This is a genomic window from Furfurilactobacillus rossiae DSM 15814 (genome assembly GCF_000428925.1).
In the GTDB taxonomy this organism is placed as follows: domain Bacteria; phylum Bacillota; class Bacilli; order Lactobacillales; family Lactobacillaceae; genus Furfurilactobacillus; species Furfurilactobacillus rossiae.
In genome coordinates this window covers 1-57,671 of the sequence record NZ_AUAW01000012.1, presented here as the reverse complement: position 1 = coordinate 57,671, position 57,671 = coordinate 1, and the positions used below count along the sequence as shown (strand labels likewise).

47 protein-coding genes, 1 pseudogene and 1 riboswitch (1 of these 49 running past the window's edge) are annotated in these 57,671 nt (G+C 44.8%); of the genes and pseudogenes, 20 read left to right on the top strand and 28 right to left on the bottom strand.

Annotated elements, in window-relative coordinates; genetic code table 11:
- Positions 1-107: the 3' portion of a heme-degrading domain-containing protein gene (locus G400_RS0108710; protein WP_017260700.1), read on the top strand. The gene continues 352 nt to the left of window position 1, outside the view; 107 of the gene's 459 nt are visible here — the last part of the coding sequence; the start codon falls outside the window, past its left edge; the stop codon is at positions 105-107.
- Positions 108-143: 36 nt separating this feature from the next.
- A complete protein-coding gene (locus G400_RS0108705; RefSeq protein WP_017260699.1) occupies positions 144-1,079 on the top strand; it encodes an NADP-dependent oxidoreductase in 936 nt (311 codons plus the stop codon).
- A gap of 47 nt (positions 1,080-1,126) precedes the next feature.
- Here G400_RS0108705 and rihA read toward each other — a convergent pair whose 3' ends face one another.
- Positions 1,127-2,062, bottom strand: coding sequence for a pyrimidine-specific ribonucleoside hydrolase RihA (gene rihA / locus G400_RS0108700; protein WP_017260698.1), 936 nt, complete (start codon positions 2,060-2,062; stop codon positions 1,127-1,129).
- Between the two features lie 105 nt (positions 2,063-2,167).
- Between rihA and G400_RS14880 the strand changes: the two genes are divergently transcribed.
- Together G400_RS14880 and zwf are read left to right on the top strand one after the other, a co-directional pair.
- The gene (locus G400_RS14880; RefSeq protein ID WP_017260697.1) at positions 2,168-2,464 is read left to right on the top strand and encodes a putative quinol monooxygenase; all 297 of its coding nucleotides are present in this window, start codon (positions 2,168-2,170) and stop codon (positions 2,462-2,464) included.
- Between the two features lie 153 nt (positions 2,465-2,617).
- On the top strand, positions 2,618-4,081 hold the full coding sequence (zwf, locus tag G400_RS0108690) for a glucose-6-phosphate dehydrogenase (RefSeq protein ID WP_017260696.1): 1,464 nt from the start codon (positions 2,618-2,620) through the stop codon (positions 4,079-4,081).
- A 52-nt stretch (positions 4,082-4,133) separates the two neighbouring features.
- Here the strand turns inward: zwf and G400_RS0108685 are convergent, their stop codons facing one another.
- Positions 4,134-5,279, bottom strand: a complete 1,146-nt coding sequence (locus G400_RS0108685; RefSeq protein WP_017260695.1) for an acyltransferase family protein — start codon at positions 5,277-5,279, stop codon at positions 4,134-4,136.
- A 275-nt stretch (positions 5,280-5,554) separates the two neighbouring features.
- On the opposite strand from G400_RS0108685, the gene G400_RS0108680 reads away from it, so the two are divergent.
- Complete coding sequence (locus tag G400_RS0108680; protein WP_017260694.1) at positions 5,555-6,487, top strand: YczE/YyaS/YitT family protein; 933 nt, start codon at positions 5,555-5,557, stop codon at positions 6,485-6,487.
- Between the two features lie 51 nt (positions 6,488-6,538).
- Here the strand turns inward: G400_RS0108680 and G400_RS0108675 are convergent, their stop codons facing one another.
- Entirely contained in the window at positions 6,539-7,126 is a 588-nt protein-coding gene (locus G400_RS0108675; protein WP_017260693.1) for a TetR/AcrR family transcriptional regulator, read from the bottom strand.
- A gap of 214 nt (positions 7,127-7,340) precedes the next feature.
- Here G400_RS0108675 and G400_RS0108670 point away from each other — a divergent pair, with 214 nt between their 5' ends.
- Positions 7,341-8,231 (top strand): oxidoreductase, encoded by an 891-nt coding sequence (locus G400_RS0108670; RefSeq protein ID WP_017260692.1) that lies wholly within the window; start codon positions 7,341-7,343, stop codon positions 8,229-8,231.
- Between the two features lie 205 nt (positions 8,232-8,436).
- Here G400_RS0108670 and G400_RS0108665 read toward each other — a convergent pair whose 3' ends face one another.
- Both G400_RS0108665 and G400_RS0108660 read right to left on the bottom strand, forming a co-directional pair.
- Entirely contained in the window at positions 8,437-9,417 is a 981-nt protein-coding gene (locus tag G400_RS0108665) for an aldo/keto reductase (RefSeq protein ID WP_017260691.1), read from the bottom strand.
- 185 nt (positions 9,418-9,602) lie between these two features.
- Positions 9,603-10,520 (bottom strand): helix-turn-helix domain-containing protein, encoded by a 918-nt coding sequence (locus tag G400_RS0108660; protein ID WP_081495780.1) that lies wholly within the window; start codon positions 10,518-10,520, stop codon positions 9,603-9,605.
- Between the two features lie 85 nt (positions 10,521-10,605).
- Between G400_RS0108660 and G400_RS0108655 the strand changes: the two genes are divergently transcribed.
- Both G400_RS0108655 and G400_RS0108650 read left to right on the top strand, forming a co-directional pair.
- Positions 10,606-11,844, top strand: coding sequence for a S41 family peptidase (locus G400_RS0108655; protein WP_017260689.1), 1,239 nt, complete (start codon positions 10,606-10,608; stop codon positions 11,842-11,844).
- Positions 11,845-11,973: 129 nt separating this feature from the next.
- A complete protein-coding gene (locus tag G400_RS0108650) occupies positions 11,974-12,405 on the top strand; it encodes a flavodoxin family protein (RefSeq protein ID WP_017260688.1) in 432 nt (143 codons plus the stop codon).
- Between the two features lie 95 nt (positions 12,406-12,500).
- Here the strand turns inward: G400_RS0108650 and G400_RS0108645 are convergent, their stop codons facing one another.
- Positions 12,501-13,010 carry a GNAT family N-acetyltransferase gene (locus G400_RS0108645; protein ID WP_017260687.1) on the bottom strand — a complete coding sequence of 170 codons (510 nt, stop codon included), beginning with the start codon at positions 13,008-13,010 and terminating at the stop codon, positions 12,501-12,503.
- Positions 13,011-13,181: 171 nt separating this feature from the next.
- Here G400_RS0108645 and G400_RS0108640 point away from each other — a divergent pair, with 171 nt between their 5' ends.
- Positions 13,182-14,033, top strand: a complete 852-nt coding sequence (locus tag G400_RS0108640) for an alpha/beta hydrolase (RefSeq protein WP_017260686.1) — start codon at positions 13,182-13,184, stop codon at positions 14,031-14,033.
- Positions 14,034-14,057: 24 nt separating this feature from the next.
- On the opposite strand, the gene G400_RS0108635 is transcribed toward G400_RS0108640, so the two are convergent.
- The 4 genes from G400_RS0108635 to G400_RS0108615 form a co-directional block, all read right to left on the bottom strand.
- Positions 14,058-15,086, bottom strand: a complete 1,029-nt coding sequence (locus G400_RS0108635; RefSeq protein ID WP_017260685.1) for an amidohydrolase family protein — start codon at positions 15,084-15,086, stop codon at positions 14,058-14,060.
- A gap of 89 nt (positions 15,087-15,175) precedes the next feature.
- Entirely contained in the window at positions 15,176-15,709 is a 534-nt protein-coding gene (locus G400_RS0108630) for a TetR/AcrR family transcriptional regulator (protein ID WP_017260684.1), read from the bottom strand.
- A 46-nt stretch (positions 15,710-15,755) separates the two neighbouring features.
- Positions 15,756-18,041 carry an HAD-IC family P-type ATPase gene (locus G400_RS0108625; protein WP_017260683.1) on the bottom strand — a complete coding sequence of 762 codons (2,286 nt, stop codon included), beginning with the start codon at positions 18,039-18,041 and terminating at the stop codon, positions 15,756-15,758.
- 54 nt (positions 18,042-18,095) lie between these two features.
- Positions 18,096-18,159, bottom strand: a riboswitch (Fluoride riboswitch).
- 593 nt (positions 18,160-18,752) lie between these two features.
- Positions 18,753-19,427 (bottom strand): GntR family transcriptional regulator, encoded by a 675-nt coding sequence (locus G400_RS0108615; protein ID WP_017260682.1) that lies wholly within the window; start codon positions 19,425-19,427, stop codon positions 18,753-18,755.
- A 161-nt stretch (positions 19,428-19,588) separates the two neighbouring features.
- Here G400_RS0108615 and G400_RS0108610 point away from each other — a divergent pair, with 161 nt between their 5' ends.
- Positions 19,589-20,665 carry a DNA glycosylase AlkZ-like family protein gene (locus G400_RS0108610; RefSeq protein WP_017260681.1) on the top strand — a complete coding sequence of 359 codons (1,077 nt, stop codon included), beginning with the start codon at positions 19,589-19,591 and terminating at the stop codon, positions 20,663-20,665.
- Between the two features lie 93 nt (positions 20,666-20,758).
- Here the strand turns inward: G400_RS0108610 and G400_RS15760 are convergent, their stop codons facing one another.
- Positions 20,759-24,346, bottom strand: coding sequence for a bacterial Ig-like domain-containing protein (locus tag G400_RS15760; RefSeq protein ID WP_017260680.1), 3,588 nt, complete (start codon positions 24,344-24,346; stop codon positions 20,759-20,761).
- A gap of 375 nt (positions 24,347-24,721) precedes the next feature.
- On the opposite strand from G400_RS15760, the gene G400_RS0108600 reads away from it, so the two are divergent.
- Positions 24,722-25,120 (top strand): ArsC/Spx/MgsR family protein, encoded by a 399-nt coding sequence (locus tag G400_RS0108600; protein WP_017260679.1) that lies wholly within the window; start codon positions 24,722-24,724, stop codon positions 25,118-25,120.
- 641 nt (positions 25,121-25,761) lie between these two features.
- On the opposite strand, the gene G400_RS0108595 is transcribed toward G400_RS0108600, so the two are convergent.
- The 5 genes from G400_RS0108595 to G400_RS0108575 all read right to left on the bottom strand — a co-directional run bounded on the left by G400_RS0108595 (position 25,762) and on the right by G400_RS0108575 (position 31,437).
- A complete protein-coding gene (locus G400_RS0108595) occupies positions 25,762-27,492 on the bottom strand; it encodes an FAD-dependent oxidoreductase (protein WP_017260678.1) in 1,731 nt (576 codons plus the stop codon).
- An 18-nt stretch (positions 27,493-27,510) separates the two neighbouring features.
- Positions 27,511-28,446, bottom strand: a complete 936-nt coding sequence (locus G400_RS0108590; RefSeq protein WP_017260677.1) for an FAD:protein FMN transferase — start codon at positions 28,444-28,446, stop codon at positions 27,511-27,513.
- Between the two features lie 99 nt (positions 28,447-28,545).
- Positions 28,546-29,307 carry a type I 3-dehydroquinate dehydratase gene (aroD, locus tag G400_RS0108585; RefSeq protein WP_035143814.1) on the bottom strand — a complete coding sequence of 254 codons (762 nt, stop codon included), beginning with the start codon at positions 29,305-29,307 and terminating at the stop codon, positions 28,546-28,548.
- Positions 29,288-30,532, bottom strand: coding sequence for an MFS transporter (locus tag G400_RS0108580; RefSeq protein WP_017260675.1), 1,245 nt, complete (start codon positions 30,530-30,532; stop codon positions 29,288-29,290). Before G400_RS0108580 ends, aroD begins: the two co-directional genes overlap by 20 nt.
- Before the next feature lie 14 nt (positions 30,533-30,546).
- Positions 30,547-31,437: a shikimate dehydrogenase gene (locus tag G400_RS0108575; RefSeq protein ID WP_017260674.1), complete on the bottom strand. Its 891-nt coding sequence runs from the start codon at positions 31,435-31,437 to the stop codon at positions 30,547-30,549.
- A gap of 151 nt (positions 31,438-31,588) precedes the next feature.
- Between G400_RS0108575 and G400_RS0108570 the strand changes: the two genes are divergently transcribed.
- Entirely contained in the window at positions 31,589-32,509 is a 921-nt protein-coding gene (locus G400_RS0108570; protein ID WP_017260673.1) for a LysR family transcriptional regulator, read from the top strand.
- Between the two features lie 130 nt (positions 32,510-32,639).
- On the opposite strand, the gene G400_RS0108565 is transcribed toward G400_RS0108570, so the two are convergent.
- On the bottom strand, positions 32,640-33,863 hold the full coding sequence (locus G400_RS0108565; RefSeq protein ID WP_017260672.1) for an MFS transporter: 1,224 nt from the start codon (positions 33,861-33,863) through the stop codon (positions 32,640-32,642).
- A 200-nt stretch (positions 33,864-34,063) separates the two neighbouring features.
- Between G400_RS0108565 and G400_RS0108560 the strand changes: the two genes are divergently transcribed.
- The 4 genes from G400_RS0108560 to G400_RS0108545 all read left to right on the top strand — a co-directional run bounded on the left by G400_RS0108560 (position 34,064) and on the right by G400_RS0108545 (position 37,004).
- A complete protein-coding gene (locus tag G400_RS0108560; protein WP_017260671.1) occupies positions 34,064-34,813 on the top strand; it encodes a glycosyltransferase family 2 protein in 750 nt (249 codons plus the stop codon).
- 60 nt (positions 34,814-34,873) lie between these two features.
- Entirely contained in the window at positions 34,874-35,341 is a 468-nt protein-coding gene (greA, locus tag G400_RS0108555) for a transcription elongation factor GreA (protein WP_017260670.1), read from the top strand.
- 86 nt (positions 35,342-35,427) lie between these two features.
- Complete coding sequence (locus tag G400_RS0108550) at positions 35,428-36,090, top strand: response regulator transcription factor (protein ID WP_017260669.1); 663 nt, start codon at positions 35,428-35,430, stop codon at positions 36,088-36,090.
- Positions 36,091-36,104: 14 nt separating this feature from the next.
- The gene (locus G400_RS0108545) at positions 36,105-37,004 is read left to right on the top strand and encodes a sensor histidine kinase (protein ID WP_017260668.1); all 900 of its coding nucleotides are present in this window, start codon (positions 36,105-36,107) and stop codon (positions 37,002-37,004) included.
- Here the strand turns inward: G400_RS0108545 and G400_RS15755 are convergent.
- From G400_RS15755 to G400_RS14865, 5 genes are all read right to left on the bottom strand, one after another.
- Positions 36,985-37,749 carry an ABC transporter permease gene (locus G400_RS15755; protein ID WP_017260667.1) on the bottom strand — a complete coding sequence of 255 codons (765 nt, stop codon included), beginning with the start codon at positions 37,747-37,749 and terminating at the stop codon, positions 36,985-36,987. The two genes, G400_RS0108545 and G400_RS15755, sit on opposite strands and share 20 nt — an antisense overlap.
- A 1-nt stretch (position 37,750) precedes the next feature.
- Positions 37,751-38,680, bottom strand: a complete 930-nt coding sequence (locus G400_RS0108535; RefSeq protein WP_017260666.1) for an ABC transporter ATP-binding protein — start codon at positions 38,678-38,680, stop codon at positions 37,751-37,753.
- A 179-nt stretch (positions 38,681-38,859) separates the two neighbouring features.
- Complete coding sequence (locus tag G400_RS0108530) at positions 38,860-40,230, bottom strand: FAD-dependent oxidoreductase (RefSeq protein ID WP_017260665.1); 1,371 nt, start codon at positions 40,228-40,230, stop codon at positions 38,860-38,862.
- Positions 40,231-40,417: 187 nt separating this feature from the next.
- Complete coding sequence (locus G400_RS0108525) at positions 40,418-41,167, bottom strand: sulfite exporter TauE/SafE family protein (RefSeq protein WP_017260664.1); 750 nt, start codon at positions 41,165-41,167, stop codon at positions 40,418-40,420.
- A gap of 15 nt (positions 41,168-41,182) precedes the next feature.
- The gene (locus tag G400_RS14865) at positions 41,183-41,761 is read right to left on the bottom strand and encodes a YbhB/YbcL family Raf kinase inhibitor-like protein (protein ID WP_017260663.1); all 579 of its coding nucleotides are present in this window, start codon (positions 41,759-41,761) and stop codon (positions 41,183-41,185) included.
- Between the two features lie 107 nt (positions 41,762-41,868).
- Between G400_RS14865 and G400_RS15750 the strand changes: the two genes are divergently transcribed.
- The 3 genes from G400_RS15750 (at position 41,869) to G400_RS14855 (ending at position 46,861) form a co-directional block, all read left to right on the top strand.
- Positions 41,869-42,435 (top strand): TetR/AcrR family transcriptional regulator, encoded by a 567-nt coding sequence (locus G400_RS15750; RefSeq protein ID WP_017260662.1) that lies wholly within the window; start codon positions 41,869-41,871, stop codon positions 42,433-42,435.
- A 638-nt stretch (positions 42,436-43,073) separates the two neighbouring features.
- Complete coding sequence (locus G400_RS0108510) at positions 43,074-45,788, top strand: HAD-IC family P-type ATPase (protein ID WP_017260661.1); 2,715 nt, start codon at positions 43,074-43,076, stop codon at positions 45,786-45,788.
- A 119-nt stretch (positions 45,789-45,907) separates the two neighbouring features.
- The gene (locus tag G400_RS14855; protein WP_017260660.1) at positions 45,908-46,861 is read left to right on the top strand and encodes a DNA/RNA non-specific endonuclease; all 954 of its coding nucleotides are present in this window, start codon (positions 45,908-45,910) and stop codon (positions 46,859-46,861) included.
- 593 nt (positions 46,862-47,454) lie between these two features.
- On the opposite strand, the gene G400_RS0108500 is transcribed toward G400_RS14855, so the two are convergent.
- Positions 47,455-48,849, bottom strand: coding sequence for an FAD-binding oxidoreductase (locus tag G400_RS0108500; RefSeq protein WP_017260659.1), 1,395 nt, complete (start codon positions 48,847-48,849; stop codon positions 47,455-47,457).
- 146 nt (positions 48,850-48,995) lie between these two features.
- On the opposite strand from G400_RS0108500, the gene G400_RS15745 reads away from it, so the two are divergent.
- Positions 48,996-50,111 (top strand): TMEM175 family protein, encoded by a 1,116-nt coding sequence (locus G400_RS15745; RefSeq protein ID WP_017260658.1) that lies wholly within the window; start codon positions 48,996-48,998, stop codon positions 50,109-50,111.
- Between the two features lie 173 nt (positions 50,112-50,284).
- Here the strand turns inward: G400_RS15745 and G400_RS0108490 are convergent, their stop codons facing one another.
- The 5 genes and pseudogenes from G400_RS0108490 to G400_RS16655 all read right to left on the bottom strand — a co-directional run.
- Positions 50,285-50,824 carry a PadR family transcriptional regulator gene (locus G400_RS0108490; RefSeq protein ID WP_017260657.1) on the bottom strand — a complete coding sequence of 180 codons (540 nt, stop codon included), beginning with the start codon at positions 50,822-50,824 and terminating at the stop codon, positions 50,285-50,287.
- A gap of 43 nt (positions 50,825-50,867) precedes the next feature.
- Entirely contained in the window at positions 50,868-51,404 is a 537-nt protein-coding gene (locus G400_RS0108485; protein WP_017260656.1) for a phenolic acid decarboxylase, read from the bottom strand.
- Between the two features lie 114 nt (positions 51,405-51,518).
- Positions 51,519-54,146 carry a cation-translocating P-type ATPase gene (locus G400_RS0108480; protein ID WP_017260655.1) on the bottom strand — a complete coding sequence of 876 codons (2,628 nt, stop codon included), beginning with the start codon at positions 54,144-54,146 and terminating at the stop codon, positions 51,519-51,521.
- A 244-nt stretch (positions 54,147-54,390) separates the two neighbouring features.
- Complete coding sequence (locus G400_RS0108475) at positions 54,391-55,740, bottom strand: amino acid permease (protein ID WP_017260654.1); 1,350 nt, start codon at positions 55,738-55,740, stop codon at positions 54,391-54,393.
- 908 nt (positions 55,741-56,648) lie between these two features.
- A pseudogene (locus G400_RS16655) lies at positions 56,649-57,668 on the bottom strand (MucBP domain-containing protein); the annotation flags it as partial.
- Positions 57,669-57,671 lie beyond the last annotated feature (3 nt).

Here is a 57,671-nt window from a genome sequence, read left to right as displayed (position 1 = left end):
GCGTTCAAGGCACTGGTATTGTAGGCACATTAATCGTCTCTGGCTTAACTGATGAGGGCGATCACGATTTGGCATATAAGGCATTGTCTGCCTTAAAGCAGTCATAAAAATAGTAGATTCCTTTGCCAAGGAGGTTATCAAAGATGAAAGCATTCGGCTTCAATCAATACGGCGATGCCAACGTCATGGAAGAATTGGAAATGCCAATGCCCACGATTTCGGCCAATGAAGTATTAGTAAAAAACGAAGCTTTTGCAATCAATGCATTTGACGTAGCTGTACGAAGCGGACGATTCAAAAATTCCGTTACTCTTCTATTCCCAACAATTTTAGGGACAGACGCGGTCGGACGCATTACTGCTGTTGGTAATAATGTTTCTGATTATCACATTGGCGATGAAATCATTGCACATGCTGGTACAGGCACCTACGCTGAATATTTCAAAGTTTCAAGTGCTAACATCGGTCTACGACCTGCTGAGTATGATCGAAACGAAGCAGCAGGACTCCCCCTTTCAGGAATCACTGCATACAACGTTCTCGTTCATATCGCTCAAGTGCGTCCAGGTCAAACAATCGTAGTTCTAGGTGCAGCAGGTGGCGTCGGATCAATGATTGTTCAAATGGCCAAAGCACTAGGACTATACGTCATCGGTACAGATGTCAATACAGCAAAAGAAACAGTGCTAAAACTCGGAGCAAATGAATTTGGTGCCTACGATACTGAGCATGTCGGACAAAAGTTCAACTCCGTAGCTGACATTGTTGTTGATGCCACAAACGGTGGAACTGGTGCCAAAGCTGGTGTCCCTATCGTTAAACCGAGGGGAATCTATGTATCCTTAACAACACTTCCCAACGATACAACGCAAAAACCAGATGCTTCATACCGCCAAATGATTCCCAAGAAAGATTATTTAGACAGCGACGCCTTTGCCGCCATATCTTTAATGATTAGAAATAATCAGCTTCACGTCAGCATCGGCAAGATGGAGTCTTTCACTCTTTTAGGTATTCGAAACGGGCAAAACCTCGTTTCAAACGGAAATCCTGATGGAAAGGTCATCGTGACGTTATAAAAATAACCGTTCAAGAGCCTATTTTTAGGCATTTGAACGGTTATTCTTTAATTATCAAACGACTCCAAGCTAGAAATAACTAAATGAGCAAACTTCTCCCTGTTTATATGAAAAAGTACGTTAGCGTTCTTTTTACGGTGCGTCATATTGTAGTAATCAATAATTGTCTCACCGGACGTTAACTCTCCCTTAGTCTCAATTTCAACGTTGCAGACACGACCTTCAAACATATCTGGATCAATCAGCCACGCAATAGTGCATGGATCGTATAGTGGCAACCCCTTAAATCCCCAACGATCCTGACCAAAAGCAATGCCGTAATAAGCAACTAATCCAGAAACTGCTTCACCAACTGGGTTTGTAATCTTGTTAATTTTTTTGACATCTTCATCGAGTAGTTGCGCTTCAAAAGCAACATTCAAGGGTGCTAAAACAATCGGCACACCAGAATCAAATACGATTTTTGCGGCCTCAGGGTCCACCAGAATATTAAATTCTGTAGTAGGCTCCCAGTTTCCGAGACCCATACCGCCACCCATAATGACGATTTGTTTAATTGAATTGACCAACTCAGGATGGACGGATAAAAATAGTGCGATATTGGTGCATGGCCCAGTAACCACAATTGTTACTGGATCATCCTGCTCTTGTAAAACCCTCGCGATTAGTTCCGTTGCCGGTACATTTTGTGCAAAAAAATCTGGATGCGGCAAATCTGCACCATCCAAACCAGTAACACCATGCATGCTAACACCAGTGATCAAGTCACGCATCAAAGGCTTTTTATCACCCGATGCTACCGGAATATCTTGACGTTTCATCAAAGTCAGCAACGACATAGCGTTGGTCAATGTCCGCCCTGGCATTTGGTTACCCGCAGAGGTCGTAACGGCCAACAACTCAATATTGGGGTTTGCTACTGCGATCATCATTGCGATTGCATCATCATGACCAGGGTCACAATCCAGAATAATTTTTTCCAAAACAAGGCCTCCAACTTTTCCACTAACAATATCACTTTTCAATTGTGGAAAATGTACTTTAATCCACATTTACATTACATGTTTTATTCAAGAAAGGACACCATTATGCAAATCATTAACTGCGAATTTCATATCAAACATGATCAAGAATTGTTAACACAGTTTAAAAAGGCTGCCTTAGTTGAAATTGACCACGCTAGAAAAGACCGAGGCAATATATCATTTAGTTTGTTCCAGGATGTTGAAAACCAGTATGAGCTTCAAATGATCGAAGCCTGGGATAGCGAATCCTCTATCGAATTACATGCTAACTCTGGGCACAATCAACAATTTAATCGTGAATTGTCAAATCTTGTTACACACTTGCCTGCTGTTCATCAGTATGTTTCCGATGAGAACTAAATTTTATGTTTGGCCTAATCGTATGTTCGTAAAATCACTGAATGAATACTGTTGGCCTGGCCATGACGCAATCTCCATTTTCAAATACTGAATTGCTCCCTCGTATTTATTTCATGCTAGATTTAGCACAAAACGCGTGGAGGAAGTGCGGACATGGCAACTTCAAACGTACAATTAGTGATTTTTGGCGGGACGGGTGACCTGACGACGCGGATGTTGATGCCGTCGTTGCTGGGGCTATTCGATACTGGGAAACTCGCGAACTTTGCGGTACTGATTCTGTCGAATCGGAATTTTACGGACGATGATTATCGGGAGTTCATTCGGCCTTTTTTGCGGCGATCAACGAAACCAGACATCCCCGGGTTTTTACAGCATATCTTCTATCAAACAATGGATGTGACAAAAGCTACCGATTATACGGCAGCAGCTACCAAGTCACACGAGATCGACAAGAAATTTGATCTCGGTGGCAATCGCATCTTTTACTTTGCCGTTGCGCCGCGCTTATTTAGCCCGATTATCGCCAGCCTGCCAGATAGTGGTTTTCTGGCCCGTCCTGGATATAAACGCGTTGTTATCGAAAAACCGTTTGGTCAGGACTATCCCAGTGCCAAGGCGTTAAATGAACAATTGAATCATCTCTTCCACGAGGACCAGATTTTCCGGATTGACCACTACCTCGAGAAACGAATGGTGCAGAACATTATGTTGACGCGGTTTGGCAACGGTCTAACAGAAGGCATCTGGAACAGCCACTTCATCGACAACGTTCAGGTAACGCTGAGTGAAACGGTCGGGCTTGAAAACCGAGCCGGTTACTATGATCAGATGGGGGCAACCCGCGATATGGTGCAGAATCATATTTTCCAACTGATTAGTTTGTTAGCGATGGATCAGCCCATCTCGCTTCGACAAGGGGACGTGACGGAGGCCAAGGTAGCCGCGTTACGCATGTTGAAGACGCCGGACCTGCAGCTAATTAATCAGCAATTTGTGCTGGGTCAGTATCTTGGCAACCAGCAGGAGCCCGCCTATCTCGACGAGGAGCGCATCCCCAAGACTTCACGAACGGAAACGTTTGTCGCTGGGGAACTGAACTTCAACAGCTACCGTTGGGATGGCGTGCCCTTCTACTTCCGGACAGGCAAACGTTTGGCAACAAAAACGACACGGATTGACGTGGTGTTCAAAGCGCCACAGCTCAAACTATTTGAGGAACATCATCAAGTGATTGACCACTTGGCGCCAAACATCTTGACGATCCTCATTGATCCCGATGAAGGATTGTCGATGCAACTCAACACGCGGGACAGCGATGAAGAAACATTTGGCTCGACCAATGCAATTCTTGCTAACACGCAACCAGCAACTGGATTCGAGACTCCAGAAGCCTACGAATCGCTGCTGAGTGACATTATCGATGGCAATACGGAAAACTTCCCGCAGTGGCGCGAAATCGCCGTTGCCTGGCAGTTTATCGATGCGCTCCGGGCAGGTTGGCAAAAGACCTCACCGATTATTCACCAGTACCTATTAGGCAGCATGGGACCGGAACAAGCCGACAAATTGTTAACACGGACTGGACGCTACTGGGCGTTTGACCCGACTAAATAGAGACAAATAAAACCTTCACAGAATTTCATCTGCGAAGGTTTTTTACGTTCACTCAAGCTTTAGATTGTTCGACTTTCAGGTAAATCCGTTCGGCACCCGCTTTAATCCACGTTTCCAGCCGGTGACCTTCAATCGCGAAGCCAAACGCAATCGCCCATCCGAGCACATACGTCACGGCGACGCGAGCGCCCAGTGCATTGTTGCTCTGCCAGCCGAATAGTCGTTCACCTTGCCACAATAGGTTCATCCAGAAAACGTTGCCCAGAAAGGCGCGGTATGCATAGACGGCGAGAAAATGAACTGTGGGCAACAACTGAGATTGCCGTTTAATCAGCCACAACGCCAGCGCAATAATGAGGACAATTGCACTCAGCGCGTAAACTACTCCGGCCGGTTTTAAATAAGGCGCATTAGCAAATGTCAGTCCGACATTGAAACTTTTCAACTCAACATTGTTGCGCCACCAAGACCAAATCAGAGTAACGGCGGCGATCCACCACCAACGGGTCAGCAGCGGTATCAGCTGGTCGCGGAACACCCAGAGCAGAATCCCGGCAATAGCGTACAAGATAAAGCTAATAAACACGCGATCCAGCAGGTACCAGTCATTTGCACGCGGACCATTGAAGACTTCCACATCGTAAATGGCGACCCACCAAACGTAACCAACTAGGGTGATCAAACTAACCGCTACGCCTCGCCCTGAATGACCGGTCAGCCATCGCGTTAAGCCGACAAACAGTGGCATTAAGATAATGAATTGCAACATCATCGTGTTGTACCACAGGTGTGGCGCCGCGTTACCGTTCACAAACTGCCAATTGAAACTCACTAGACCGTCGAAGCGTTCCCGTTGTTGCAGACTCGGCATTAAGACTAGATAAGCCAACGTCCACCAAATGGTTGGCGTAAACAAGGCTGTCCACTGCGTCTGCAGATAGGGCAGATAATCGCCATGCAAAGTTCGCAGTGAGGTCGTTCGAACCGTTGTGTAGAGGATTCCGAAAATGAAGGCAGGGGCGGTGAACTTAACGGCATTGTACCAGCCGATAATCCAAGATTGCTGAGCAGTACTTGGGCCAACGTCGAGGGCGAATCCGAGGACCGTTTGTAACATCACTGCGGTGCAGGCAAACACTTTCAAGAAGTCGCCAACATCTGTGCGATTCGGATCATTTTCTTCATTAACCTCTGCCACGATTCGTCCTCCTTTCAGTAAATTCATTACTAACTAGTTTACACGTCTGCCGATTCGATAGCACCCCATCACGTGGACTTCGCCGTGTAAGTGCGACTTTTTAACGTTAACTTAATCCACGAACCAATATGGTCGCAAATGGCTATAAGACCAGTCGTTCATCGCTTTCCATCTTAGTCTTCTAATAGACCAATGAAGCACTAACCCTTGAAATTAACGATAACTTTTTGTATGTTAGACGATAATTTAAGTAATTAACGTCCTAGGAGGTCTCTATGACAAACATCGAATCAACTAAGGATCAGCCTCAACCCAACAAGGTCATCAGTGTGACCTTAAAAACACTGATGTCGTTCTTCGGCATTGCCATCTTATCGCTCGGAACCACCTTCTTGCGCGAAGGCCAAGTCGGTTTGGACCCCTTCACCGCTTTAAACACCGGCATGGCGAACAAATTTGGCCTCAGTTTAGGTACATATCAATTGGCTGCTAACGTGGTCATTTTCGTTTTCATCGTTTTACTTGACCGCAAGAAAATCGGGATTGGGACCGTGCTGAACATGGTACTGGTCGGTTATGAAATTCAGTGGTTCTCCGCCATCTATAAATCGATTTTACCGTCGACTGTTAACCTGTTTACGATTTTGGCGGATGCCATTATTGGCCTGTTGCTATTTACGTTAGGTGCTTCTCTATACATGACTGCCGACCTTGGGGTGGCCCCATATGATGCGATTGCACCAATTGCGTCGGACCGTTTGCACATTCAATACCGCATCGTCCGGATCGTTCAAGATGTTCTCTTCATGCTCGCAGCGCTTTTGGCTGGCGGTCCAGTCGGCATCGCAACGATTATCGTCGCCTTCTTTACTGGCCCACTGATTACTTATTGGAACACTCATGTCAGCCAACACGCTGTCACCAGCATCGACCGATTTAGCACGCAACCAAGTTTCAAGGGTGTCGGCACTGAAATCGTTGAGCTAGGTCGTGTCAGTTACGGCGCTGTCTCTCACGCCTACAAAATGACCGTCCACACCCAACAACGGTTATCCGGTTACTCGAATGCAGAGTTGGCTGGCCGTTTGAACGTCACTAAGAAGAATTTGGATAACGCCAAGCAAATTTACGACAACATGTCGGCACAGTATGAAATGCTGAAAAATGAGGCTAAACGCCGGCATGATAACAATGACGAAACTAAATAAGCTATAAAAGAAGGCAATCGTAGAATTAATCCACGATTGCCTTTCGTTTACCTATTCTTTTGGTGCCAACCATGCCGCTTCCAGAATATCTAAAATTGTTTCCAATGGAACTTGAATCGGATCGACAATCTTGTCACGAACCGACTTGGCGTAACGAACCAGCGTATCAAACGCAATGGCCATCAGTACATATGGATCAGTATCCCGCACAATACCATCAGCTATCCCTTGCTTGACTAACACTGTCACCCGGTCAAAGTCCATCTTGGATTCTTCCGCTGAAATATCGATTTGGGCAAAAATTGGGGAGTTCTCGTATTGTGTGATGACATCCATCGCAACAGGATTTTCAATGGCAAATTGATAAACGATCCGTGCATATAACTTCATATTATCAATTGCCCCTGGCTGTTCGCTGAAATGATTGCGCATATAATCGCTCATTTTGGTTTTCTGCGCCAAGAATACCTGTTTGAGTAAATCATCCTTGTTCTTAAAGTACAAATAAATATTCGATTGTGAGATGCCGGTGCGCTTGGCCACCTTCCCCATGGCGATGCTGGAAATGCCTTCCTCAATCACCATGTGCGCCACGACATCAATAATTTCCTGTGGCCGTTGTTCATTCTTTGTTCGCATGCATTACATTATAAAAGAATGGTCGTTCCTTGTCAATTTATTATTTATTTTGATTTTATTGTTGACAAAGAACGTTCATTCTTTTATATTGGTCACATGCTCATCGCAAATGAGTTTTTATTTTAAATCTAAAAAGAACAATCATTCTTCAAACGAAATTAACGCTGACACCATCACTGCTGTTCGTTTGAACATCAAAAAGGAGAACTTCATTATGACTAAATCTGTTGCTTTAATTACTGGTGCTTCATCAGGCATGGGCAAGGCCGCTGCCATTCAATTCAATAACGCTGGCTACACGGTTTACGCTGGCGCCCGTCACATGGAACCGATGACTGAGCTGGAACAGCAAGGCATTCACACCATGAAATTGGATGTTACAGACCACGACTCCAACAAGGCGTTTGTCGATGCCGCATTGGAAAACGAAGGCCGCATTGACGTGCTGATCAACAACGCCGGTTATGGTTCCATGGGCGCCGTTGAAGACGTCGACCAAGCTGAGGCCAAACGTCAATTCGACGTAAATGTCTTCGGCGCCGCTGATTTGATTCAACTCGTCTTACCAACAATGCGTGCCCAACATGCCGGCAAAATTTTGAACAATTCTTCTATCGGTGGCCAAATGTACTCACCACTTGGTGGCTGGTACTACGCTTCCAAACACGCTTTGGAGGCCTTGAGCGACTCCCTTCGTTTGGAAGTTAAGGACTTCGGCATTGACGTCATCATCATCGAACCAGGTGGCACGAAAACAAACTGGCAACAGGTTGCTGCAGATCATATGTTGGAAGCAACACCAAAAGAGTCTCCTTACCGTCAGATGGTTGAAATTTACGCTAACGCCAGCATGAACTTCAGCGCCACAGCGGATGATATCGCCCACCTGATGTTCAAAGCGGCTACGACCGTTAATCCAAAAACACGCTATCAGTTATCTTGGGGTGATCGAGCCGTCGTCATCGCCGTTCGCAAGTTTTCGTACAAGACTATCGACCGCGGCATCCGGTTCGCAATGCGAATTGCTGAGCAAAACTTGATGAAGAACCAAATTTCAGACAATTCAAATACGAACCAATCCGTAGACGATTCACAGACAATTTAGACATAAAGAAAACCTCGCCAATTTTCGAAGTTGGTGAGGTTTTCTAGCTATTTCAAACTCAATTTTACTATTACAATGCAAACGCGTTCACAGACCCTGGCCTCTGTGCATAAGCTGTAAGCCGAACTATTCGGAAAACCACCGAATAATTCATCTTACTTCTTATTGCTCGAGACCAAAACGGGTCTGTTCACGCTCTCCTCTTTTACCACAAATACTCAACTGGATTCTTAATGTACTTGTTGTAAACATCGTTGACGATGAGCATCTGGTCGTGCGTCAATGCTGGAGCATCAGCGGCGCTCACGTTGCGGTCAATTTGCTGTGGATTAGATGCACCAGGGATAACCGTGGAAACAGCATCGAACATCAAGATCCACCGCAATGCCGTTTGGGCCAAGTTGTCTGAACCCAACCGTTCTTTCAATTCATCGGCAGCCTTCACACCAGTCATGTAGTCCACGCCGGAGAATGTTTCACCCTTATCAAAGGCGGAACCGTCACGGTTGTATGAGCGGTGGTCGTTCTTACCAAACTTAGTGTCGGCCGTGTACTTGCCAGATAACAAGCCGGAAGCCAGTGGTACACGCGCCAAGATACCGACATTTTGTTCCTTAGCCAGTTTGAAGAATAAATCTGCTGGACGCAAACGGAACATGTTGAAGATGATTTCAACAGTTGAAATGTTGTAGCTCAGTGCTTTAATGGCTTCTTCAACCTTTTCAACACTCACGCCGTAGTTCTGGATCTTGCCTGCTTTTTTCAGGTTATCCAGTTCGAACCAGACTTCTGGATTGTAGTAAACGGCAGTTGGTGGGCAATGTAACAGAACGTTGTCCAAACTATCGACACCCATGTTCGTCAAACATTCATCCACAAACTTGTCGATGTTTTCTTTGGTATATCCTTCAGCAACATGCGGATCGAGTTTGCGACCAATTTTTGTCGACACGTGAACCTTGTCTTCTTTGCCCTTCAAAAACTTACCGATGGCCTTTTCGCTGGCACCATCCTGATAAATATCAGCGGTGTCAAAGAAGTTAACGCCGGCGTCATAAGCGGCTTCCAACGTGTCCAAAGCATCTTTTTCGCTAAACGGATCGCCCCATTTACCGCCAAGTTGCCAGGTTCCTAACGAAACTTCGCTGACTTTAAAGCCAGTTTTACCTAACGTACGATATTGCATAGTTTGTGTCTCCCCCTAAGCTATTTTTCACATCAACTTTATCATAATTCTCTGGCATCGAATGTCAGATTTCTCATAGTCACTGACGATTACATGTTCAAACGGTGACCACATTAATCGGCCACAGATTCTAGTGTAGCAGTCTGTCGCTGAATGAAAAGTACGCACCTGAATGTAACTACGATTTACTGAGACTGCTTCGGCATTTTATACCGTTCATAATGCGTTTGGCCTCGCAGTTTATGAACCTCAAATATTGCGGTTAGTGTGTTTGTCTGACCATAATGTAAATTACTTAACCAGTTTATCAACTCATCCCCGTCACGTTTGGCCTGTGGATAGTCATCATATAAATCAACTAAAATCCGCGCCAATCTTCGTAATACCGTCGCCTCCATGTTTTGATCAAACAGTGATTCTGTCCACATTTGATCAACCACTTCATGAGCCAGTGAATATCGATGTTCGAGTAATAACGTTTGAAGCCAATCTAAATAGGCGTTTGCCAGGCCACTTGCCAGATTATTTTCCTGGTCGTACAACTCTTCAAAACGATGGTAGGTGTTCACAATCTTGCTGAAAAGATACTGTTCGTGTTGTGGCGACTTAACGCGAAATAATGACAACAGAATGTCCGCTGTTTTGGCATCCGTTAACGTCCACGACTTCAAATTCATGAAATAGGCCCACAACTCATCAATGGGTGTCGTACTCATTTTTAGCGAATGATTGCTGGTGATGTACACCAGTGCATATGCCAAAATCGCGTTGAACCGTTGCAATTGATCATCACTGTGACGATACTGCTCGTAAATCGCCATCAGCTCATCAAGTTGCCAATGATTGTACAGTTCCTGAATGTGATGATGTAATTGATCTGGCTCGCTTGCTTGATAACCACGATAAATAAACATAAATTCCGCCATTGTCATTCGCAAATTAGCCACTACTGCAATCAATTTTTCTGCAGAAATACTGTAATCACCGTGCTCAAACGCCGCGTAATAAGATCGCGACATTACACCAAGGTAAATTTCTTTTTGCGTTAGTCCTTTGTTGCGCCGAATTTGTCGACACGTAATTCCAAACATTGTTTGTTCCATATGTCCAGTATACAAGACGTATGACAGAACATCACGTTCCTTCGTTTGCCTACACTAGCTTTAATCTCAAACGGAGGTAACTAAAATGACTAACTTAGAAATTTTTGACCGTATTGTTCACGTCATGCATCACGACTACGCCGGTTTTAAAGACAAGGCAACGTGGGACCATCCGGACGCTTTTCGACAACAAGTGACTACTTCACTTAACACTGATCAATTGAGCGACATCATCGAGGATTACCTCGCTGATTTTAAGGACCAACATTGTTTTCTGTACCGTCCAAATCACACGGAACTACGGATGCCATTTTTTACCCAACGGTATCAAAACACATTGTACGTAACTAAAACCTACGATAAGAAAATACCAGTAGGCTCGCAAATCGTCGCCATTGATGATCATTCAATCGAAGCAATGGCACAGCTCTATAAAACGAGACTGGCCGCAGATATTGAACACCAAGAATGGTCGCCACTTTTACGTAAAGCACACGCCGTGACGTTAGCCAACGGAAGAACTCTGCCCATCAAGCTTAGCAAGCGGGACGATCCACAAATTCGGCATGACTATGAACAGCTTTCTTCAACAACTGGTCTCATGACATTAGAAGACTTTGCCAGCGCGATTCCAATGAATCATCTATTAGAGGAATATGCCGAAAAACTGTCTCAACTAGACAATTTAATTATTGATGTGCGTATAAACGGTGGTGGCTCAGATAACGTTTACTATCCCTTGTTGAACTGGCTGTTTCCCAATTCAACAACGTTAAACACTATCTTTAATAATATCGACCCAGATATTGTCCAAGAAACCAACTATACGCCAACAAATTTACGCAATCGGCGTCGAATCTTTAACGAGTTTGCCAGCGAAGATGACCAGAGTACGCAAACCTATTTGAATACCATTTTGAATGACCTTAAAAGGCACGAGCATGCTGGGCTAGCCCACTTCTCAGATAGTTTTGATGATGAGGACACAGTTATTTCTGGACATGCTAAACCAACTCACGTTTATGTCCTCTGTGACCGCAAGTGCGGTAGCTCCGGTGATAATTTCATTCATATTACCTGCGCATCCCCTAAAGTCACAATTATTGGCCGCAACTCAGCAGGCGTTATCGACTATGCTAACGAAGCGGCCGAAGTATTTCCCACGTTTGAGTTTTGGTACCCCACGACTCGAACGACTGCCATTGATCAGGGAAAAGGTGTCGACAATATTGGCTATGCTCCAGATATTCACATTCCGTGGACGCCGAAAATGCTGACGGAAGATGTCGATTTGAATTATGTATTAAAAAATTTGATTCAGTAAAACGACTCAATTAATTAAATGTCAACGCCATGCCATTGAGGTCTAAGTTTGCCACCTCCAGACTCTTGCAAACGCTTTCTACCGCACCTATACTAAAGCCAAGATTACTTAGAACTTGGAGGTTTTAGTATGACAATTGCAGTTCGTTATCAAACTCGTAATGGCAACACAGAGGCATTTGCCAATCAAATTGCAGCAGTGGCTGGTGTTCAGGCTGAAAAAATCGACACGCCGCTGCCTGCTGATCCAGTTGATATCCTTTTTGTTGGCGGTGGTACTTACATGTTGCGTCCAGATAAAACACTGAGTGCCTTTGTGGGATCTTTAGATGCTACCAAGGTTAAGCACATCGCCATCTTCACCACTTCTGGTGGCCCGGAAACGCCGGCCGATAAGTCCTTAACCAAATTGGCTGACAAACAAGGTATTCCGGTAATCGGCCATTTCCATCAAATGATGGGCGGCAAAGGCATGATTGGTGCCAAGAAAGACGTCACCTTAAAACCTGATCAAATCCAGGCTGTTAAAACATTTGCTGAAAGCATGCTGGCGCATAACTAAATAATCAACCAGCCTAATGAAGAATGGTCTATAAATTAAAAAAGCGTTACTTGAACGGTGCGATAAAATGCACGCAAGTAACGCTTTTGAGGTAGCTAACCCTTCTTATGATCATCTTTTATCGTCCTGGATAGTTCCAGCCGGATATTTCCCTCATCATCTGGTTCCATTCGGCCATCTTTATAGTCAAAGCCAAACTGTTTGTAAAATGGTACGGCACTGATGGCAGCCGGGATTTCAATTCGTTTGGATCGCAAAAATACAGGATCATTCATCAGCTGGCGCATCATTTCATGACCGATTCCCGCACGCTGCTGATGGCGCTCAACAAACACCGTTAAAATGATTGCCTCTTGTGGCACATCCCAATAATTGCTAATGCCGCCGCAACCGACGATTTCGTTTACATCGTTCACAGCAACGTAGAAGTTAGCATAATGCGCCATCGCACGAAGATGTGCCGCATCATGTTCAGCAGCCGTTTTTAACATCAGCAACTCGCCGTAATCTTTGACGTTAACCGTCAGTAAAACATCTTTCACCATGGCAGCTGTTTTCTCGGCATCTGCATCCACAAAGGGACGGATCGTAATCTCACTTGTCATCTGCATCGCCTCCTGTTGGTTACGATCACCAGTGTTTCCATGGCCAAAGTCAATTGCAAATTGCGCACTAAGAGACGAATTTTCCACAATCAAATAGCTTTGTTTGCTGAATTTCAAATAGTTACCATACAATAGCGATACTAAAAATCGTTCAAGTGGAGGATTTACACTATGTTCAAACGAGCTTTCGCACTACTCGGTACGTTTGTCATCGCCCTAACGCTTATTCTCACCACTCAGACGCAAGCAGCCATCAAGCAAAATCATAGCAAATACAACTATTCTCAAACACCGACCATTTTCCTGCACGGTTACGGTGGTGGCCCCTCGTCTGCTAACAATATTATCGCAGCCGCTCAAAAGGCTGGGGCCGCTCAAAAAGTGTTAACCGCCCATGTCAGCCGTTCTGGTCACGTGACACTCAGTGGTAAGTGGCAAACGGGCAAGGTCAATCCACTTGTCCAAGTGCTGTTTGCCAACAACCGTGAATCAAATTACAACAACGATGCACGGTGGGTTAAAAACGTACTGACCACCTTGCAGAAAAGATATCACATCACTAAATTCAATGTTGTCGCTCACTCAATGGGCAATCTGGCTCTCATGTACTACGAAGTCAACTACGGCAAGCAACGTTCACTCCCTCAACTGCAAAAGCAGGTCGATCTGGCCGGTCATTTTGACGGCATCCTCGGTATGGATGACAAAGCTAACCGCAATCATTTGTTAGCAAATGGCAAGCCACAGCATCTTAACAGTTCATACAGGTACATGCTGAAACACCGTAATAATTATCCAACGAATCAAGTCGATGTTATGAACATCTACGGCAACCTCGGTGACGGCTCTAATTCTGATGGCAGTGTCAGCAACGTTTCGGCGCAATCACTGAAATATTTATTAGGCAACAAACCAAAAAGCTATGTCGAGCACATGATCAAAGGATCGAATGCCCAACATAGCAAGTTGCATGATAACGATGAAGTTAACCGGTATATTATTCAGTTCTTGTGGGGAAAATAATGATTTAACCTCCTCAAACTTAGATCAGCTCAAATGAAGTAACTTTTCAACGTTTTCATGGGCAATCTTGTCTTTGTCTTGGTCACTAATTGGCGTTTGGGACAGGAAGTCTTGAGCATTGCCTTTCACATATGGGTAATCTTGTGCCCACAATACGTGGTCAGCCCCCATTTCCGACAGCACTAACTGCATTTGGGGCCACGTATACATACCACTTGGCGTAATATACACGTTTTTCTTGTAGTAATACGAAACTGGATGCTTCAAGGTATTACCAGCAACTGGTGTTGTCGCTTCGTCCAACCGTTCCAGAAAATATGGGACAAACTCGCCCCAGTGACCGGAAATCAATTTTAAGTTTGGCAACTTATCAAAGAGCCCCGACAAAATGAGTCGGGTAACGTGTAGGCCTGCTTCCATGTGCCAGCCCCAGCCAGGCGTTGACATAATGGCATTAAAACCAATTGGTTGCATGCCACTATAGTAATTGTCACGAATCGTTTCGGATGGTAATGACGGGTGCATATATAGTGGCACATCAAGCTCTGCCGCCATTTCAAAAATTGGCATGAACTTTGGCGCATCCAAAAACTCGTTATTACGGGCAGTACCTAGAATAAGTGCGCCCTTCAATCCAAGTTTCGTTACAGCACGCTTTAACTCCTTCGCAGCAGCGACCGGCTCTGAAACGGGTAGCGTCGCAAATCCCAGATATCGATCTGGGTGTCGTTTGACCGCTTCGGCAATCGCGTCGTTGATTTTCTGCGTCAACGGAATCGATTGCTCACCTGGCAAAATATCCGGGTTAGTGACTGAATCCCCGTAAGACAAAATCTGCATATCAATGCCATTTTCATTCATATAACGGATTCGTTTGTCATCAACATCCTGCATCACTGCCGGATCGACAGCATAGGCCTTCAAACCTTCAGCAAAGGACTGACCAAATTCAGCCATTTTCTTAGGATCACTCGGTTGTTGTTTTAAATAATCAGTGATTTCTTTGTTAGCAAACGCTGTGCTCATGTGTTCTTCAGTTGTAATCAATTTCATGTTTAATTCACCTCATCTATTAGGATAAGGCTTAGTTTACAGGGCTTTTGGCCGAAGTTATGGACCGATTTAACCGCTTTGTTGCATAACTAGAAAAGATCGCTCAGACCGTTAGTCAGGTGCAGCAATAGTTTGGTTGCCTGCTCCGGCGTCCACTTGTGTTCCAGTACGTAATCACGTAAGAACATATAGGTCGCTGCTGCGTAGACATTACAAATCGTTGTCTCATCGATTAAGGCTTTGTTATTTCTGAGCGCAATGTGGTGATTAAAGTTCGCCAAACGTTGAATAAAGAGTTGTCGTGTGTTTGACCATTCGATCATTTCAAAAGCATCCGTTCGTTTTTGCCAAGCCTGCAGCAATTGAATAACCATACTCTGTGCAGTTAAATCTTGAAAACGAAATGCCGACAAGAATTCATCCAGATGACGATCTAAAATCGTGACAATGACTTGTTCTGGTGTGAGGTAATAACGATAAAAGGTTTGACGTGATACGTGCGCTGCTTGGGCAACTTGCGGCCCTGTCAATTTGGCAAACGTCACATTATCATGACAAAGTTGGAGCATTGCAGATTCAATTTTACGTTTGGTCCGATAGGTTCGTTGATCTATTTTTTGCATACTATATTTCCTGCGCCTTTTTTTAACGCTGTTATTTATTAATAGTCTACTCTGCCTGACGATTTAAATTAATCAATTTCCATATTAATGTTAATGCCACAGCGATGATAATCGTCAAAACGACAGTCGCGACAATTAACACCCCTGAAATCTGTGCGATGCCCCATCCCAAGGCAGCTAACAGCAACGTCAACAAACAGTTTAGCGTAATCGCAATGATCACTGCTAAGCTAGGCTTACTCCGCCAGAACGGCCTAGTTGTTCGGGTCATCAGAATCGTTAACATCGCACTAAAGATTAAATAAACATACAGCCCTGTGCTAACCTGACCTGCTGAATAACCCATTTTAACTAATGTCGTTGCAAACACAGCCCCGACGATAGTCCATCCCGCTGCAAACACGCCTGCTACCCTGCTTAAGTTACTCAGGTTCCATTTCTCTGGTTGTAACCTAATGTGCGTGTTATCCGTTCCGAGAACCAACGTTACCAAATCATTTAGAATCGCTACCAATATCATGGCATTCAATGTGAGAGGCATAAAATGAAAGACTAGATAACCAAACGTGAGCAGCATTGTTAGTTCAGCCGTTCGCGAAAGCTTGGTAATCGTCCAAGTCATCATTCGTTGATAAACACGGTGTCCACTATCGAGGATTTTAACGATTGAGCTTAAGCCATCTGTCATGAGCACTAGCTTGGCTGATCGTTTGGCTAAATCCACCGCATTTGCCACAGCAATCCCCACTTCGGCCTGTTTGAGTGCCGGCGCGTCATTAACACCATCGCCAGTCATGCCAACGATATAGCCACGACGTTGAAATTGCTTGACCATCGCTAACTTATTTTCGGGGACAACTTCTGCGATTCCAGCTAACTTGTCAATCGCTGTGTCATTGTTTAAATCGGCGAAGGGTAAAACGGTTCCGTTTAAACCAACTTGATTGGCAATAATTTGGGCCGTTTTCCGGTTATCACCAGTCAGCATTACCACCTTCACGCCGCGCTCCTGCAATGCCTGAATCGATGCCGTACTGTCAGCACGTGGTTGATCCTGCAAGACAAAGATGCCTAATAATCGATTGTTCCGCATTACCGCTACCGTTCGGCCAGCATTGTAATCAACCGTTGCGGGAATGGGAGTTTGTCCATCATCAATCGCCATCAACCGTTTGAGCGCCCCAAGGTAAATGGATTGTCTATCAGGGCCAACGATTGCGACCGAATAACCAATAGTCGCATCAAACGGCTGAAAATGTTGGACGGTTAATGAACGGTCGTCTTTGTCTGCCGCGTAATTAATGATGGCTTGATCAATGACACTTGGGTTAACAATGTCCGCCGCGCTAACAGCGTTACGGATCACTTCATCGTCCGTCAATTCAGATAGATTATAAAACGCCGTTACCTGTGGTCGATTGACAGTAATTGTCCCCGTCTTATCAACCAGTAAGACATCCATGTTAGCTGCTTCCTGAATTCCGCTTAAATCACTAACTAGTACGTCTTCTTTACTCAATACATTTGCTTCTACTGAGTTGGCAACTGCAAAACTTGAAGGCATCGCAATCGGAATTGTCGCAATAAAGAGCATTGCCAAAAACGGTAACATTTCAATCAAGTTTTCGTGCCGAACGACGGCAACAATAATCATGATAACCGCTAAGATAGCATCCAAAATAGCAAGATAACCAATGATTTTTCCCAACAGTTGCTGCAAGTGACCAGGGGCAGAATTTTGATTAACTAAACTGATTGTTTTACCAGAACGACTATTAATCCCCGTTGCCGTCACAATTGCTAAAGCATCACCACTCACAACCTCCGTTCCAGCAAATGCCTGCTCGCCTTTCTGCCGCTTGACCGAATTCGATTCGCCAGTAATGCTGCTTTCATCCAGCTCAAGATCTGCTGACACGAGTTTCACATCTGCAGGCACAATTTCACTGCTTCGCAAATTGATTAGATCACCAACCACTAGTTTCTTAGCATCCATTTTTTGCCATTGCTTTGATCGGCAAACGGAAACCTGAGGGGTTAGTTCGTGCGCAAGTTGATGCAACACCTTGCTGGATCGCCCAGATTGAATTGCACCGTTCACTGCAGCGAATAGTAACATCAAAACAATAAAGCCAGCCTGAATCTCTTTGCCAAGAATAATTTCAATCACTAATGCCGCTTCGAGAATCCATGCGGACGGTTCCCAAAGGCGAATAAGTATGGCCTTCCAAAAATTGAATTTTGTTTCCGAAACTTCGTTCAGTCCATTTTGTTGAAGACGCCTTTCGGCCTCCTGGCGACTTAAACCGCCTAGCGTCAACTGTTTATCCATAGCTAATCGACCTTTCCAATATAAATAAAAAACGCCTACTGCACGAAAAATACACATGCAGTAGACGTCATCAAATTATCAATAATTGTTTGCGGCGAACGTCATCGCCTATTAAGTTTTACACAAGTAGCATACCGCTTAACTTTGATGAGTTCAATCTTTTTCGATTATGATGTTTGAGAGGATTAATCCTTCAGCAAAGTTTAAACATGTATTTTTACTTTTTCAAAAACGTGGTGAGCGTGATGACTAACCAAAATTCTATCGTTAAACTACGACCTTGGGGTAATAGTAATGGAATAATTATAAGCAAAAGTATTCTAAAGGCAGCCAATCTGAAAGTCGGTGACAATTAAGACCAAGAAATCAAATTGTAAAACAATTGTTGAACTTGAACCAGTTACCCATACACTGTCAGAAAAATACGCTGAATATAAGGGAACTCCTGAAAGTTATCAACAACCTAAGAATCTCAAGGACTGGGACACAATTTTCACAGAGCAACTGAAATCTTTCGATTATTTAGAGAGACAACCAGTATTGGTGGAATCATTACTCCAAGATCTTTTATCGCAAGTCCTTACTAATATCACGCAAACAATCTAATATCGCTTCAAGAAAAAATGCCCTTAATTATTAGACTTCAAAATAGCCAATAATTAGGGGTATCTTTTATTGCATCCAGTGGATATTGTATACAGTATGTTAAAGTTAGTTATCTTGTTCCTGCGCCCGTTGAATCTGTGTCATGGTTCCCAGCCAATCATTGGTCAACGCCTGTTTGGCCGCCTCAGCATTATGATGATCAATTGCGCTTAACAACGCTTCGTGCTGCCGACCATTGATGTCAATACTGACATTGTGGTGACTGAAAAAGTATGTTTCAAACCGTAAAATGTGACTGTATAGGAAATCACTAAACTGCGTTAAATATGGATTGTCGGCAACCGCTAAAACCTGTTTGTGAAAAGCTCGGTCGACGCTCAGTTCTGTTTCAATATCTTGTTTGTGCAGCGCCGTCGTTAACCGCGAATCGATTTTTTGCAGTTCATCACGCTCGGCAGGACTGATCTTGCTGACCATAAGCTGAGCAGCTAGTCCTTCAATGGCGGCCATTGGCTGGTATAACGTTGCTACGTCATCATGATACAGTGGCGCCACCCGCGTGACTTGGCCTGTATTCATAATGACGAAACCATCCGTTGCCAAACGTTGTAAAGCCTCACGCACTGGTGTCCGACTGATCGAAATCGCATTTGCCAACGCTGTTTCTGCTAGTTTTTCGCCTGGTTCTAGCGTGCCATCAATTAGCCAGCGGCGAATTTGCTGATAGGCATGGTCTGTCGCCGTCTCACGTTTGATTGGTTGGCTCTTTGGAATGGGCATCTTATCCACCTCGTTTGAAATATTACATACACTATACACTAATTGTTAACTTGGCACGCTAAATTGACATCTGGTCTAGAATACAGATGTCGCATCATTTACGTGAACAAAGCTCAAGATTTTACTAATGCAAACTAATTCGAATCAGTAAAGGAAATAATATGACAAACACCATCACGCAAACGGAGATTCGGCACCTGCGTCTCCAAAATAGTTTACTGGTTAACCCTGCCAATAGAACGCTGTCACAAACGGTCGATCACTTACTGGGTATCCAAGCCCAATACGGTAATGCTGCATTATTAAATTTATATAATCGAATCGACAACATCGCCCCGCAAGACTTTCAAACAGCCGTGCAGGCGTCACCAATCGTTAAAGCTTGGGACAATCGGCAAACCTTGCATCTATTCACACAACACTCGTGGCAAGAATTCGTCACTATTTTCGGCGACCGTGCCACTTGGGTCACTAAACACCTGCGCGAAAACAACATCGATCCGAAAGAAGCCTTCGACCACTTTCACACGTTTGGTCAAGCGCATCCCCACTTTACCCGTAAGGAACTGTTCGCTGAGTTTGGCGATCAGGCCCCCATCCTCTTCACTTGGAGTGCTCTGCTGCTAGACGAATCAATGCACGGCCGGTTGTACCTACCTGCCATTGCTGCCACCAACACCAGTTTCACCGCCTGTCCGCCAGTGCCCCAGCAATCGCTTTTACCGACACTTCAGCGTTATGCAATTGCTTACTTTACCGCTTACGGTCCAGCCACGTTGCAAGACTACGCCCACTTTGCCGGCCTTTCCCAAACGGCGCTCCACCTTACGGAAATGGATCTGAGCAGTTTGGCAACGTTTGAATACGACGGTAAGACGTACTACGGGCCAACAGATAATCTGCCGACTAAAATGCCTGCACTTATCATGCTATGCAAGTTTGACCCCCTACTGATTGGCTATGCGGACAAAACGTGGCTCACCACGAAACATCAAAAGAAGATTTGGCATACTGGCGGACAGATTGAGCCGATTATCCTAATTGATGGTGATTTGTACGGCACTTGGCGATATCAACTCACAACGAAGAAGCTCAATGCCACCGTGGATGCATACAATATTATTAATAAACAGCGCAAACGACTGATTGAACGGCGGCTAGCCGAATACGCCACTATTTTTGGACGATCGCTTGGAAAAATTACGTACACTGGGAAAGCCTATGGTGTGAAAAGTTAACGCGTTGCATTGCAATCACATCAAAAGCAGCCTCCAAATGAGTTGGTTAAAACCATTTCATTTGGAGGCTGTTTTTATTTCAGATAACCCAATTTACTTTTTATCACGCTTGGGACGGTACAACCCAAATCCCAATAGGCCCAAAATCAACCCTAATAGAGACAGACTTTGTTCAGCATGTTGCCCTGTTTTCGGCAGTGCCGAGGTTTTGACTTTCGAATTTTGAGAGCCTTGGGAACCAGACGCAGATGAAATCTTTGGCAGGCTGTCCCTTGCTACTCCTACAGACACGTTTTCTTGATTTTGCGTTGAAGATTCAGTCGCAGAAGTCATGCCAGGTTTGGCTATAGTAGATGATTCTTGACTTGAATCACCTGCGGATTTCTGATCGTCTGTTTCACTCTTAATAGCCGTGACACGGACAGTTACTGTCTTGCTGATGCTGTTGCCTTGACTGTCCACGTAACTGTACGTTACTGAATAATCGCCAGGCATCTGTGGATTTACATTACCGGCTACCTTCACATCGTTTATTTGCAGCGGCTTGCCGTTAGCGTCAGTCGCGCCATCAAAGTTATCACTGCCAGTCCATGCGGTATTAGGACCAGCAACTAGATTACTGTCATGGCCGTTTACACTGGCTTGGCTGGCCGTGACGTGAACGGCAACAGTCTTGCTGACGTTGTTACCTTGGCTATCTACATAACTGTAAATGACCGAATAATCGCCAGGCATCTGTGGATTTACATTACCAGTTACCTTCACATCATTTATTTGCAGTGGATTGCCACTTATATCAGTTGCACCATCAAAATTATCAACAGGCGTCCACGTGGTATTGGGACCAGCAATTGAGGAGCTGTCATGACCTGATACACTAATTTTGCTAGCTGCAACGTGAACAACCACCATCTTGGTGACATTGTTACCTTGGCTATCTACATAACTGTAAGTTACAGAATAGTCACCAGGCACCTGTGGATTTACAGTGCCTGTTACTTTTATGTCACTGAGTTGCAAGGCCTTTCCATTGGCATCAGTCGCGCCGTCGAAATTATCGCTAGCAGTCCACGTGGTATTGGGACCAGCAACCAAATTACTATCATGGCCGGTTACACTTGCCTGGCTTGCTGTGACGTGAACAACCACCATCTTGTTAACATCGTTTCCTTGGCTATCTACATAACTGTAAGTTACAGAATAATCACCAGGTATCTGTGTATTTACGCTGCCAGTTACTTTGACGTCACTTAACTGTAGTGGTTTGCCATTGGCATCGGTCGCGCCATCGAAGTTATCACTGGCAGTCCAAGCTGTATTGGGACCGACAATCAAGTTACTGTCGTGGCCCTTCACGTTTGCCTGACTAGCTGTAACGTGAACAACTACCGTCTTATCAAAATTATTTCCTTGGCTATCCGTATAACTGTACGTTACAGAATAGTCGCCAGGAACCTGTGGATTTACGCTGCCGGTCACCTTGACGTCACTTAACTGCAACGTTTTGCCTTTAGCATCAGTCGCGCCGTCGAAATTATCGCCTGCGGTCCATGTCGTATTCGGGCCGGCAATCAAGTTACTGTCGTGACCCTTTACGCTCGCCTTACTGGCTGTGACGTATACACCCGCCGTCCAACTAACGTAATTTCCTTGGCTATCCACATAACTATACGTGATTGAATACCCACCAGTAACCTGCGGATTTACGGTTCCTGTGACTGTCATATCACTTAACTGTAGTGGCTTGCCATTAGCATCAGTTGCGCCATTGAAATTATCGCTAGGCGTCCACGTAGTATTCGGGCCGGCAATCAAGTTACTGTCATGTGCTGATACCCACGCTTGAGTGGCTGTAACATGAACAACTACCTTCTTGCTGACATTATTGCCTTGGCTATCCACGTAACCATACGTTACCGAATAATCGCCAGGAACTAGCGTATTTACACTACCGGTGACTTTTACGTCGCTTAACTGTAGTGCTTTACCATTAATATCAGTCGCACCGTCAAAGTTATCACTAGCCGTCCATGTCGTCTTTGGGCCAGCAATCAAGTTGCTATCATGACCGGCAACGCTAGTTTTAACGCGGCCAACAGTTACTGTATAGGTGTGTCCTGCAACAAATGTTTGACCTGAACTCCATTGTGCTGGTGTGAGGGTTATATCATCCGTTAACGTGCCATCGTTGACGTTTATATCAGTGTTAACGTACATCGCCGGATCAAGTCCTAAAGCGACTAACGAATCAATAAAACCTTTTCGGGAATACTGAGTTCCGTCCTGCCCAACTTTGGTCAACACCTTGATGACTTTATTAGTTTCGGCATCCACTATGTTGTAGGTATCTGTCACCGTCGCATGTGTATAGGTCAGCACCTTAGTAATGCCAGGATAGACAATTCCCTTTAAGTTTGCATCCGGGGCGTTTATCCCTAATGAACTCGCTGGCAATGTGGGATAAAATCCGCCGCCCTCTGTGTAATTACCGGAACCGGCAAACAGCACGCCCTTCGATGCTAATTCATTCATCGTATTAGCATTCATGCTTATTGTCTTAGGGGTTGTGCTAACATCCGCACCCGTGTGAACAGGCAGATGAAGAACTGGCCAACTAGACGATATGTTTGCATTGGTATCATTAGCACCATCATTAGGTCTGAAATAATAAACCTGCCGGCCGTCTGTCGTATCATTCAACTGGTAAGCGGTCATAGAATCAATTGAAAAGCCCTTTGCCTTCATTTGGGCCACTAGATCATCCGCCGCCGCTTGCATAACGGTCAAACCTTGTCCCGTAATCGATGTCGGCAACACAACATAAAATCCATATAGTTGCTTATTTAAATTGGTAACACTGTACGGAAATAAATCAAAAACACCAAATGCATTAAATAAAATATAGTCGCCCTGACCAGTCACAAAGAAATTGGACAACGCCGGTGCCTGATTTAATGGTGGCGCAGTGACTTGAGATGCACTTGATAATGTGAAACTCGTTTGAACGGGGGTCACTTGGGCTTGGGGTGTAGGATTCTGCTGAACAGGCTGTGCTGTAGTCTCCGTGTCGCTCTCAGCCTGACTAGTTACACTTTCTGCCGAAGATAATTGGCTGTCCCCAATTGAAGCCTGACTCGTTGCACTTGATACAACTGAACTTTCCGTAGCAGATTGGGTATTAGGATCGGCGCTACTTGCTGAATGGCTGTTAGTGTCCGATAAGGTAGTCGATTGCATGTTTGAATGCGCAGCGCTAGATGAGGCTACGGCACTGCTGCTCAGGGCATCCTGTTTTTGTTCAAACTGACTCGTTGCTTCTGTGCTTCTCGATGCACTTATTTCACTACTTGGTGTCGAAGGGGACGTATTGCTATTCACTGTCGTGCTCGCGGTTGATGATGCTTTTGAAACATCACTAGTTAGTGTGCCTTCTGAACCAGTACTACTCGAAACCGCGCTTGAAGCACTTAATGCATGCGCTGTTTCCGTCGTCAGATTTGTTGTGGTCGCTTTGATTGCGGTTGCATCTGTTGATCCAGTGTCTGCATGAACTATTTCAGAAATGCCGGAATAGGTAAAAACACCAAACATTCCAATCGTCAAAAATGCTCCTGGAATCCAAGCTCGTTTCTTTTTGGCTGCATCTTCATACGGTAATTTGTTATAGGCACTAAATTTCATATCTAGTTTCCCTCTTTATTGATTCGTGTCCGAACGTAACATTTACAAGGAACACTCATGTTTTGTTTAGTCTGCTCTAAGCAAGTCAATAACACGTCGATGTTGATGATGAAAACCGTTGATTTGCCAATCGCAAATTCAATCGTTTTACATTAGCTACTACAAGTGTTACCCCCTTGATTTTTTAGCGACTACAATATATCGTTGTGCTTGTAAATCGTCCACAAGATGTACTCGCTACAAAAAGATAAATTTGTGACGGGCTAATCGGGAAAATAATATATGTATACCAATTCGTGTATATGTACTATTCGAGCGTGAGCCATTTATTGACTAAGGCTTTTAAAATTTGAGAAAAAGGTTGGTATATTAACTATGGTAATAATTTATACCACTCCATCTAATCGACCATCCAGAGAAGCTGTTCAATGGTTTAAAAGACATAACGTGCCTTTTACTGAAAGAAGGATCACTCAGCATGATCGATTGTCAGTTAAGACCTTAAAGCGACTCATTGCTGCCTCAGAAGATGGTGTAGATTCCATCTTGGCTCGTCGATCAACATCTTTGAAATCAATATCTGGCGTAGATGCGATGAGCTTGAATGATTTGTTACAGATGATGAGCCTAGACAGTCACTTGATTCATTTTCCACTCATCTTTGATGACGAGAGAAACTTGCTAGTTACTCATGGGCAAGAAGAACTCGGAGTATTCATCTCCCACAAAGAACGGATTGCAGAAATGCAGGCGCTTCTGAGGAGCCATGGCTAATGCATGTTTTTAGAAGTTGCTAAAAATCGGCATTTTACAATTTGAGACCCAATCTGATGTTTTCCCTTTAAGTTTTTTGCGTACTCAATTATCGGTTCTAATAAGTTGCGCACAATTTGTTAAAAATGGTAGCTCAGTGATTGGTGATCGGATAAGTTGAGGCAAAACTTAAATCACTTCAATCTGCCGAAAGAGCTCTGCAATGCGAATTGGTCACCTCTTTACTGTGTAAAGCTTGTTGACACATAAGACCTAAGTTAGAACTGCGACGAACTCATTAACTGGCTTGAGACACATTGTCTCGATAATCAAAAAGAACAGAATAGGAGGTAGGGGCTTGAAACTTTCATCGTTTATTTACCAAAAACGGTACTATACGCCCCAGTTATCCCTACCCCCTTCCATAAGCTACAATCGGCAATCTTTAGCATGTCACTCATCTAGTAAAAGTCACAGCGGGCTCTCACCGCCTAGCACTTAATATCATGCATGCCGAGTGCGCCTACAAAAATAGCGTCACTTCCATCGCGGAAGTGGCGTTATTTGTTTTGTATTAACTTCATTTTTAGTTTGGCTGAGAATTGGCTGAGGTCAGTTTGTTTGAAAACGGAAATTTTGCTTCAAATCCAACCTGACTTGGCTTAATTAGCGCTGGCCGTCTTTGCGGCCTCCACCGCTTGACTAGCATAGGTGCCAGCCAAATATCCCGAGGAAATTCCCCATGTATTCATCATGCTTGGCATGGAATCATGGCCGTTAGCACCGCCCACAATTTCACCCGCAGCATAATAACCAGTCACATCCTGATCGTCTGTATTCTTAAGTTGCATGGTCGACGGGTCAATACTATAACCACCAAGCGTTGTCGCAAACCGATCACGTTGCTCAACAACGTAGAATGTTTCACCGTCAAACTGATGTAAGTACTGCGCATCACGACCAAAGTCTGGGTCTTCTCCCGCTTTGGCCTGTTCCTGATAGTGTTGAACCGTTTTAACCAATTGATCAGAATTGATGCCAGCTGCCTGAGCAACCTCACGTAGACCGCCTTTAACAAACACTGGCTTCTTGTCTGGATTATCAAAGTAGCCCTTAATCTCAGCCGCAGTGAAATCATGTAGCACCAGCAAAGCATAAACTTCTTTCCAAGTGCGTTCGTCCATCACCATAAACGCAACTTTGCCCGGCTGATCAAGAATAGCATCTCGGAACTTGGCGTAAACGTCTGATTCATTAACGATCCGCTGACCACGGTTATTCACATAAATGGCGCCCATGTCAGTGGCTTTTTTTGAAGCGTACGTTGTCAGTTTGGCAATCCCCGGCTCCACTTCAACACCATGTGGATAAACTTTGTACCAACCGAGATCGTGTGATTTCAAACTCAGTTTGTCATTAAAGCTGTACGCATCCCCCGTAGATGTCATTGGGCCATAATAGTCGATACCTTCACTTTCAGTGCCACGCATTTTCTGATTGGCACCATACCCACCTGCAGCCAAAACAACAGCCTGTGCGTGAATAGTAATCGTTTTATTTTTAGCTTCTGCTACAAGACCAGTTACACGATCATTATCGGTCAAAATATTTTCAACACGGGCATCTAAAAGTATTTGACCACCGTTTTGTTTAAATGCCGCTGAAACCTTTTTTATGAATTCAAAACTAGAAGCACTCGGCAACTCAATCTGTCGCTCAACAGAATGCTCGGGCGTTTGTGTTTGGGCTTTTTGATACTCGAGATCCGCATAGTCACTGACAAAATCGATTGCCGAACCGATCTTGTTTACCATTAACTCGGTTAATTCAGGCAAGTTCGTGTTACGACTTTCTTTTGTCACATCATTGAACAATTGTTCCGGTGAATCTTGCTGTTCTGGGAAAATGCGCGCCGCAACCTTTGAACCAGTGGCCGTTACGTTAGAACCGTTAAGAATAGTTGCGCCACCAAGATAACCGTTTTTTTCGACTAAAATCACCTTGTGTCCCAAACTGAGTGCCCGACTAGCGGCAACCAAACCGGCTTCACCACCACCGATTACGGCAACGTCTGCGGTTAGTTCGACATCCTGATGCTCCGTGTTCGTTGGAACCGAATGTAACTTAACAGCAGCCGCATTAACCGCAGACTTGGCGGAATTTAATAACGCCTGTGTCATCACGGTTGCGCCACTAATTGTATCAACATCAAATGACTGGTTAGCAATAATATTTTGCTTAAGTGTGTCAACCACCTGATTAAAAATACCGGGCGTTTCAGAATGCTTTAACACCTTAAAATCGTCGATATGGTCATTTGAAACATCCACTTCATAATTAATAATACCGTTGTGACCATTAGCCTGGCCGGTAATTTGCTGTTCATTGCTCATAATGGATTCTTCCTTTACTTATCTTTCCAAACCACGAGACATTAATATTTTATTCTGACGGGTAACAAAAACGGCTTCGACATCTGTCATATGATCAACCAATTCGAGCCCACGTCGACTACCAGCAAAGAAACAGACCGTCGTCAAGATTTCAGCCAATGTCGATTCCGGCGTCACGATAGTAACAGAAGCAAGATCGTTATCAATTGGATAACCAGTTAACGGACTGAGAATATGATGATACCGGTGACCGTCAACAATGAAGTATCGTTCATCAATACCAGAAGTCACAACACTTTTCGCCACCGTGCTAATTGTCGTCAACGGTTGCCCAGTTGGCTGTTGCGGATTGCGAATGCCCACATGCCACCGGCCATCCGAAGTTAACGGATTGCGGCCAAACAATTGAACGTTACCACCAAGGTTCACAATGCCAGCTTTCAAACCATTCGATTGCAACAGATCTATAATTTGATCGGCAAAATACCCTTTGGCAATCGCGCCCAGGTCCAATTCCATTCCACGCCTAGTCAAATAAACCGTTTGCTGCTCATCATTCAACAGAACATCATCGGGTTCGATAAGCTGCAGCCGTGCCTTGATATCTGCTGGATATGGCAACCGCTGTCCCTCGAAACCAATTCGCCATAGTTTCACAAACGGACCGATCAAAACATTAAAACTGTCACGGTATTTGCGACTCGCCACTACACCCCGTTTGATCAGATTGTACAACTGACGTGGTACTTGCACTGGTTGCACACCAGCTTGACGGTTAATCTTCATCAACAAGGAATCCTCCCGATTAGCTGAAAATATCCGATCCGCATCCTGTAAGTAATCGTAAACGGTCTCGACTACAGCCTGATCGCGTTTAAATAAGGTCAGTGAAACCACAGTACCAAACATTTCAAACTGAGAAACGTACTTTTTTGTAGTCACTTCGTTCGACACCGCAATACCTCCTGACTCACACTGCCTGATCAATGATAAACTGCGGACCGACCAACAATCAGTCATTTGGTCGGCCCATCTGTCATGCTATTCTTGTTTCTAATTCAACTTCAAATCTTCTAGTTCTTGACGTAAATTCTGTAGTGGAATCTGTCCTGGTGCTGAAGCGGCACCAACTGTTGCAAACGTTAATGCAGAGCCAAAAGTTTCACCCGCAATTCGAGAAACTTTGCCCAAATCACCCATCGACATTGTAATCAGCGGCTGATTTACCGACGCTGCAGTTTTAGTAGTGGCCGTTAATAACGTCAGAACATCGTTAGCGTTATGAGGCATTACTGCCATCTTGGCAACATCAGCGCCGAGCTCAACCATACCTGTTAAACGTGACTGAATTTCATCAGCAGCTGGTGTTTTGTCAAAGTCATGATTGCTCATAATGATGACTACATTTTCTTCATGAGCCACGCCAACTAATCCTTTCACGGCTGTTTCATCATGAAAACGTTCAACATCTAGTGCATCGGTAAAGTGCCCTTGAAGAACAGTCTCGCAAACCTTGAAATAACCATCATCGGCCAATTCCAGTTCGCCGCCTTCACCTTTGGTTCTGAAGGTCGTTAGCAACGCAATGTCACCAAGAATTTGGCGCAATTGCTGACCTGTTTGGGTTAACTGCCCTGCATCCAACACACCATCAAAATAATCAATTCGCCATTCCACAACATCTGGTTTGACCGTGACGATCTTCTGAGCCTGTTCACCAATTTCATCTGCGGTTTTACCGGTAATCGGCACCGCAATTTTCGGACGACCAACACCAAGAGTGATGTTTCTGAGTTTAACTGTTGCTTGATTGATCAAGATTAGTCTCTCCTTTCGAGGCTTCCGCTTCCTCTTTGCCAAACAAATGATAGTAACGAATGGTGATTAACACCGCAACAACGAAACCGGCTAATGCGATGAAAACATCAAACAAGATAATATTTGCTAGATTGCTTGCCATCATCCCTGTAAACAGTGGAATCGTAAACGAGGCAATGGAACCAGCTGTATAGAAGGCCCCAGTGATGGTTCCTTTCCCTTTAGGAAAGAAAGTAGACATAACGGTCAATCCTAGTTGCATTACGCCTCCAGCCGCAGAAAAACCAACTACGAAAGACATGATTGAACAAACTAATCCATTCGGAACGAGATACATAGTTAGTAGTGATAAAAATGAGATTAAAGTATATACACCCAAAAACTGAATTTCTTTGACAGCCTTTCTAGCCAATGCGGCAGTGACAAAAACGCAGACCAGTGAACCAACACTGTAATAACTAATCAAAGCTCGGGAACTTGTCTCACCCATGCCAGCAATCTTTTGACCATATTGACTCAACCACTGACTGACTAAATAAAATGTCGCTTGGGAAATGTATCCGTATAAAATAAACAATGTCCCATCAAACCACAAATTCCCTTTAGATTCAGCTTTTTCATCTGTTAAATCATCTGCTTGTACATCCGTTGGAAGTTGATTGGCCACTGGAAATTTACCAGCAATAATCAGGAAAATACCGTTCAACACCAAAATTGCAATACAGATCATGAACGACCAGCCATACCAGATGTTTCCCGCAATTAAAAAGCTGACAAACAAAGGCAAAATAAATTGACCGGCAGAAATAAACGCTTTGATAATTACATTGGCTGTTCCCTTCGCTTTTGGAAACATTTCCATTAATGCTGGATAGGTTCCCGAATCTAGGAAGGAGTTAGCAATCCCGGCAAGAATACCAAAGATATACGCAATCGTAATGTTTGGACTAGCCACAATACCAACGAAGAATAAGAGATATGTGGCAATACCAAGTAATACAAATGGTTTACGACCAAATTTATCCGATAATGCACCCGAAACAAGTAGCACTAATAATCGACCAATTCCTAATGAAGAAATGACTACTGCAACTCCGCCGGCGGTCGTGTGCCAGTGTTGTGCTAGTTGAGCCATATTTTGTGCCAAAATAATGACACCTATCCCATGCACAAAGTAGTTTAAGTACAAGCTCATTGCAGTCGGCATATACTTATTTTTCATAACCTGTACTCCTGCTATTTACTAGCCACTTTATCGTCATTGAAGAGAAGGTCGCGAATATAGTCAACGGGCATGCTTTCACCCGTCCATAGTTTAAAGGCTTCTGCACCTTGTTCTAACATCATTCCTAATCCGTTAAACACATGCTCAACACCGGCTTGTTCAGCTACTTGCATCAATTTCGTCGTTCGCGGTGCGTAAACAGTATCAAAAACAATCATATCTTTACGGAACCAGTTTGGGTCAGTGACCAACGTTTCATTTTCAAGAGGCTTCATCCCCACACCAGTTGCATCACAGTAAATCGCTGCGTCCTGAATTTCTTTCTTAAAGTCATCTTTATCTTCAATAGAGTGGAGTGTGGCTTTGCAATCAGTCTTTTCATTAATAATGTCCACGTTGCGTTTAGCATTGTCCCAGAATTCATCGTGAATGTTAAAAATCGACATTTCTTTTACACCGTCTAGTGCAGCCTGAATTGCCACAGCAGTTCCTGCACCCCCAGCGCCAGCCAAAGTCATCTTCTGACCACGAATGTCTAATCCTTCATCTTTCAATGATTGCATAAATCCTGTACCATCGGTGGTGTAACCAGTTAATGTTCCGTGATCGTTAACAATTGTGTTAACGGCACCAACCATCTCAGCGGCAGGATCCAATTTATCTAACAATGGAATGACCTTTTGCTTATTAGGCATTGAAATATTGGAACCACGCATATCCAACGTTCGAATCGACTGAATGGCACTCGGTAGAGAGTCGTTGTCGACTTCAAAAGCCAAATATGCATAGTTTAATCCTAACTTTGCAAAAGCATTATTATGCATAGTTGGCGACATCGAGTGACGAATCGGATAAGCCATCAAGCCAATTAAAATTGTGTGTCCATCAATACGTTCAGTCATTTCAATCACTCCTATTTTCTTGTTCCCAAGTATTTGTGTTTCTTTGTTACTCAATTCACTAGTTATGTTAGCGGTTACAAACATACAAATAAATAATGTTATCTTGTTCGATTAATAGAATTCTTCTATCATTCATCTAAGAGGTGATCCCATGAATTTACGTCACTTGCTTTTCTTTCAAGAACTTGCCAGAACTCAGCATATGGCTATTGCTGCTGAGCACCTTGGAATTTCACAGCCATCTTTAAGTTACGCCATCAGTGGATTGGAAAAGGAATTAGGTGTTCCGCTGTTTGAACACGAAGGACGAAACATTAGGCTCACGCGTTTTGGGAAAACTTATCTAGCCTACGTTGACGCCGGTCTTGCCAAATTGTCTCAAGGTGAAACGTTAATTCAACAGCTTATGGATGCAAATACGGGCCATATTGATTTAGGGTTCACATATACACTTGGTCAAGGATTGGTACCCTCGGCGATTAACGCCTTTCAACATTCGGATACCAATGCTCATATCTCTTTCTCACTTACTCAAGGCAATTCCTATCAGCTATTACAAGATTTACGTCAGGACAAACTAGATCTCGTTTTAGCATCTCGCATTCAAAAACTCGGTGACACTGACGCCAATAAAGAATTCCTTTTTACACCATTAGTAAAGCAGGAAATCGTTTTGGCAGTCCCTATTCACCATCCTCTGACACATAAAAAGAATGTCTTTGTTAGTGATATCGCTAAATATTCGCTAATCGCTTATTCTCAAAGCAGCGGGCTTCGACCACTACTCGATAAAATTTTGGAACATTCCGGAATTGAGCCCAAAATAAAATATGAAGTCGAAGAAGATTACACTATCGTTTCATTCGTTGAACATGGTTTTGGCATCGCACTCGTACCGAATTTGCCTCAACTAAAACAAGAACACGTTAAGTTAATCCATCTGACTGATAATTATGTAGCACACCAGTTATATCTGGTCACAAAAATCAATCAATTCATGGCACCTTCAGTCACCCGCTTTAAAGAATTTTTAATGCGATACTGCGCTTCCGACATAAACGGCTATGAATGATTAATTACCAAAACTTGTGTTAAAACGTATTTTCTCTGGTTCAAAATCCGAATTAAAATGACCGCTCTCTCAAATTTTGAGAACACGGTCACTTTGTATAAAGATTAATTAGTTGAATTCTTATTCATTTTCATTGGACTTTATATTCAATATTTAACTGTCGGCTGAATATTGCAACACTTACCGTGCAGGCCACACCAATTATAGCAATCAGGACATCAAACCACATAATGCCATGAATACTACTTTTAGAAATGATTCCTGTAACCAACGGAATCGTGAATGACGCAAGCCCGCTAGCAGTATAATATATGCCCGTTACAGTACCCTTAGCGGCAGGAAACATGTCACTCATTACTGTTAGTCCAATTTGCATAACACCACCTGCTGCAGAAACTCCAATGATAAAAGAGCAAGCATTCATTACCAATTCTTGCGGAACGGATGCCATTAACACAAGTACAACCAATGAAACAACAGTATCACCTATCATCACCCATAATGAACTAACAACACGATCTACAATAACTGCCATGAGAAGCACGCCAATTATTGAACCAATACTATACAGGCTGACTAAAAACCGTGCATGAACCATTCCCAAATGACTAACCACTTCACCATATTTGGTTAACCACTGGCTGATTAAATAGAAAGTTGCCATGGAGACGTAGCCAAACAAAGTTAGAATGACGCCCAACATAGTTCGTTTAGTACTCGGTTTAGAATGATGGGCTGACTCAACGTTACTGGCCGCATACTTGACCTGTGGTAATTTGTCATCACCTGTCGTCATTTGTGGAAACTCACGGAAAGATAGATAAATAAAATTAATGATCAGAATTACAGCACAAATAACAAACGACCATCCATACCATAATTGATCTTGTTCCAACCCAGCAACTAGTAACGGTAAAATGAGTTCGCCGATGGATGCAAACGCCTTAATTAGAATGTTGGCCGTCGCTTGAGATTTAGGAAAAAATTCCATTAGGGCAGGATATGTGCCGGAATCTAAAAATGAATTTGCCATTCCTGCCAAAATCCCCCAAAAATAAGCCTGGGTTGTTGTGGTACTAAATATAATGCCAATAAAAAAGGGAATGTACGTTAAAATGCCTAGCTGGACAAAAAATTTACGTCCAATACGGTCAGAAAGAAAACCAGAAATATACAACACTAGCAGTCTGCCGATGCCTAGTGAAGAAATGACCATGGCTACACCGGCATCTGGAACTTTCCATTGATGACCTAGGGCCGTCATATTTTGAGCCAAGATAACAATAGCCATCCCGTGAACCAGATAGTTCAGATACAGACTTAGCGTCGTTTTAACACGTATACTGTCCTTCATCATTAACTGCACCTATACCTTGTTGGATTTGAATTGAGTAACAAAGTATATATGTAAGCGATTTCACATAATGCCATTTTAGTATGCCACTCATGAAATAACAATCCTTTGAGAAGCAAGCCAAGTATGATTCTCCCCCTTTTCCTTTGTTTCCAAGTATCATCAAACCAAGTGAATATTTCTTTGAGGGAGGTTAAATCATGAGCGAACAAAAACAACCAGCCATTACTGCCGTTGTGACTGTTTATAATCTTGGTAATTATCTGGATCCCTGTTTGGCCAGTTTAGCGCACCAGACATTAAGCGATTTCGAAGTCATTATGGTTGATGATCATTCAACAGATGGTTCAAATAGTGTTATCGAAAAATGGGCGCAAAATGATTCTCGGTTTATTGCCGCGCATTTGCCAGAGCACAGCGGTGTGTCAGCCGCCCGCAACTATGGCATTGACCATGCGAGCGCACCTGTGATCTGCTTTATTGATGGTGATGATCTATGTGAACCAAACTATCTGCAAACCTTCGTGGATGGTATGAGCCAACCCGGTGTCGACCTTGTAACTGTCGGCTATCGTTGGGGTGGCTATGCTCGCGGAGCCGTTTCCGGTATCACCGGATGGCACGAAATTAGTCAAGACGACATGTTATCCGAAGCTACAGAACACGGTACCCAAATTGGTGGCTACACTTGGAATAAAGCATTCCGAGTTAGTGTTATCAATCGTTTGATGCTGCGTTTTGACACCCATTTAAAACTGGCTGAGGATTTGCTGTTTACTGCGGATTACGAAGCCGGTGCACAGCGTTTTCTATTTAATCCAACACTCGTCTACAACAAAGTAAGTCGGCCTGGTAGCACCATCCATACTGCATCAATGGCTATGCGCCGCGGCGAGGTGGAAGTCGACGCGCACATTGATCAGTTGCGAGAAAACCTGCATGCAGGATGACGATAACTGCCCACTGGCTTATAATTGTGGGGAATAATCACACCAAAGGAAGTTTTTCGCATGCAGTTAACCGCGAATTCAATGACGCCAGCTGGCTATCACCAAATTGAACAGGAAATCACCCGTTTGGAGTTGGACCGTCCCAACCGCATCAAACAGTTGCAGGAAGCCCGCGCTCTAGGTGACTTATCAGAGAACGCCGAGTACAGCGCCGCCAAACGTGATTTGCGTCACCTAGAAAGCCGTTTGCGTTATCTTAACAAGTTGCTACAATACGCGGAGGTCGTCACACCAGAAACGACAGATCAGATCGAGGTTGGCAAGCATGTCGATGTGCAATTCGAGGACGAAAACGATACTGACACTTTCCAGATTGTTGGTAAGTTTGAGGCAGATTTGGACGCTAACAAAATTTCGTTTGATTCACCGTTAGGACACGCCATGATCAATCATAAGGTTGGCGACACCGTCACGGTTAAGGCACCAAATGGAGATTATCAGGTTACAATCAGGAAAATTAAGGGTTAATTAAGGGTTTGCCTACACTGGCAAGCCTTTTTTCGTTTTAGAATCAGGTAAAATGAAGGTAATCATTTTTCGAAAGGTGTTTGTTCATGAAAAAGGTCCTTATTATTGAAGACAATCAAAGTCTGGATGATCTGCTAATGACCGCACTTCAGCCACATTACGATGTTCAGTACGTCCGAGACGGCGCCGCTGGCATTAATACTGCACGGAATTTCGGGCCGGATGTAATTTTGCTCGATTTGATGTTACCCATCCTCAGCGGTGACAGCGTGCTGAAAACGATCCGTCAATTTAGCCTAGTGCCAATAATCGTGCTCACCGCTGTTCAGGACAAGGAGCGAACCGTTAAGTTACTGCAATCTGGGGCCAACGATTATGTAACCAAGCCATTTGACCTCGACGAACTCCGAGCTCGTATCGAAGTCCAACTGCGACAGCCGGAAGTTAGCCCCGTTATTCATACGTTTGCAGACATTAGCTTAAACACTGACACCTATGAAGTTACACGCGCAAATCACAACATCACGCTGTCTGGCAAAGAGTTCGCGATTCTAAAATTGTTAATTGCACATCCCCATCAAGTATTCAGTAAAGCAGACATTTACGAGACTATTTGGAACGAACCTTATATCGGTGCCGAAAACACTTTGGCCGTTCACCTCAGTAATTTGCGTAAGAAGATTAATTTTGCTGAATTGCCTGAATATATTGAAACTGTTTGGGGTATTGGGATTCGTTTATCTAATTAAAGGAGGATAAAGTAATGCTTATTATTTTCGTTATTATGACATTGCTCTGCCTACTGTTAATTTATTTACTAATTAGACAAACACTTGGTATCCAGCATATGACCCACAGTCTGACTTATATCAATCATCATCACACGAATGCAAACGTGACACTGCCAGTTAATTCGCGTGCATTAGCCAACCTAGCAAACGAAATCAACGTGAATTTAGATCGAACAAATTTACTAACCCGTCAACAAGTACTCAATGAACAAGAAATCCGCGCTGTTATGACTAATCTATCACACGATATCAAAACACCACTCGCTGTGGCCTCTGGCTACACTCAATTATTGCAACAGGAAGTTACATCTCTTGACGCAAATAAGTTAGCCAAAGTTGCGACAAGTTTAGCTACCGTTAGCGATTATCTCAAAACGCTAATGGATTTTAGTCTGTTAAACGAGAAAAGAATCAGCTTGAAGCCCGAACGTTTGAACATCTCCGACTTGTTACAAACGAATATCCTTTCTTTTTATGACATGTTCACGCAACGTCAACTGGAACCAAAGCTCACAATTCAACCAGACCTAATCTTGTTAACTGACAAGGCATTATTCAACCGTGCCTTACAAAATCTCATCAGCAACATGGCTAAATATGCGAATTCTGTCGCTTCAATCAGTGCGCAAACTGACGAAAACGGGCATCTTGTTCTCACATTCGTTAATGATACGAGTGACTCTTTCAACATCGAAGACATCAAACGTTTCAACACAAAAAATCCCAAGACCGGCACCGGTCTTGGGTTAAGTATTACTAAATCAATTTTAGAGCAACTTGGTGGCACATTTACCGTTGCCCATGACCATACGAAGAACCGCTTTAGTGTGACAGTCGTCTTCAACCCCGCAATCACAGTTCTTGATGATTAAGCGTCACGATTGTTAATAGCCATGCCACAATAATGATGCCAATTCCGACGCTTATGTACGGTGCCATCTGTGACCATTTCAAAAAACCTCCAGCAAAATCATTGACGGTTACGAAAAAGTTAACGTACTTCAACCAGTGCCAACCTGTCTCAGCCGCAAGTATTGAAATCGCAATCGGCCAAGCTGGAACCATCACACTCGCTAGAATAATGCTTTTAAACAGCGCTAAAACAAACGTTGCAACGGCAAAAACAACTGCCACTGCCACTGCGTCACTCACTGTATTGGTAAATAATGTTTGTAACACTTTCCCGGCCGATCCACCAGCCGGATAACCCTTAATTGAACCAGCAATCAGCACTGTAACAAAATAGGACAGCATCATAATAAAAATTGTCAGCAGCATAATCCCAAATTTTTCAACAACAAAGGTGAGTCGGCTGACGCCTGAAGTCAGTGTATTCTTGTATGTTTTTTGACTAAATTCATAACCAACAGTCACCACAAACACGACAATCAGTAGGAATAACACCACACTCACAGACAGTGAGGCAGCCATCATTGCGTGAATCAAAGTCCATTTACCAGTACGAAGTGTGTCAATCAAATTCATATTAACATCGACACCGCCAACATTTTTGCTAACGGCTGAGCTTATGCCCATCAAAATAATCGCTAACAACGTCAAGTAGATTCCTTTGGTGCGCATTAATCTATACGTGTCCGCTCTAAATAATCGTCCCATCTTAGTTAGCCTCCTGTTTATTGGCGTCAGTAATTAATTGCGTATAGTAGCTTTCTAAGGAGCCCTCGCGCCTTTCAATTTCCGACACACGAACGCCCGCCGTAAGCAATTCACGATTGATTAATCCCGCGTCAGCAACCAAGTTATAAATCATTACATGTTTATCATCGATAACAGTAAACTTACCTACCCTTAGCCGATCTAACACTTGTGAGGTTGTATCAACGTTATCGACATGAACCATCAAGCCGGATTGGTTTGCTTCATCCATCGAGGTCTTATCGATTTCTTTGATCAAACGGCCTCGATGGATGAAGCCAAACCTAGTAGATACTTGATATAATTCCGTTAAAATATGGCTGGAAATTAAAATCGTCATTTGACTGGCTTGGTTTAATTGCTTTAGCAGTCGTCTAAACTCGATGATACCTTCTGGATCAAGTCCGTTGATCGGTTCGTCGAGAATCAAAAGATCAGGCTTACCCAGTAATGCAATACCGAGTCCTAAACGTTGGCGCTGTCCTAACGACAGTTTTTGTGCTTTAGATTTTTCCTTTTCGCTTAACCCAACCAATTCAATCGTGTCATCAACTTCATCAGGATTAACAATTCCTTTTTGTTTGGCCACCAAACGCAGGTTTTGCATCACTGTCAAATGTGGAAAGAACGCTGGTGCTTCAATAATTGTCCCCACACGATTAAGTGTTTCACGATATTTCGGGCCAGATGTTTGGCCCAATAAGGTAATAGTTCCCTTTTGAAGTGGTGATAATCCCGTTATCAGCCGCATAATGGTTGTTTTACCGGCACCATTTTCACCAATAAGACCGTAGATATCTCCTCGATTAATTGTTAAATCAACATCATCCAATGCTTGATGTTTACCAAACCGTTTAGAAACATGTTGCAATTGAAGTGCTATTTCAGTCATTTTTTCTTCCCCCTCTACATAAACCATTATGATAGGTATTCGTAAACCAACTCTTAACCAATCATTAATTAACCCTTAATTCAGCTTTATTCAGTAAAGCATATTTCATATGTACAGCAAAAGGCCACTGAGAATTTTCATCTCGGTGGCCTTCGTTTTATCTTATAATGTTTCAGCTTTTAGAATCGTGCCCAACCCAATGCATGTTGAGCCGCCAAGTTCAACAAACTCCATTGACGGTCAAAACCAGGCTGGAAGAAGAAGTCAGCAGTGGCTAAATCTTCCAATGTCAGTTTGTGCGCAACAGCTAAAGCAATCACGTTGCCTTGAGCAGTGATGTCGTACTTGGACAGAACGGCGCCACCAAGGATTTGGTGCGTCAGTGGATCAAACGTCAAACTCGTGTAAACATCCGTATTACCAGCACTTTCCGGGACATAGGCTGGCCGTAAGGTATCCTGATAAGCACTGGTTGCAACTGGCACATCAACTTTAGCGGCAGTAGTGGTGTTCAAACCAGCCGCGGCAAAGTGATAATCAAACACACTTAATGCAGAAGCGCCAACGACTCCTTTGAATGGGGCAGCGGGTGTATCTTCAAAGATGTGATCAACTACGTACTGAGCTTCTCGACGAGCGGTGGTTGCTAATGCAATGGGCATTGGCTTACCGGCTGGGATAGACAATGGCAGGATCGCATCCCCCATGGCATAGACATCAGGCAAATTCGTTTGTAAGTAAGGGTTAACATCGATAAAGCCACGGTCTGTTAAGTTAACTGTGCCTGACAGCCAAGCCGTATTTGGTTTAACGCCAGCCGCACAAATAACGAGATCAGCTGGATAAGTCTTGTCAGCGGTCTTTACACCAGTAACAGACTTGTCCCCTTCAAACGACTTAATCGACTGAGACAAGGCCAATTCAACACCCTTGCTAGTCAACTCTTTAGTGACAACGTCAGTCAAATTTTCGTTGAGATAGTTGCCTAATGGGCGGTCAATCATGTCCATTAATGTGACGTGCTTGCCAGCCTCAGTAAAGACTTCGGCAGCTTCAATTCCGATGTATCCAGCACCGATGACGGTAACGTTCTTAATGCTATCATCCGTAGTGGCCGCCTTGATCTTGCTTGCCCAATCGTAACCACGCATTGCGTAGATGCCATCTAAATCGTGACCTGGAACTGGCAAAACCGTTGGCGTTACACCAGAGCTCAAAATCAGCTTGTCATAAGCGACTTGCTCAGTCTGACCAGACTTAACATCCTTCACGCTGACTTCTTTCTTATCTGCGTTAATGGCTGTAACTTCGTGATTATTGAACACGTGGCCACCCTTGCTGGTGATATCTTCCGGTTTAAAGTTACGGACGTCTTCTTGAGCAGTTACCTTGTCCTCTAAGAATAATTCCATCCCACATGACATGAATGAGACAAAATCACCTGCTTCATAAATCGTGACATCCACGTCCCGATATTTATCCAACAGTTCAATTGCTGATTCGTGACCACCGTGTGATGCACCGACAATAACGATTTTTGTTTTACTCATAAATAGTTAACCTCCATCGTATGTTTTAGAATCATTCTAATTCTTCTAACACACATACTGTAAAACTTACACGTTTTTGATGCAAGACCCACTCACAAATTTAAACACGCAAAAAGCCGATAGCATCAAAGCTATCGGCCAATTTAAATTTTTTACAATTTATTTTTCTGCTATTTAGACAAACGGATTAAAGAATCATCCTCAAGCCCATGATAACTAGCAATAAGCCCATCATTGGCTGCAAAACCAAGTTTAACACCCGTTTGTTTAACCGGTTAATGATAATTGGAGCTAATGCTGCACCAATGATTGCTCCAATCATGAGGCCGAAACCAATGGACCAATCCACGTGACCACTAGACATGTGAAAGAGCAGCCCGATCAGCGTCGTACCGACTAACACGTATGAAGAGGTTGCGGCGGCGTGCACGGTATCCAATCCCATAAGCAATAGGCCAGCCAAGATTGGACCGCCACCACTTAACCCGGCAACACCCACCATCAGTCCACTTAAGATACCAAACGCAATCGCTTGAATCCGTTTGGTACCACCGTTTGCTGTTTTATTCCGGTGTGGCAAATACTGACGTGCAATAATCTGGACGCCAAGCAACACCAAGATAATCGCGATCACCCAGGTATAGATTTTGGTCGGTATAAACGGTGACAACAAAGAACCAACGATAGTCGCAGGCAACGCTGCCAGTAACATTCGATTACCAACTTTGGCTTCTACATTACCCGTGCGATAATGACTGTAGGCGCCGACACACAACGACGGAAAAGCCGTAAATAGTGAAGTTGCAGCCGCTACAGCAGCCGGCAAGTGAAAGATGCCAGTTAATACGCCTAAATAAATAGCCGCGCCACCACCACCCATCGAAATCACCAGGGTGCCAATAATAAAACCAGTAATAATTAACTCAATCCACAACATGCTTTATCCTTCTCTCTAAACAACCTCATCAGCCTCGCTCTGTTTGTCGGTCGAAGCCTTGGTGTATAGCAAGTTTTGAAACGCCATTTCTGTAATGTCATCGTCGTTCACATGCGTCATCAGATCAGCCAAAGAAAAACTTTGTTGTAATCCCAACGGTTGAGCGAACCCATAAACGGTCAATTGATAGTGATGCGTTCCCGATTTTGGCCGTGGACCGGCGTAGTGTTGTTCCAGCCATATATGTTGAGCGCGCAACTTCCACCACGGTGCCCGTAAATCCTGAATGACAGAGTGCAAACTGTTTTCACCCTGAGGCACGTTCGTGTGGCGACTAAAATCTGCCGGCACAATTAAGGACTGCCCTTCAACGGGCACATCGGCAACCACCCAATGTGTCCACGGAAAACCAAACATGGCCACCGTATCGTAGTCAATCAACTTCCACGCCACCACCTTGGTAGCATTATTAATGTCATGAATCTCAAACGGAAATGATTGCGGGGTCACCCCTTCGATTTTTCCCGAAGCAATCGCATTGCCACCATACTGATCAGGAATTGTCCTATCTGAAAACGGAAATCGTAATTTCATTATTCAAAACTCACATCTCTTTTTTATTTTACACTTTGTAAGTATAATTTACATGTTGTAAAATGTAAATATAAACAAACCACTTTCTATGAAGGAGTCATTAATTCATGGTTCAAAAACGCGATTTATCTGCTGAAAAAATCATTCAAACAGCCACAGATCTTATTAAAGCTGACGGTGCTGATGCCGCTACGTTTGGCAACATCGCCAAGGCGCTTAACTGTCGAACGCAGGCCCTTTACTTCTACTTCAAAAACCATAACGACCTGTTGCTTGGTGTGGCAACGAACTTTTTTGCCACCCTGAATCATGAAGTCCAAACGGCCTGCTTCGATTTAAATGGTCGAGAGGCGCTAATCAAAATGGCCACCACCATCCGTAACTATGGCCGCCAAAATTTGGACCTATCACTAGCGGTGATGCGAACGTCTGGACTGCCCGACCACCTGTCCGCTTTCAATGAGACACGTCATTTATCTGAAATGATGCAACGGTACATTGGCGACTTTGTCAGTGATCCCGTACAACAGCTATCCATCTCCCGTGGTGTCCGGGCCATAATCATCGGTGAAGTCGTCAGCGAAAGTGTCGGCTGGTTTACGAACCCTGCTATCGATCGCGATGACAGTTTTGTCGACAATCTGATGCGGCTGTTCGATGAGTCACAAAAGTAGATATCTGCGTGGACCTGCCTTTGCACTGGCAAGTACCACGTCGTACCCGTTACGCTGACTTGAAACGTCGTTCCCTGGGACCGGTCTCAGCCCCAAAGTCCGGGTCTTCAACCTCGACTTTGAACCCACAAACCAGGTTTCAAAGCTCGTCCTACAACACTAAATGGCTAAAACCACGCCATTAAGTGTTGTTTTCACGAAACTCTGTTTCAAGTCAGCTCCACTCCTGTCAGAAATATCCTTTCGTCCACTAAACTCGTGGGATGAAAGGATGTTTTTGTGAACTTTACTGCTAGATTAGCTGGAGGGCGTCAACAGTGATACCGAGCCGTGAAGGTAACATTAATTCGGTGGTCCTGCCGAATTTAGGTTACGGACGGTCGTGAAGACTCATGTTTAGAGGCTTCACGGCGGGGTGAAAGACTCTGGTCCTCAAGAGGCTTGAACCGGTCCCACGGCGAGTGTGTCACTGTTGACAACCGCAAGCGACAAGTCACCACAAACAGAACCTTAAATCATCAATAAGGTTTTACTATGTAGCCATTATATTTCGAAACGATATTGCTTTAATGATAGTAAGCTGACATGATATACTTTTCTCACTAAAACTAACTCAATTCAGAAGGAGTCTTCATTTAATGTCACAGAACCCAAATACCGCACCTGATGCACCTGACCCCAAACCTAGTCCTGTCTATGTACAAACGGAAACCGAGGTTTTGGATCACTTCCATAGTGATCTCGAAACAGGTCTAACAGCCGCAACTGCCGCTGATCGACTGGCCAAGAATGGGCCAAATGAACTGACAGCTCATGTCACACCAAAATGGTTGATATTCCTACGTCAGTTTAACAACGTAATTATCTACATTCTGCTGTTTGCGGCTGCTTTTACCCTTTTCATTCGTCACTATTCCGACGCCGTCGTTATCGGTCTGGTAGTTATCATTAATGCCTTGATTGGCTACTTTCAGGAAGTTAATGCCAGCAACGCGCTTGATAAGATCAAGTCGATGTTGTCTACCGAAGCCACTGTTATTCGGGACAGTGCACGGACAGATGTGCCGGCCACCGAGTTAGTAACTGGGGATATTGTCTATCTGGAAGCGGGTGACAATGTCCCTGCCGACATGCGAATTCTCGACTCTGATAATCTACGGATTCAAGAATCGGCTTTGACCGGTGAACCAGATTCTGTGCTCAAGAACTTTGACCCACTGAAAGACAGTAAAACGCCGCTAGCTGAGCGTGAAAACATGGCCTACGCCAGTACTGCCGTGACCAATGGGAGTGCTACTGGTATCGTCACGGCAACTGGACACGACACTGAACTTGGTCAAATTGCCGATGATGTAACGGATGTTAAACAAACCAAAACGCCATTGATGAAGGAACTCGATCGTTTGGGAACCTGGATTTCCTACTTCATCATCGCCGTTGCCATTGCACTGTTTATCTTTGGTTGGGCGCGTCACTTATACGCATTGCCAACCCTTGCGCTAGCAATCATCACCATGATTGTGGGTTCCCTGCCTGAAGGGTTGCCGGCTTCAACTTCCGTCATCCTCGCGATGGGCGTGAACACGATGGCGCGCAATAAGGCAATCGTTAAAACATTGCCATCCGTGGAAACGCTAGGTGCTGTCGACATTATCGCCACGGATAAAACTGGGACGTTAACGAAGAACGAAATGACAGCTCAGGATATCATTACTAAGGATCATCAGTATCAAGTTACGGGAACTGGCTATCAACCTAAAGGTCAAATTGTGGCAAATGGTCAACCAGTTAACGTTCAGGATGACCCAGTCTTGAAAGAACTGTTAATTAGCGGTTTCGAAGCCAACGACACCATGTTACAAGAAGAAGATGGTCAGTGGATTCTAAACGGTGAGCCGACAGACGGTGCCTTTCTGACGCTGTACCACAAGGGCTGCGGCATGGACGAACCTGCGTTTGAGGAACTGGATCGCATTCCGTTTGACTCTGACTATCGTTACATCGCCCGCCTCAGCGTCCGTGAAGACGGTCAACATGAAGTGTTCGTAAAGGGCGCGCCTGACAAGCTTTATGAAATGGCGCAGGCTGCGGACCCAACGTTTAATGTCGATCACTGGAACGACGTCATTCACGACTTAACTACTCAAGGCAAACGTGTTGTGGCGGTTGGCCGTAAACTCGTGGGCAAAGATATTAGCGAAGTTACACACGAAACCTTGCGCGATGGTGTCGACTTTCTCGGAATCGTCGGGATTATTGACCCGCCACGTGAAGAAGTTATTGATGCGTTAAAAGAAATGCGGACAGCCGGGGTCAAAGTTAAAATGATCACCGGTGACCATCCCGACACGGCAACTGCCATTGGTCGTCAACTAGGTTTGGCAGACAACATCCAAACCATCACAGGCGCGGAGTTAGACGACATGTCACCTGACGAACTCCGTGCCAACATCAATCGGTACGATGTGTTTGCCCGCACAACTCCAAGCAACAAACTGGCCATTATCAAGGCCTACCAGGAAAACGGGAAGATTACGGCGATGACCGGTGATGGTGTCAACGATGCGCCCGCTTTGAAACGCGCTGATATCGGTGTCGCGATGGGGATCAAGGGAACCGATGTAGCCAAGGATGCGGCAGATATGATTTTAGTCGACGATAACTTTACGACGATGACAAAGGCCATTCGTGAAGGCCGGCGACTTTACGACAACATTAAGAAGACCATCGCCTTCCTGTTGCCAACGAGTTTCGCCGAAGGTTTAATTGTCGCGTTCAGTATTTTGATGCAACAAAAACTACCTTTAGTGCCAACGCAATTGCTTTGGATCAACATGGTTTCAGCCGTCACAATTCAGTTTGCGTTCATTTTTGAACCCGCAGAACAAGGCATTATGCAGCGGCGACCGCGGAAAACTGGTTCAACCCTGATGAACAAACATGACGTGTTCCAAATGGCCTATGTATCCGTCTTAATAGCGGCGATGGGACTGTGGGCGTTTGACTGGCTCACCAATAACGGCGTCAGCCAAGTCATTGCCAGCACGATTACCGTTAACGTCATTGTGTTAGGCAAGGTGTTCTACCTGTTCAACATTCGCAGTCCACATCTGGCCTTCTCAAAGAACTTCTGGACGAACAAAATGGCGTTTGTCGTCATTGCCGCACTGATGTTGCTGCAACTCGCGCAAGCGTACATTCCGTTTATGCAGGATATCTTCAAGACTGGTCCAATGAGTTGGAGTCAATGGGGATTGGCGATCGTCGCCGGGTTTGTCACGTTAGTTGTTACTGAAGCCGACAAGATTATTCGGATGCAGTGGCACAAACGGAAACAACCACGCATGAACTAACAACACTTAATTTACAAAAGAGGCAGTACCGTCAATTTTGTTGACAGTACTGCTTTTCGTTTGCCATGCGAGTAAACTATTAGGTGGCAGACAAGAACAAATAAAATAAGGATTGAATCATGAAAAAGAAACATTTCAAACTAAAGCAGCGTAAGCTCGTTACCGCCTTCGCAACCATTGCAGTGTTAGTGTTCGGTTACTTCTTTTCGACTAATAACACCGAGGTCAAGGCCTTTACCCATGGCCCCCGCCAAGTCACCACAATGCGCCGTCATTACCGTCACTGGACCAAACAAGCTGAAAACTGGTTCAGCAGTAATTCAGGCAGTACACAAACGACGCCGACTACCGCCGATGTGCCCCGTGACGCGACGGACAGCCAGTTACTGGCACTACAATTCGATGCGAATAAGTATCCAGAAAACTACGTCAGTTTGGGCAAATCAACCTTAACCAATTTACAAATTCATGATGCCTTAGAGCACAACCATGAACAAGCCTGGTACACGATTGACTCGCCAGACACGTTGGGGCGCAGTCAAGCAGGTCAGGCATTAGTCACTTACAACAGTGTCAGCGCCACAGCCGCCATGAAGCGACCTTCCTTTGCTGAAAGCGCTGATCCAACGGGATACGAAGGCAACAATCGCATTGCTCAGTTAAACGGTTATCGCGGTTATTTCTACAACCGTTCCCACACGTTGGCGTGGTCGTTAGTTGGTAATCTTGGCGGACCCGACACCAGTAGCAATGCCATCATGCAGCGCAACAACTTAACGACTGGCACTCGTGCCCAAAACGTTGGTACAAACGGACGTAGCCAAAGCACTGCCGGTGGGATGGCTTACGCTGAAACCGCAATTCGTGACTTTGTCAGAGAACGGCCAAACATCCCCGTCTACTACGTTGTCACGCCGCTATATCAAGGCAACGAACTCGTTCCCCGCGGCACTCATGTTCAGGCAGTCAGCACAACGGATAACGGCCAAGCCCTCAACATTAACGTCTACGTATTCAATGCTCAGAATGGCGCCACCATCAACTATGCCGATGGTAGTTGGACACAAAGCTAACATGTGTCATTAATGCATTACACCGCTCCACTGACCTGAAACGCCGTTCCCTGGGATCGGTCTCAAACCGCACAAGCCACGGTTTTCCACCTCGATTCTGAGCCACAGCCCGTCTCAGAAGTCGTCCCGTAACACTACGCGGCCAAATTCTCGCCGCCAAGTGTTACCGACACGGAACTCTGTTTCACGTCAGTTCCGCTCACATTGCACATGATAAAACAGCTAGTCTGTTCCACCCATATAATTAAAAAACATAGTTCAATGCAAACTGAGACAGGACAGGAGACTTGCAACTATCCAAGCTGGAGGGCGTCAACAGTGATACCGAGCCGTGAAGGTAACGTTAATTCGGTGGTTTTCCGAATTTAGGTTACGGACGGTCGTGAAGACTCGTTTTGGGAGGCTTCACGGCGAGGTGAAAGACCGTGAACTTCGGGCTTGAACCGGTCCCACGGCGAGTGTGTCACTGCTGACAACCGTAGGCGACAGCGAAATCTAGATTCAAATCCAAAAACGACCTGCACAGGGTTAATGATCTAAACCTTGTGTAGGTCGTTTTCTATAGTCGCATCAAAGATGTAGCAACTGTGTGCTTAATTGATTTTCCGTTTTGGATTCAGGATGCCCATCGGATCAAGCAACGACTTGATTTGGTGTTGAACCATGTCAACATCATCGCCGAGTTCTTCGTTGACCCACTGGTTCTTCAACATACCAACCGCATGCTCACCAGAAATCGTCCCACCGAGTGCCAAGGCTTTGCGGAACATCAGTTGCAGTGCCTTGATAACATTGTCCGGCACCTCCGTTTGTTCCTTAGGCCAAACGATACTTGGGTGAACGTTACCATCACCAGCATGGCCAGCGGTAAAGATTTGTACGTGAAGTTGATCGGCTACTTCGCTGACGTAATCCATCATTGGTGCTAGTTTAGACATCGGCACGGCCATATCTTCCATAACGTGATTGTGTCCGGCAAAGACCGCTGGTAACATGTCTTGCCGCAACTTTTCGATGGCCTTCATCTCGGCGTCGTCGGAAGTCACATGAATGTGTTGTGCGCCATGATCGTTCAACACTTTTTCAGTAACCTTTAACGCTTCGTCGCCACCAACGTCCAAACGAAGAATCAGCATCGCACCACTATTGTCAGCGTAACGCGTGCCCTCATACTTATCCAAAGCCGCAACCGTGTTAGCATCCAAAGCCTCCAACATTGCTGGATAAACACCAGATGCCCGCACTTCCGTCACTGCCTCTGACAGTTTGGTCATGTTATCGAAGAAAGCCAACCCCATCACCGCGTGTCCAAGCGGAATTGGGAATAACTTCACTGTGATTTCAGTAATGATGCCCAGCGTACCTTCCGAACCAACGAATAGGTGCGTCAGGTCATAGCCAAACGCCTGTTTAAACGTCCGACCGCCTAACTTGAGTTCACGGCCGTCAGCTAAGACAACCTTCAAACCCAAAACAGAATCACGGGTGGCACCATATTTAACAGTGCTCATCCCACCAGCGTTGGTTGAAGCATTACCACCAATTGCAGAAATCGGCCGCGAACCAGGGTCGGGTGCATAAAACATGCCAACTTTATTGGCTTCATCGTTCAACGTTTGATTGATTACACCCGGTTGGACAACTGCCACTGAATCCTCACGGCTGATGTCCAAAATCTTATTCATGCGAATCGTTGACAACATGATGGCGCCAGCTTCTGCATCAGAACCAGAAACCGTGCTCGTCGCCGTTGTTTGTGGAATAACCGGAATATGAAACCGGCGGGCTACGCTCAAAACGCCCTTCACGTCTTCCGTATCGCCCACCTCAACGTAGGCTAATAAGTCGCCATCCGCATCACCGATGCCGTTAGGGTCATTCTTGTGTTTAGCCAGACTATCTGCGTCCGTGTACACGTCAGCGTGTGGTGTTGCTTGCTTTAAAGCATCTAAGATTTCATCTTGTGAATATGCACTAAATACTGCCATCTAAGTCGCTTCCTTACAAAATGTTAGTTACTTACACCGATTACCATAAATTTCTTCATCTCAAATGGCAAACATTTGTGTTTATCGATTTGTGAACAGCATAAACGTGTACAATCAAACTAAACTATTCTTATCGAGGAGCAGTTATGGATAAGCTTAAAGTGCGGCTTGATGCATTCAGTGATGCCATCATCGCCATTATTATCACCATCATGGTACTTGATTTGCACGGCGTCGTGACAGATTCGCCATCTGCCTATTTATCATTAGCAAAGGAAATTGGCATCTATTTTATTAGTTTCTTCTACGTCGCTAACATGTGGTACTCGCACGCCACGGCGTTTGACGAAATTGATTCGATGACCTATCGCATTCTAATTATGGACTTCGTGTTTCTGGCGGCATTGTCATTGATGCCATTGTTCACCAGCATGATGGCCACTAATACGACCAGAGTAACCGTGATGGCTTACGGAGTCTTATCCGCAGTTGTCAATGTCCTCTTCCGTTTTCTCACCCAGTCGATCATTCATTTTGAATACACCAACAAGTCAGATATGGCGCAGGTCTACATCAAAATATTCGGCTTTAATAACCGAATTCAAATGGCAATTAGTATTGCAGCCATCATTCTCGCTTACTTTAAACCCACGTGGGCCATCATTTTCTTTCTCGCCTACCCAATCTGGAACTTTCTGAGCAGTAGCAGTGATCGTCAGGAAATGTACGACGTTGAGCAATTAACACCGGATCAACGAAAAGACTTTCTTGATTTCTCCACGGCTGACCGTAAAGCTTTCCGAGAACAGCAAGAAAAAATCACAGCTATGTTGAAAGCAAACGCAGAGGGAGCGGTTCTTGAAGACGATACTCAAAACGTGAACTCGCAAACATTGCCAGTTGATGTGGCTGCAGATAGTTCGACCAGTCAGCCTGCTTCGACCCAGACTTCGCAAGCATCAGCACTGGTGACATCGCAAGCTAAAGCAACCGATATTAAACAGACAACTCGCGCACCAAGAACACCTCGTCCCAACCCCCATCGTCGTAACTATTGGCAGCAATGGTTGGATCAAAGTGACGATCCCCAGCTACAAGAACAACTACGCCAAGGCGGCCGTTTGACCCAGATTCAAAAACAGCAATGGGAATCTTGGTTTAAAGAACAGCGTCAAAAGGATCCACGTTTGCAGCGTCAAACACAGCAAGCACGCAAGCAGGCTCAAAAACAAGCTCAACGGCAGGCTCGTAAGCAGAAATAGAGGTATTCTGAGTGACCGCGTTACTAGCCAGCTATAAAACCAAGTACTTGTCATAGACGCTTTCAAACAAAACAAACAGCCTTTATGAGGACCAACATTCCCCATAAAGGCTGTTTCGTTATCTACATGCTATCCAGTTTCTAACAATCAGCCTTGATTCAGGCCCAAATTAGTTACTTCGACCCAGCTAGTGTTCGTTGTAGCCAATCGACATTGTTTTCTTCTCGTTCAATGGCGCGGGTCAAAATCAAAAAATGACCATATTGTCGATCAATCTGAGCATCCTTGGAAAAAAGTTGTTGCTGTCGTTGTCGCAAATGGCTCAACTTTTTCGTGTGCAATTCTACCTGCGTCCGCAATATTTTCGCCAATGTTGGACTGTGACGATCATGAATAAAGTAGAGCTTCAATGAGCTCAACGCATCATTTTCAGCTGTAATTGGTTCGTGCAACCAAGCCAATAGGTGGTCGTGACCAGCTATTGTGATGTCATAGCGAATAACCTTAGCATCCTCATCCACGCGCTCAGTGGCAATTTCGATCCAACCATCCGTCAACATCCGTTTTAATTCTGGGTAAATTTGACTATGCGAGGCCTGCCAAAATTCGCCAATTTCTGTTTGGAATTCATTTTCGATGTCACGACCGGACATGTTGGGATGATTATCTAATAAACCCAAAATAACGTTTGGCAAAATTCTTGGTTTCGGCATAACACACACTCACAATCTATCGTTTACTTGAAGCCATTATAAACTACTTGCGAATGCGCTGGTAGTTGTCGTCAAAGTAGCGGCCTGCGCGAATATCATCAGTCATCCCATCGTATGGTGCTTCATTGATGACAGATTCGTTATTTTGACCTGCTTCACCTACATATGTGATGGACGCAAATTCAGGCACCACTAACTTAGGATACGTTTCATACTTTTCACGAGATTCTTCCATCAAATCAATGTGCTCATTTTGGAAGGTCACCGTGATTTCTGGATGTTCCTCAACCCACTTAGGGAAGAAAATCGTCCCGTGCATTTTATTATCATTTGGCATAAAGTCCAACGCCACATCAGTCCCGGTTGGCTCCGTCCAGGTGACTTTGTAAACGCCTGGCACTAACATCACGATGTCAGCCTGCTGATCCTTTACCCAACGACCTGCGACCATCCCACCATGAATTCGATAATCAACGGTGTGATCGTTTTTAGCGTACCATTCGTACTCCCAGCCATTGTCGTACGTGTAAATAAAGTGGGTGCCCAAGAAATCATCTAGTGTTACAAACTTTTTTGTCATAATTAATTGCCTCTTTTTTATTATTGTCGATAACGACACAAACTATATTATGTCGTTATCGACATAAAGTCAACAAAAAAACTCACTAATCATAAAACTAGTGAGTTTTTATACCTATTCTGTTACCACTGATTCTGAACGTTTACGCCAATCCAATCGCTTCAATCCTTCTAGAATAGTGGTTGGGATAAGCGTAGCAACAAGACTAATCAGCCATTGCAATGGCGTTAAACTGGTTAGTCCAAAGGCACCTTGCAAAGCAGGTACGAGAGCAATCAGAATGATGATTGCTGCCGCAACGCCTAATGCGAGGTTGAGTGAGTGGTTTGCTCTAATTGACGCCCACGTCATTGGTTCACGTCGTTTGATTGGGTAAATATCAATCATTGACCCTAGTGCCAAGACAAGAAACAACATTGTGGAGCCAACGACAGCTTTGTTATCCGTTAAGCCAAAGCGGCCCAATGCGTAGATGCCTAGCGTAAGTACCGTGTAGATACCGGCCCGCCACGCCATTCGTTTGCCAAGTCCGTTTGCAAAAATACTCTGCTCATTTGGAATTGGTGGTCGTTTCATTGCTGATCTTTCACCTGGTTCGCGGGCTAGGTAGAAACCAGGAATCCCATCGGCCAGCACGTTAATTAACAGCAATTGTTCTGCAATCAGCGGCGCACCCCAACCCATTAACACGCTACCAATCATTAAGAAGATTTGGGCGAAGTTAACGCCGACTAAAAATTCGACGGCCTTAAGGATGTTTTGGTAAATCGTCCGCCCAGAATCAACAGCATCAATAATCGTAGCAAAGTTATCATCAGTCAGGATGACATCAGCCGCCCCCTTCGCCACTTCGGTTCCTGTGATGCCCATTGCCACACCAACATCGGCGGCTTTTAATGCGGGCGCATCGTTGACACCATCACCGGTCATTGCCACAATTTTGCCATGACTCTGCCAAGCATTCACAATTCGAATTTTGTCCTCAGGTGACACTCGGGCAAACACGCTGACCCGTTCGACCTTGTCGGCCAGTTCTTCATCACTCCAAGCGTTCAACTCGCGGCCAGAAACGGCTAGGTCACCTTCGCGGTAAATCCCAATTTGCTCAGCAATCGCCCTGGCAGTCTCCTTGTGGTCACCCGTGATCATCACTGGCTTGATGCCAGCCTCACGTGCTTGTTGAACAGCCGGTGCAGCTTCAGGTCGTGGTGGGTCAATCAGACCAATAATTCCTGCAAAGGTTAGGTCTCTTTCTAGCTTCGTCCAGTCACGCCCTGGGTCACTGTCAAAGACACGGTACCCGACGGCCAACACACGCAGTGCATCATGTGCAAACGCGTCATGTACATTGTCCAAACGTTGACGCTCTGTCTGGGAAAGTTTAACCGGTAAACGATCCACAGCACCTTTGACAATCAGCAAAAATTTACCTTCTCCCGTTTCATGAAGGGTCGCCATGGACTTCACATCCGATGAAAATGGCCGTTCTGCCACACGTGGTGCTTCTTGTTCGAATTCGTTTCTCGATAAACCGTGCTGCTGCATTAACCGAACGATAGCCAGTTCGGTCGCATCACCAGTGGTCTGTTCGCCATCATCCGTGGCGACAATGGTAGCATTCGTAGCCAGACCAAAATAGCGTAATAGTCGTGTTGCAGATACATCGAGTTCACCATTGCGACTAATGTCAGCCGGTTGCTCACCAGGCACCCACAGCCGCGTAATCGTCATCTGGTTCTGTGTTAAGGTCCCCGTCTTATCCGAAGCGATCACATCAATGCTACCGATTGTTTCAACGGCACTGATTTGACGAATAATCGCATTCCGTTTGGCCATTTTCTGGACACCGACAGCCAAACTGATGGTCACAATCACTGGCAACGTTTCCGGAACTGCCGCTACAGCTAGTGAGACACCCATCATCAAATTGTCAGCAACGCTGCCCAACTGCTGTGTCATGCTGAGCATAAAGATCAGTACCCCACCAGCAATGGCAACACCAGTTAGGGTTAAGGCCAACCGTGACAACCGTTTTTGCAACAACGTCTGCTTTGGCTTGGTCTTATTCAATAAACCAGCAATTTCACCGAGCTCCGTCGCCATCCCAATGGCCGTGACAATCATCGTCCCTGATCCGCGAGTAACCGACGTACCAGCAAATACCCGGTTAACTTGATCACCGATTGATTCGACATCCTTACCGTTGCCGGTCAGTGACTTTTCAACCGCTTCGCTTTCACCCGTTAAAATGGCTTCATCCACAGCTAGTGCTGTCACGCTTTCTAGCAGTCCATCAGCTGGCACCCGGTCACCGGCGTTAAGAAGCACAACGTCGCCAACGACAATATCAGCTGCTGCAATCTCCTGTACGGTACCATCACGTCGTACTTTGGCCGTTGGCACACTCATTTGCTTCAGTGCTGCCAACGCCTTTTCTGCGCTTTGCTCCTGATATAACCCAATCGCAACGTTTAAGATGACGATCGCCCCGATAACGATCGGCTTAGTCCAACCGCCATCGAGCGCAATTGCCATATAGGTGGAGATCCCAACGGCAACCAGCAAAATAATGGCTGTAATTTCCGTTAACTGTTGAAGTAGCTTCCGCCAAATACTCGGTGGCTTTTGTTCCTGTAATTCATTCTTACCGTCAAGTGCTTGACGGTCCTTAACTTCTTTGGCGCTTAATCCCTGATGGATAAAGTCACGCCGTTCTTCTTTAGTGTGTGCAATCTGGTTCATCGCCTCAGTCCTTTCTCATTCTAACTTCGGTGGAATCGATCGCTACATAACCGCTGTCATGCACGACTCGTTGCAATAATTTTAACAAACGCAAATGAAGACGCGCAAAGTTAACGCCTATGAAAGCCATAAAAAAAGATTGCAGCTCACTGATTGCCGTTTGGCGGTTTCCACCACTACAACGGTATCAAACTGAGTCACAATCTTATCTCACATTAATTTATAAACTAAAACTCAATGATAATCAGGGTTCTTTCACGACAATCCGGCCGATTAACATCAACGCCAGTATGATAGCACCGGCGCCAAACACCATCCACCAACGCTGAGGATCGAAAAACAGTCCAACGATGACGAGACCAAAAAAGACCAACGTTATCCAATCACTAATAGGAAAGAACGGCATTGCGAATAGTTGACTGGGATGCTTCGTTTGTCGGCGATAACGCAAGTGGCACACGATAAGTGCCATCCATACAACAATAAAGTTAATCGTCGACATACTGGCCACTAGCGTAAAGACGGTACCTGGCAGTAGGTAATTTAAAAGCACAGTTAGTAACAGAATAAAGGCTGAAACAAGCATTGCCGGCTTAGGCACGTTAAACCGGTTAACCTTTTTGAGCCGCTTCGGTGCGCCACCCATGTTAGCTAAGACAAATAACGTCCGACTTGTACTAAATAAGGCACTATTGGCCGCTGACAAAGCCGCAGTCAATACCACAAAGTTGATTACACCAGCAGCCGCTTTAATTCCTAGACCATTAAATACTTGTACAAATGGGCTGCTGTGAACTGGCAACTGTTGCCATGGATAGATAATCATCATCGCAAACAATGCGCCAACGTAAAACAAAATCATCCGAATTGGCAAACTGTTGATTGCTCGAGGCAACTCCTTTTGCGGGTTGGCCGTTTCACCGGCAGTCAGTCCCAACATCTCAATACCGGTAAAGGCGAAGATAACCAGCGTAAATGAGGTCAAGAAGCCCGACCAACCGGTGGCGAAGAAACCACCGTGCTGCCACAATCGCGCTAAATCAGCCGTGTGCCCATTAACGTTTACTTGCGTTATTAGCAAAATGACCCCAACGGCAATTAACGCCACAATGGTGACCACCTTGATCATCGCAAACCAGTATTCCAACTCACCAAACGCGCCAACAGACATCAAATTGACCAAAACGAGGAGGCCAATAATTATCAGTGGTGGTAGCCATTGGGGCAAGCCCGGCCACCAGTATTTTAAGTAAATACCAGTTGCCGTTAAATCAGCCATGGCCAGGCTCAACCAGCACAACCAGTAAATCCAGCCAATGACAAAACCTGCGCGTTTGCCAAGGTATGTTTGAATAAAGTCCAAAAAAGAGGTTTTCTTCAAATCAGACAGCAACAACTCACCCAGAGCTCGCATCATTAAATAACAAAAGAAACCACCGATGGCATAGGCTAAAATGATGGCCGGTCCAGCCTGATGAATCGCACTACCAGAACCCAAGAATAGGCCAGTACCAATCGTGCCGCCCAGCGCAATCATTTGAATGTGACGGTGTGTTAGCTTACGAGCAAGTTGTTTGGGCGGTGTCTGTGCCATGATGTTTCCTTTCCTATCCGTTCATTTTTTGTAAAAGAGATGCAATTTACTCTACGCTAACTCGTTTTCGGACGCAACCCATCAAAAAGCACTGACTGTAATTGTCACTTGGTACACCAATTACAGTCAGTGCTTTCAATTAAGATGGAAAATTACTTTTTAGACCGTTTTTTAAACATGTAGAATCCTGTAAATGTTACTAACAGCGCGAGGACCCCAATAGTAACTAGTGCTTCCGTGCGTTGACCCACGAACGGTAAACCACCTGAATCCTTTTTAACTGGTGACTTAACCGCTGGTTCGCCGGGATCAGTCTGCGCCATTGCCGGCTGATTACCTGCTAGTGCTTGACCTGAATCATGCGTGGCAGTCGCTTCTTCAACAGAAGACGTTGACTGTTCAGTACTAGATTCACCACTCGTCATCCCCGATTGTTGAACTTCACCCAGCACATCGGTTATTGGATAGCCTTGTGATTGACCACTAGTTAACTGGTTATCAGTATTTGCGTTACCAGTCATTGCTTGTTGTTGATTATTTGAATTTTCATTTCCAGTGTCAGCATTTGAAGTTGTTGTCCCTGTTCCATTGCCAGCCACACTCGAACTATCTGAATTACTGGCATTGCCGTTTCCACCGCCAGTGTTAGAACCGTTGTTGACGTCGTTACCGTTTGATTCAGCATCAGAACTGTCCGTGTTAGAACTACTGTTGCCTGATTCCGAACTACCAGAACTGGATTCACCACCTGGATTTGATGGCTCAGTCGGATCGGATGGCTCCGGCGTCGGTTCCGGATCTGGATCTGGCTTAGGATCTGGTACGGGTGATGGCTCCGGATCTGTTGGATCTGGGTCTGGATCTGGTTCACCAGGCGTTGGGTCTGTTGGATTAGCTCGATAAATATAAGTTACCGTGCCACCGCCTTCTGGGATGTCTCCATTAGCGGCCAGACCAGCGGCATCTATCCTAACAAAGCTATATCCGTTAAATTCACGTTGGTTTGTTTGATACGGTTTACCCACTTGTTGACCCTCTGGATATGTTGCAACCGCACTACCCAGCAAGTCGCCATCTTCCGTTTTGTATTCAACCTTCACATTTGGCAAAGCATCATCAGCGTCGCCATAAACGAACGTTACCTGTTTGTCCGCTTCTTCTAACGTACCCGTCGCAGGGTCACTGTCCTCCGTCGTAAATAGATAGGTCAGTGGCCGAAAATCACGTGGACTAGCTTCATACCGTTCACCAACTGCCTGACCATTTGGATAATCTGCTTCGTGACTATCCAGTTTCTCGCCGTCAACCGTCTGATGAGTCACGTGAACACGTCCACACTTTGCTGGGTCATCTTCTTTCGAATAAACATACGTTACTGTGCCACCCTCGGCGGTCAGATAACCACTCTCTGGCAGGCCATCGCTGGATATTTCTTTGAAACTGTATCCCTCAAACGTATACTTAGTCGTTTGATAACGCCCACCAACAACCTGCTCGTCTAAGTAGTTGGCCTCTTCGGAGTCCTTTAACTCCTTAGGTTCAGCATCATCGGTGACATAACGAACCATCACTTTGCCAGCAGGTTCGGGATCGGGATCAGGCGTTTCGGTGGCCTTGTAGATGTAGTAAACATCTCCGTCGTCGGCCGTCAATGTACCAGTAGCCGCTAAACCTTTTTCCTCATCTACTTTCACGAATTCGTACCCATCAAAATCGCGTTTCTCGGTCGTGTACTTTTTACCGACATGTTGACCATCCGGATAATCCGCTATGGCACTGCCTAGTGATTTACCGTCTTCCGTTTGGTAATGAACGATAATTTTGCCAGCAGGTTCTGGATCTGGCTCTACTGCCTTGTAGATGTAGTAAACGTCACCGCCGTCAGCTGTCAATGTACCATTTGCTGCTAGGCCCTTTTCTTCATCCACTTT

What these genes read in the sequence shown, in the direction of transcription:
- G400_RS0108705 (WP_017260699.1), top strand. Translation starts at nt 144, where the DNA reads ATGAAAGCATTCGGCTTCAATCAATACGGCGATGCCAACGTCATGGAA.
- G400_RS14880 (WP_017260697.1), top strand. Translation starts at nt 2,168, where the DNA reads ATGCAAATCATTAACTGCGAATTTCATATCAAACATGATCAAGAATTG.
- zwf (WP_017260696.1), top strand. Translation starts at nt 2,618, where the DNA reads ATGGCAACTTCAAACGTACAATTAGTGATTTTTGGCGGGACGGGTGAC.
- G400_RS0108680 (WP_017260694.1), top strand. Translation starts at nt 5,555, where the DNA reads ATGACAAACATCGAATCAACTAAGGATCAGCCTCAACCCAACAAGGTC.
- G400_RS0108675 (WP_017260693.1), bottom strand. Translation starts at nt 7,126, where the DNA reads ATGCGAACAAAGAATGAACAACGGCCACAGGAAATTATTGATGTCGTG.
- G400_RS0108670 (WP_017260692.1), top strand. Translation starts at nt 7,341, where the DNA reads ATGACTAAATCTGTTGCTTTAATTACTGGTGCTTCATCAGGCATGGGC.
- G400_RS0108665 (WP_017260691.1), bottom strand. Translation starts at nt 9,417, where the DNA reads ATGCAATATCGTACGTTAGGTAAAACTGGCTTTAAAGTCAGCGAAGTT.
- G400_RS0108660 (WP_081495780.1), bottom strand. Translation starts at nt 10,520, where the DNA reads ATGGAACAAACAATGTTTGGAATTACGTGTCGACAAATTCGGCGCAAC.
- G400_RS0108655 (WP_017260689.1), top strand. Translation starts at nt 10,606, where the DNA reads ATGACTAACTTAGAAATTTTTGACCGTATTGTTCACGTCATGCATCAC.
- G400_RS0108650 (WP_017260688.1), top strand. Translation starts at nt 11,974, where the DNA reads ATGACAATTGCAGTTCGTTATCAAACTCGTAATGGCAACACAGAGGCA.
- G400_RS0108645 (WP_017260687.1), bottom strand. Translation starts at nt 13,010, where the DNA reads ATGACAAGTGAGATTACGATCCGTCCCTTTGTGGATGCAGATGCCGAG.
- G400_RS0108640 (WP_017260686.1), top strand. Translation starts at nt 13,182, where the DNA reads ATGTTCAAACGAGCTTTCGCACTACTCGGTACGTTTGTCATCGCCCTA.
- G400_RS0108635 (WP_017260685.1), bottom strand. Translation starts at nt 15,086, where the DNA reads ATGAAATTGATTACAACTGAAGAACACATGAGCACAGCGTTTGCTAAC.
- G400_RS0108630 (WP_017260684.1), bottom strand. Translation starts at nt 15,709, where the DNA reads ATGCAAAAAATAGATCAACGAACCTATCGGACCAAACGTAAAATTGAA.
- G400_RS0108625 (WP_017260683.1), bottom strand. Translation starts at nt 18,041, where the DNA reads ATGGATAAACAGTTGACGCTAGGCGGTTTAAGTCGCCAGGAGGCCGAA.
- G400_RS0108615 (WP_017260682.1), bottom strand. Translation starts at nt 19,427, where the DNA reads ATGCCCATTCCAAAGAGCCAACCAATCAAACGTGAGACGGCGACAGAC.
- G400_RS0108610 (WP_017260681.1), top strand. Translation starts at nt 19,589, where the DNA reads ATGACAAACACCATCACGCAAACGGAGATTCGGCACCTGCGTCTCCAA.
- G400_RS15760 (WP_017260680.1), bottom strand. Translation starts at nt 24,346, where the DNA reads ATGAAATTTAGTGCCTATAACAAATTACCGTATGAAGATGCAGCCAAA.
- G400_RS0108600 (WP_017260679.1), top strand. Translation starts at nt 24,722, where the DNA reads ATGGTAATAATTTATACCACTCCATCTAATCGACCATCCAGAGAAGCT.
- G400_RS0108595 (WP_017260678.1), bottom strand. Translation starts at nt 27,492, where the DNA reads ATGAGCAATGAACAGCAAATTACCGGCCAGGCTAATGGTCACAACGGT.
- G400_RS0108580 (WP_017260675.1), bottom strand. Translation starts at nt 30,532, where the DNA reads ATGAAAAATAAGTATATGCCGACTGCAATGAGCTTGTACTTAAACTAC.
- G400_RS0108575 (WP_017260674.1), bottom strand. Translation starts at nt 31,437, where the DNA reads ATGACTGAACGTATTGATGGACACACAATTTTAATTGGCTTGATGGCT.
- G400_RS0108570 (WP_017260673.1), top strand. Translation starts at nt 31,589, where the DNA reads ATGAATTTACGTCACTTGCTTTTCTTTCAAGAACTTGCCAGAACTCAG.
- G400_RS0108565 (WP_017260672.1), bottom strand. Translation starts at nt 33,863, where the DNA reads ATGAAGGACAGTATACGTGTTAAAACGACGCTAAGTCTGTATCTGAAC.
- G400_RS0108560 (WP_017260671.1), top strand. Translation starts at nt 34,064, where the DNA reads ATGAGCGAACAAAAACAACCAGCCATTACTGCCGTTGTGACTGTTTAT.
- greA (WP_017260670.1), top strand. Translation starts at nt 34,874, where the DNA reads ATGCAGTTAACCGCGAATTCAATGACGCCAGCTGGCTATCACCAAATT.
- G400_RS0108550 (WP_017260669.1), top strand. Translation starts at nt 35,428, where the DNA reads ATGAAAAAGGTCCTTATTATTGAAGACAATCAAAGTCTGGATGATCTG.
- G400_RS0108545 (WP_017260668.1), top strand. Translation starts at nt 36,105, where the DNA reads ATGCTTATTATTTTCGTTATTATGACATTGCTCTGCCTACTGTTAATT.
- G400_RS15755 (WP_017260667.1), bottom strand. Translation starts at nt 37,749, where the DNA reads ATGGGACGATTATTTAGAGCGGACACGTATAGATTAATGCGCACCAAA.
- G400_RS0108535 (WP_017260666.1), bottom strand. Translation starts at nt 38,680, where the DNA reads ATGACTGAAATAGCACTTCAATTGCAACATGTTTCTAAACGGTTTGGT.
- G400_RS0108530 (WP_017260665.1), bottom strand. Translation starts at nt 40,230, where the DNA reads ATGAGTAAAACAAAAATCGTTATTGTCGGTGCATCACACGGTGGTCAC.
- G400_RS0108525 (WP_017260664.1), bottom strand. Translation starts at nt 41,167, where the DNA reads ATGTTGTGGATTGAGTTAATTATTACTGGTTTTATTATTGGCACCCTG.
- G400_RS14865 (WP_017260663.1), bottom strand. Translation starts at nt 41,761, where the DNA reads ATGAAATTACGATTTCCGTTTTCAGATAGGACAATTCCTGATCAGTAT.
- G400_RS15750 (WP_017260662.1), top strand. Translation starts at nt 41,869, where the DNA reads ATGGTTCAAAAACGCGATTTATCTGCTGAAAAAATCATTCAAACAGCC.
- G400_RS0108510 (WP_017260661.1), top strand. Translation starts at nt 43,074, where the DNA reads ATGTCACAGAACCCAAATACCGCACCTGATGCACCTGACCCCAAACCT.
- G400_RS14855 (WP_017260660.1), top strand. Translation starts at nt 45,908, where the DNA reads ATGAAAAAGAAACATTTCAAACTAAAGCAGCGTAAGCTCGTTACCGCC.
- G400_RS0108500 (WP_017260659.1), bottom strand. Translation starts at nt 48,849, where the DNA reads ATGGCAGTATTTAGTGCATATTCACAAGATGAAATCTTAGATGCTTTA.
- G400_RS15745 (WP_017260658.1), top strand. Translation starts at nt 48,996, where the DNA reads ATGGATAAGCTTAAAGTGCGGCTTGATGCATTCAGTGATGCCATCATC.
- G400_RS0108490 (WP_017260657.1), bottom strand. Translation starts at nt 50,824, where the DNA reads ATGCCGAAACCAAGAATTTTGCCAAACGTTATTTTGGGTTTATTAGAT.
- G400_RS0108485 (WP_017260656.1), bottom strand. Translation starts at nt 51,404, where the DNA reads ATGACAAAAAAGTTTGTAACACTAGATGATTTCTTGGGCACCCACTTT.
- G400_RS0108480 (WP_017260655.1), bottom strand. Translation starts at nt 54,146, where the DNA reads ATGAACCAGATTGCACACACTAAAGAAGAACGGCGTGACTTTATCCAT.
- G400_RS0108475 (WP_017260654.1), bottom strand. Translation starts at nt 55,740, where the DNA reads ATGGCACAGACACCGCCCAAACAACTTGCTCGTAAGCTAACACACCGT.